The 57671-nt window shown below is 54.8% G+C and carries 40 protein-coding genes; 30 read left to right on the top strand and 10 right to left on the bottom strand.

Translation table 11 applies throughout. The features are described 5' to 3' along the window. The first annotated feature begins 67 nt into the window (after positions 1-67). The 13 genes from BUE18_RS17990 (at position 68) to BUE18_RS17930 (ending at position 20409) form a co-directional block, all read left to right on the top strand. Positions 68-961 (top strand): ABC transporter substrate-binding protein, encoded by an 894-nt coding sequence (locus BUE18_RS17990; RefSeq protein WP_073477574.1) that lies wholly within the window; start codon positions 68-70, stop codon positions 959-961. A gap of 5 nt (positions 962-966) precedes the next feature. After that, positions 967-1779 (top strand): ABC transporter ATP-binding protein, encoded by an 813-nt coding sequence (locus tag BUE18_RS17985; RefSeq protein WP_073477573.1) that lies wholly within the window; start codon positions 967-969, stop codon positions 1777-1779. Continuing rightward, on the top strand, positions 1776-2786 hold the full coding sequence (locus tag BUE18_RS17980; protein WP_073477572.1) for a FecCD family ABC transporter permease: 1011 nt from the start codon (positions 1776-1778) through the stop codon (positions 2784-2786). The genes BUE18_RS17985 and BUE18_RS17980 overlap by 4 nt, the downstream gene beginning before the upstream one ends. 97 nt (positions 2787-2883) lie before the next feature. Further along, complete coding sequence (locus BUE18_RS17975) at positions 2884-5286, top strand: choice-of-anchor U domain-containing protein (RefSeq protein WP_073477571.1); 2403 nt, start codon at positions 2884-2886, stop codon at positions 5284-5286. Positions 5287-5536: 250 nt separating this feature from the next. Beyond that, the gene (gene bioB, locus BUE18_RS17970; protein WP_073477570.1) at positions 5537-6529 is read left to right on the top strand and encodes a biotin synthase BioB; all 993 of its coding nucleotides are present in this window, start codon (positions 5537-5539) and stop codon (positions 6527-6529) included. Positions 6530-6731: 202 nt separating this feature from the next. After that, complete coding sequence (locus BUE18_RS17965) at positions 6732-9173, top strand: choice-of-anchor U domain-containing protein (protein WP_139264792.1); 2442 nt, start codon at positions 6732-6734, stop codon at positions 9171-9173. Between the two features lie 196 nt (positions 9174-9369). Next, the gene (locus BUE18_RS17960) at positions 9370-10125 is read left to right on the top strand and encodes a DUF2760 domain-containing protein (protein WP_073477568.1); all 756 of its coding nucleotides are present in this window, start codon (positions 9370-9372) and stop codon (positions 10123-10125) included. A 125-nt stretch (positions 10126-10250) separates the two neighbouring features. Continuing rightward, positions 10251-12050 (top strand): Hsp70 family protein, encoded by a 1800-nt coding sequence (locus BUE18_RS17955; RefSeq protein WP_073477567.1) that lies wholly within the window; start codon positions 10251-10253, stop codon positions 12048-12050. A gap of 36 nt (positions 12051-12086) precedes the next feature. Then, positions 12087-14858 (top strand): Hsp70 family protein, encoded by a 2772-nt coding sequence (locus tag BUE18_RS17950; RefSeq protein ID WP_073477566.1) that lies wholly within the window; start codon positions 12087-12089, stop codon positions 14856-14858. Positions 14859-14885: 27 nt separating this feature from the next. Further along, the gene (gene ispF, locus BUE18_RS17945) at positions 14886-15353 is read left to right on the top strand and encodes a 2-C-methyl-D-erythritol 2,4-cyclodiphosphate synthase (RefSeq protein ID WP_073477565.1); all 468 of its coding nucleotides are present in this window, start codon (positions 14886-14888) and stop codon (positions 15351-15353) included. A 24-nt stretch (positions 15354-15377) separates the two neighbouring features. Further along, positions 15378-16802: a cysteine--tRNA ligase gene (gene cysS / locus BUE18_RS17940; protein ID WP_073477564.1), complete on the top strand. Its 1425-nt coding sequence runs from the start codon at positions 15378-15380 to the stop codon at positions 16800-16802. A 460-nt stretch (positions 16803-17262) separates the two neighbouring features. Further along, positions 17263-19302, top strand: a complete 2040-nt coding sequence (gene uvrB / locus BUE18_RS17935; RefSeq protein WP_073477563.1) for an excinuclease ABC subunit UvrB — start codon at positions 17263-17265, stop codon at positions 19300-19302. A 324-nt stretch (positions 19303-19626) separates the two neighbouring features. Beyond that, positions 19627-20409: an enoyl-CoA hydratase/isomerase family protein gene (locus tag BUE18_RS17930; protein ID WP_073477562.1), complete on the top strand. Its 783-nt coding sequence runs from the start codon at positions 19627-19629 to the stop codon at positions 20407-20409. Between the two features lie 23 nt (positions 20410-20432). Here the strand turns inward: BUE18_RS17930 and BUE18_RS17925 are convergent, their stop codons facing one another. Together BUE18_RS17925 and BUE18_RS17920 are read right to left on the bottom strand one after the other, a co-directional pair. Further along, on the bottom strand, positions 20433-24104 hold the full coding sequence (locus BUE18_RS17925) for an AAA family ATPase (RefSeq protein ID WP_073477561.1): 3672 nt from the start codon (positions 24102-24104) through the stop codon (positions 20433-20435). 9 nt (positions 24105-24113) lie between these two features. Next, positions 24114-25343 (bottom strand): exonuclease SbcCD subunit D C-terminal domain-containing protein, encoded by a 1230-nt coding sequence (locus BUE18_RS17920; protein WP_073477560.1) that lies wholly within the window; start codon positions 25341-25343, stop codon positions 24114-24116. 224 nt (positions 25344-25567) lie between these two features. Between BUE18_RS17920 and uvrC the strand changes: the two genes are divergently transcribed. Beyond that, complete coding sequence (gene uvrC / locus BUE18_RS17915) at positions 25568-27379, top strand: excinuclease ABC subunit UvrC (RefSeq protein WP_073477559.1); 1812 nt, start codon at positions 25568-25570, stop codon at positions 27377-27379. A 311-nt stretch (positions 27380-27690) separates the two neighbouring features. Beyond that, positions 27691-28509, top strand: a complete 819-nt coding sequence (gene thiD / locus BUE18_RS17910; RefSeq protein ID WP_083611122.1) for a bifunctional hydroxymethylpyrimidine kinase/phosphomethylpyrimidine kinase — start codon at positions 27691-27693, stop codon at positions 28507-28509. A gap of 7 nt (positions 28510-28516) precedes the next feature. Here the strand turns inward: thiD and BUE18_RS17905 are convergent, their stop codons facing one another. Continuing rightward, the gene (locus BUE18_RS17905; RefSeq protein ID WP_073477558.1) at positions 28517-30142 is read right to left on the bottom strand and encodes a diguanylate cyclase domain-containing protein; all 1626 of its coding nucleotides are present in this window, start codon (positions 30140-30142) and stop codon (positions 28517-28519) included. Positions 30143-30493: 351 nt separating this feature from the next. Between BUE18_RS17905 and BUE18_RS17900 the strand changes: the two genes are divergently transcribed. From BUE18_RS17900 to BUE18_RS17875, 6 genes are all read left to right on the top strand, one after another. After that, entirely contained in the window at positions 30494-31465 is a 972-nt protein-coding gene (locus BUE18_RS17900) for an NAD(P)H-dependent flavin oxidoreductase (protein WP_073477557.1), read from the top strand. Positions 31466-31508: 43 nt separating this feature from the next. Next, complete coding sequence (locus BUE18_RS17895; RefSeq protein ID WP_028314210.1) at positions 31509-32315, top strand: crotonase/enoyl-CoA hydratase family protein; 807 nt, start codon at positions 31509-31511, stop codon at positions 32313-32315. A 330-nt stretch (positions 32316-32645) separates the two neighbouring features. Continuing rightward, a complete protein-coding gene (locus BUE18_RS17890) occupies positions 32646-33428 on the top strand; it encodes a substrate-binding periplasmic protein (protein ID WP_073477556.1) in 783 nt (260 codons plus the stop codon). Between the two features lie 91 nt (positions 33429-33519). Then, positions 33520-35712, top strand: a complete 2193-nt coding sequence (locus BUE18_RS28005) for a methyl-accepting chemotaxis protein (protein ID WP_073477555.1) — start codon at positions 33520-33522, stop codon at positions 35710-35712. Positions 35713-36067: 355 nt separating this feature from the next. Further along, positions 36068-36463: a hypothetical protein gene (locus BUE18_RS17880; protein WP_073477554.1), complete on the top strand. Its 396-nt coding sequence runs from the start codon at positions 36068-36070 to the stop codon at positions 36461-36463. 86 nt (positions 36464-36549) lie between these two features. Continuing rightward, positions 36550-36798, top strand: a complete 249-nt coding sequence (locus tag BUE18_RS17875) for a hypothetical protein (protein ID WP_012609925.1) — start codon at positions 36550-36552, stop codon at positions 36796-36798. Between the two features lie 10 nt (positions 36799-36808). On the opposite strand, the gene BUE18_RS17870 is transcribed toward BUE18_RS17875, so the two are convergent. The 4 genes from BUE18_RS17870 to smc form a co-directional block, all read right to left on the bottom strand. Next, the gene (locus BUE18_RS17870; RefSeq protein WP_083611121.1) at positions 36809-37675 is read right to left on the bottom strand and encodes an ABC transporter permease; all 867 of its coding nucleotides are present in this window, start codon (positions 37673-37675) and stop codon (positions 36809-36811) included. Positions 37676-37843: 168 nt separating this feature from the next. Then, positions 37844-38116: an HU family DNA-binding protein gene (locus BUE18_RS17865; RefSeq protein WP_073477553.1), complete on the bottom strand. Its 273-nt coding sequence runs from the start codon at positions 38114-38116 to the stop codon at positions 37844-37846. A gap of 170 nt (positions 38117-38286) precedes the next feature. After that, a complete protein-coding gene (ftsY, locus tag BUE18_RS17860; RefSeq protein WP_073477552.1) occupies positions 38287-39363 on the bottom strand; it encodes a signal recognition particle-docking protein FtsY in 1077 nt (358 codons plus the stop codon). Further along, positions 39360-42935, bottom strand: a complete 3576-nt coding sequence (gene smc, locus BUE18_RS17855) for a chromosome segregation protein SMC (protein ID WP_073477551.1) — start codon at positions 42933-42935, stop codon at positions 39360-39362. The genes ftsY and smc overlap by 4 nt, the downstream gene beginning before the upstream one ends. 551 nt (positions 42936-43486) lie before the next feature. On the opposite strand from smc, the gene BUE18_RS17850 reads away from it, so the two are divergent. The 8 genes from BUE18_RS17850 (at position 43487) to BUE18_RS17815 (ending at position 52173) form a co-directional block, all read left to right on the top strand. Continuing rightward, the gene (locus tag BUE18_RS17850) at positions 43487-45028 is read left to right on the top strand and encodes a hypothetical protein (RefSeq protein ID WP_073477550.1); all 1542 of its coding nucleotides are present in this window, start codon (positions 43487-43489) and stop codon (positions 45026-45028) included. 252 nt (positions 45029-45280) lie between these two features. After that, positions 45281-45847, top strand: a complete 567-nt coding sequence (locus tag BUE18_RS17845; protein WP_073477549.1) for a hypothetical protein — start codon at positions 45281-45283, stop codon at positions 45845-45847. A gap of 50 nt (positions 45848-45897) precedes the next feature. After that, positions 45898-46524: a DUF4178 domain-containing protein gene (locus tag BUE18_RS17840; RefSeq protein WP_073477548.1), complete on the top strand. Its 627-nt coding sequence runs from the start codon at positions 45898-45900 to the stop codon at positions 46522-46524. Beyond that, entirely contained in the window at positions 46524-47114 is a 591-nt protein-coding gene (locus BUE18_RS17835; protein ID WP_073477547.1) for a DUF2617 family protein, read from the top strand. Before BUE18_RS17840 ends, BUE18_RS17835 begins: the two co-directional genes overlap by 1 nt. Then, positions 47111-48682, top strand: coding sequence for a coiled-coil domain-containing protein (locus BUE18_RS17830; protein ID WP_073477546.1), 1572 nt, complete (start codon positions 47111-47113; stop codon positions 48680-48682). The genes BUE18_RS17835 and BUE18_RS17830 overlap by 4 nt, the downstream gene beginning before the upstream one ends. Positions 48683-48737: 55 nt before the next feature. Continuing rightward, positions 48738-49580, top strand: coding sequence for a DUF350 domain-containing protein (locus tag BUE18_RS17825; RefSeq protein WP_073477545.1), 843 nt, complete (start codon positions 48738-48740; stop codon positions 49578-49580). A 7-nt stretch (positions 49581-49587) separates the two neighbouring features. After that, positions 49588-51297 carry a polyamine aminopropyltransferase gene (locus BUE18_RS17820; protein ID WP_073477544.1) on the top strand — a complete coding sequence of 570 codons (1710 nt, stop codon included), beginning with the start codon at positions 49588-49590 and terminating at the stop codon, positions 51295-51297. Positions 51298-51306: 9 nt separating this feature from the next. Next, entirely contained in the window at positions 51307-52173 is an 867-nt protein-coding gene (locus tag BUE18_RS17815) for a hypothetical protein (protein ID WP_073477543.1), read from the top strand. A 49-nt stretch (positions 52174-52222) separates the two neighbouring features. Here BUE18_RS17815 and BUE18_RS17810 read toward each other — a convergent pair whose 3' ends face one another. The 3 genes from BUE18_RS17810 to BUE18_RS17800 all read right to left on the bottom strand — a co-directional run bounded on the left by BUE18_RS17810 (position 52223) and on the right by BUE18_RS17800 (position 56145). Continuing rightward, on the bottom strand, positions 52223-53770 hold the full coding sequence (locus BUE18_RS17810) for an HAD family hydrolase (RefSeq protein WP_073477542.1): 1548 nt from the start codon (positions 53768-53770) through the stop codon (positions 52223-52225). 280 nt (positions 53771-54050) lie between these two features. After that, a complete protein-coding gene (locus BUE18_RS17805; protein ID WP_073477541.1) occupies positions 54051-55100 on the bottom strand; it encodes a TRAP transporter substrate-binding protein in 1050 nt (349 codons plus the stop codon). Positions 55101-55185: 85 nt separating this feature from the next. Then, positions 55186-56145: a diacylglycerol/lipid kinase family protein gene (locus BUE18_RS17800; RefSeq protein WP_073477540.1), complete on the bottom strand. Its 960-nt coding sequence runs from the start codon at positions 56143-56145 to the stop codon at positions 55186-55188. Between the two features lie 197 nt (positions 56146-56342). On the opposite strand from BUE18_RS17800, the gene BUE18_RS17795 reads away from it, so the two are divergent. Next, positions 56343-57341 carry a methyltransferase gene (locus BUE18_RS17795; protein ID WP_073477539.1) on the top strand — a complete coding sequence of 333 codons (999 nt, stop codon included), beginning with the start codon at positions 56343-56345 and terminating at the stop codon, positions 57339-57341. Positions 57342-57671: the final 330 nt, after the last annotated feature.

Here is a 57671-nt window from a genome sequence, read left to right as displayed (position 1 = left end):
AGAAGCTGGGTGCAATCCTTAAGCCTTATTGTTTTAGGCTTAAGGATTTTTTTATTGGAGCGTTTGCGTGATTTTTTCTAAAAAACGGCTTATTCCGGCATGCCTGTTCTTTCTGCTCCCCCTGTTTTTCTCCGCCCATGCAGAGCAGTCCGGCGCGGGCGGGTATTCCCGCATCATATCCTTGGGCCCAAGCGTTACCGAAAGCCTATACGCCCTTGATTGCGGAGACCTTATTGTTGGGGTGTCCGACTATTGCATTTACCCCCCGGAAGCCGTGGAAAAGCCCAGGGTGGGAGGAATACTGAACCCCAATTTGGAGCGTTACGCCGCCCTGCGGCCGGACTTGGTCATCTTTCGCGGCAAGTTGGACAAGGTAAAGGATTACTGCCTTTCCCGGAATATCGACGTCATGGAAACGGAAATGGACTCCATTGCAGGCATTTCCGACACCATAAACATTTTGGGTGAGAAGTTAGGTAAGGAGGAAAAGGCCGGGGAAGTCATCGCGAACATCCACAAGGAACTGGATGAAGTCAAGCGGGAGGTCGAAGGATTGTCCAAACCCAAGGTTTTTTTGTGCGTGGGAAGAACGCCGGGTGGCCTGTCCAGCATTTACACCTGCTCCAAAACCAGTTTTGTCAGCCAGGTGCTGAAGATCGCCGGAGGCGAAAATGTTTTTTCCGACATTCCAACAGCCTACCCGGAAGTCTCCAAGGAAAGCCTGATTCGACAGGCGCCGGACATTATCCTGGAAATGCGCCCCTCCGAGACCTTCACGAAAGAGCAAATGGATCGCATGAAAGAAGAATGGGCTGTTTTAAGAACCCTGCCCGCCGTCAGGAACGGACGCATTCATATCATGACCCAGGATTATCTTTTGGTTCCCGGACCCAGGGTGGGGCGGGCGGCCCGCGCCATTGCAGACGTCATTCATTCCAATCCGGCGGGCGGAGAAAAATAACGGCCATGACCCAGGAACTTCTGACCTTGGATAACGCAACTTACCAGTATCCGGACAACCCGTGGCGTCTGGAACCCTGCTCCCTTGCGTTTAAATCCGGGGAAGTCAAAGCCGTGATAGGCCCTAATGGATCGGGAAAAAGCACGCTCTTGAAGCTGGCCGCCCATGTCATCAAGCCGGGCTCCGGCAAGGTCGTCCTGGACGGCCGGGAGATGAAAAGCATATCCAACCGGGAGCGCGCCAAGGTGCTTGGCTACTTGCCTCAGCACGTCCAGACCCATCTGGATTACACGGTGGGCGAAGTGGTTTCCATGGGACGATTCGCCAGGCTTCGCGGCGCCGGTTTTCTGGATTCCAACGACCTGGCTATTGTGGAAAATTGCCTGGAGCAAACCCGCACCACCCACCTGAAGGATCGTTCCTTCACCAACCTTTCCGGCGGAGAGCGCCAAAGGGTCGTCCTTGCCTCCGTGTTGGCCCAGGAGCCCCGGGTGCTTCTTTTGGACGAGCCCACCAGCGCCATGGACATGCACCACGAAGTCAGTTTTTTTCAACTTTTGGATCAACTGGTCAAAGGCGGCATGGCCGTGGGCGTCGTCACCCATGACCTGAATATCGCCTCGGTCTTCGCCCATACTCTCACGCTCATGCGCGACGGGGCGATTGTGCAGGAGGGAAGCCCCCGGCAAATCATCACCCCCGAGGTTCTGGGCGAGGCCTACGGCCCGGGCATTGAAGTCATGCAGCATCCGACGCTGGACGTCCCGGTGGTTTTTCCCGCGCCCGGACTTGCCGGCGGGAAAGGGGAGGGCGCATGACCAGGATTCTTACCTCCCGGCAGTTTTACGGCATTATCGCAATCTACGCCATTGGGGCGGGAGCCGTCTTTTTTGTCTCGCCCTTTTTGGGCGGCGAAACCCTGAACATGACCCAGGTCATGAACGGCCTTTTTCACAACTCCCCCAATGTGGACGCAGACATTTTTCTCTATCATCGCCTGCCCAGGGTGCTCTTGGCCTTTATCGTGGGAGGAGCTCTGGGCGTTGTGGGCGCCGCACTCCAGGTGGTGCTGAAAAACGTGCTGGCCGAGCCGTACATCCTGGGAATCGCGGGAGGAGGCGCCGTGGGCGCCGTGGCCGCCATATCCATCCCGGGCATGTTTTTTCAATTCGGGCCGTTCACATCCACCCAGTTTTTAAGCCTGGCGGGATGCATGTTCTGCATCGCCGGGTTGTACTGGCTGGCCCAAAGGCCCACGGGAATTTCCATGAACACCATCCTGTTAGCGGGAGTAACCTTTAATATTCTTTGCGGTGCAGCCATTTTGTTGATACGCTACCTGGTGAATCCTCACCAATTGGTGGCTATGGACCGGTGGATGATGGGAGGATTGGACGTGGTGGGCTACCAGGATCTGGTTTCTCTCACGCCTTTTCTCATTCCCGGCCTGCTCATGGTTTTTATGCAGGCCAATGCGTTAAATCAGCTTGCTTTTGGCGAGGATATGGCCCATGGAAGAGGCGTTGATGTACAACGCGTCCAAAGAATGGTTTTCCTGGGCGCAGGCCTGGCGACGGCCGCAGCCGTGTCCCTGGCCGGCCCCATTGGATTTGTGGGCCTGGTGATCCCCCATGCTGTCCGCCGCCTTTCCGGCTATGATCACAGGGTGGTGCTGCCCGCGTCGTTTTTATTGGGAGGCGGCGTGTTGACCTTGTGCGATCTGGTGGCCAGGACTGCGGTGCATCCCACGGAAATGCCCGTGGGGATTATAACCGCCATTATCGGCGGACCGGTTTTTTTGAGAATATTATTGGTGAAAAAATAAAAACGTACTGGAGCGGCATTTTTAACCAAGCAGCGGGAGGAATATTGCTGCGCTTTACTTTTCGAGTGTTTGTGCACACTGAGGAGGAGATGAAAACATGAAGAGGCTCTTGATTGTAACTGTACTGCTTGCCTTCGTCGGGGCGGGGAACGCCCTGGCCGCCTGGAATTACGAAGATCTTCCGGCGTTCGACCCGGCGCCGGACGCCTGGAACCCGTCCATGGTTTTTGTGCAGAACGACGTGCTCACAAACACCCTGCTGCTGTACTCCTCAGGCGGCGACGTGTATGGCTGGGACCCGGAAACCGGGGAGACTCAAGTGGTCGTGGAACCTGTTCTATTGTCAACCTACGCCTCAGGCCCGGCGGGAATGGTTCTTACTTACGACGGCGCCACCTTGTATTTTCACGACAACGGCGCCCCCTCAAGGTATATATATCAGTATAGTTTTGGCGCCTCCAGCAACACTGGCTCCCGATTCAACACGGGCTGCGAAGGCTCCATCTACGAATTAGCCATCAATCCCTGGACCGACAGGCTGTGGTTCGTCACCGGGGATTACGACACCCAGAAAATGTACCTGTACGAATATACCGGTACAGGCTCCAAAAGGGCGGTCGAGCTTAAAATGGAACTGGACAACGTCCAGGACTACGGCGGGGTCGGCCCCATCGTCTTTAAAGGCCCGAACACAGTCCTGGTGGGCGAGTCCGCCTATGCGACCGAGGGCTCCTTTCAGTGGGTGTACCCTGAAGGCGATCTGGTTATTGACGATCAATACGCAACCTTTCCCGGAGGCCTTTCCGACGCCGTCCTGGGATACAGCAACAGACCCTTCGTGGCTACGAGCACCGGCCAAACCGTCAGCTATTTGGACAACGGCATGGTTGAGCAGGTCTTGACCCATACCGAAACCGTCGGCGGCCTGGCCTTTGACGGCAGCCAGTTCTATATTGGAACCACTCACGTGACTTCCGGTACAGTTAGCATTGGCGTCCTGAGCGACACGGAAAACGTGAACCTGGTCTCCCCCGCCGAAGGTTACCGCTACGCCCCCATGGATCTTCCAGCCGTAGGACTCCAGGCATGGAATAATACCCTGGCCTATTACGGCGATACGATTCTGTACGCCGGCGACAACGGCGGGAATGTCGATATTTACGCGTATGACCCCATCTCCGGAACCAGTGCAATGTGGGCCGATGTGGATTTTTCCGAAGGCAGCGATTGGGCTTACGGCCCGGCCGGCCTGACCTCTGGCGGCGACGGATACCTTTATTATCATGACAACGGCAATCCCACCCAGTTCCTGTATCGGAACAAACTTTCCGATCCCTCCATCAGCGAGACCTTATCCCTGTCCGGAACCATTGAAGGCTCCATTTGGGATATGACCTGGAACCCCTGGAGCGAGTCCCTGTGGATCTCCACCGCCGACCTGGATGCTGATGTCTTCTATCTGTATGAAATAAGCCAGGATTTCTCCGGCATTGAAGGAAACGGCATCTCCTTCGCCATTCCTCACGCAGCGGACGGCGGCGCCAGCGGCCCCATTATTTTCGGCAGTGAAAGATACTGCTATTACGGCGAGTCCGTTTGGGGCGTGAATGGATATATCCATAAAATCAACGTGGACACCGGAAGGGTGTACAAAGACATCTTCACCCTGGCCGGAGGATTGAACTCCGCCATATACGGGCCTGGCCAGGGCGTTTACGTCAGCACCAGCGAAGGTAAATCCATCTACAAAATCAACACGTTGGACGACTCCAGCGAGTTAATTGCCGAAACCGCCGGCTCCATAGGCGATCTGGCCAATGACGGAACGTCCCTCATTGTCGCTGCAACCGATCCTGCCACCTATGCAACCGGCCTGCAAACAATCTGGAAACCCTGGACCACCGGCATCCCGGACGACCAGGCGCCTACCAACGACCTGGATCAAACCGATTTCACCGTACAGACCGGCACTGACTCGACAGACAGAGTGGGCATCCAGGGCGGAACCGGAACCACCATCGAATATTTTAAGTTCCTGGATCCCACGGACATGGATCTCCCCGCCGGCGGCCCTTATAACCTGCGGTACGGCCTCTTGGATTTCCGCGCCAAGGTGGATGAAGTGGGCGGAACCGCAATCATCTGGATTCGTTTCGGCGAAAACTTGGAGGCGAATCGTCAATGGTGGAAGCTGGACGCGTTGAGAGGATGGTATCAGCCTGAAAACGCCGAATTTATGCAAGCCGGCGATGCCGTCAAGCTCACCATTGTGGACGGAGGCGAAGGCGACGCCGACGGCGTGGCCAACGGCTACGTGGTCGATCCCGCAGGACCCGGCTACCCCAGCCCGGACACGGACAACGATACTGTCATTGACGATACCAGCGACTGCTTTGTGCAAACCGCATCCCAGGCCCATACCGGCGCCATGGGGCTGGTTCTCCTGCTGGGCGCAGGCATGGCGGCTTTGCTGAAGAAACGCTTTGCAGCCCGTTCCTAAACTAAACACGCTCCGGCCAGGCCCTTAACCCGGCCTGGCCGGCCGCTTAAAAGCAAGCCAAACTCCGGGGGAGGAATATAAAGAGATTCCTCCCCCGGCTGCTTTTCCGCCCTTGAAAAATCAACCAACAGCCTTGACGCTTTTTTGTAAAATCGTTAACTATACAACCAGTAATGGTTAACGTTAGCCCCGAGGCGGTGTTATACAACTACATTAAAGCCCCCCTTGGTTTGAAAGAAAGACCGTCTATATGGATTTAAAAAAGCGCCTTGAAATGGCCGAAGCGGCGAAAGCCGGCCAGTTGCCCGAAATATCCGACCTGGAGGAGTTGGCCTGTCTGTCCGAGCAGCAGGTTTTGGACTTGCTGCCCGCGGCAAATGCGGTCAGGAGGCGTTTTTTCGGGGATCAGGTTCATTTATGCTGCATCGTGAACGGCAAATCCGGCAAGTGCAGCGAAGACTGCGCTTTTTGCGCCCAGTCCGCCCATGCCAAAACCAGCGCGCCTGTTTATCCGCTTATTGATTCCGGCAAAATTTTTCAGGGCGCCTCTTACGCCCGGGAGAACGGCGTGCACAGATACTCCGTGGCGGCCAGCGGAGGGCGGCTTCCCAAAGCCGAAGTGCGGATGGTCGCCGAGGCTTTTTCGCGCATGGGCGGCGAAGGGGTGCATTATTGCGCTTCCCTGGGAATCCTGGACGCCGAGGATTTCGCGTTGTTAAGGGACGCGGGCGTGGACCGGTATCATCACAACCTGGAAACGGCGGAAAGCCATTTTAAGGAAATATGCACGACCCATTCTTATGGAGACAGAGTTCAAACCATCCGGGAAGCCAAAAAGGCGGGCATGAGCGTTTGCGCCGGCGGCTTGTTTGGAATAGGGGAGACCGACTTGCAGGTCCTGGAGCTTGGGCTGGCCCTCAGGGACTTGGATGTGGACTCCGTCCCTGTTAACTTCCTCCTCCCTATTAAAGGAACCCGGTTGGAAAAAAGCTCTGCTTTGTCGCCTTTGCGCTGCCTTAAGATTATTTCCCTGCTGCGTTTCGCTTTGGGAGGCAAGGAAATAGTCATTTGCGGAGGCAGGGAAACCAACCTGGAGGAGCTGCATCCGCTGGTCTTTTACGCCGGGGCGTCCGGAATTATGACGGGAGACTATCTCACGGCGCCGGGACGCAATCCGCAAAAGGACCATGCCATGATCCGCCGCCTGGGCCTTACCGCTTTATGGGAAGGCAAAGCCGAATAGAAGGCTGTTATTCTCACTAAAATGCACCGTGTTTTTTTCCGGTCTAAATTCTATCATTTGCCCCTGAAAAGATTGTGTGTTAAGGAATTATTTCCAGAGGGCGGGGCGCCGCAATCCAATGCGGCGCAAAAACATTCAATCGCAATTCAAAATAAAATCGACAATCCTAAGACAAGCTCCAACAAGCATAAAAGGAGGGGGAATGGGTATGCGCAAGAGGAATATTCGCATGATGGGGATCGGCCTTGCTTTGGTCTTGCTCCTGTTCGGCGCCACGCCGGCGTTTTCGGCCCTCACGCCCGCTTATGACCAGTATACCGCCTACAACGGCATTCCGTCGCTTGATCCGGCGCCCAAACAAGACGAGGGCTCTTTCGCCGTTTATCAGGATTATTTGATTTATCTGGCCTATGACAACGACATCTATGGATACAACCTGGAAAACGGCAACGTTCTCAAGGTCTGCAGTTCCGCCATCGTGGCGGACGAAACCCATGCCGTAGGCGGGCTGTTTGTCTCCAAGGAAGGCTTCTTGTTCTTCCATGACAGCCAAAAGACCATTTACTACGCCAACCTGGCCGGTGAGTGGCCTGCCATAAAAAGGCAATATGGCACGAGCAGCACCGGCCAGCTATATGGCTTCGCTCAAAATCCCTGGACGGGTGCGGTATGGTACATTTCCACCACTATAGTTCACACGTATTTTTACGAGCTGTATTCGGATAAGTCTTCCGCTAAAAAGCATATGGTTTATGATTTGCCTAATGACGGTGACCAGGGGCCTATAGCCTGGCAGGGTCCGCGTTCTTTGCTTTCCGGCGAGCAGGTTGGCGATACGGGGTATTTTCATTTATTGGACCCGGCCTATCCCGGAACCAAGGAAAACGAAAGAGAGATTGAAGCGAATTTTCTGGAATTTCCCGGAGGCCTCTCCGGGGCGGCCCGGGCTTGGTACAATTTTGTATACGCCGCATCAGGCGACGGCCAAACCGTGTATTTAATCAAAATGCCATTCAATGGAGACGACCAATCTAACTATGACGAGATTGCAAGCTCCGACCGCCCGTTGGGCGGGCTGTTTTTTTACGGCGACGAACTTTTTGCAAGCCAGTTTGAGGCGGAATCCAGCAGAAAAGTCGCCGGAGACCTCTGCTACAGTTCTCTGGTGGACGATTACGTTTCCGAAGGGCTGGAATTGCAGGGATATTACGAAACATACTACATGGGCTGCCCGAAAAACAATCCCAGTTTTAATCAATTCACGGTGCTGGGCCGAAAGATGTATTATCCCAGTTCCCATAAAGTCTATGAATTTGATCTGGATAACTCCGACGAGACGGCGCTGACCATAAAGGACTCGGAAAAGCAGGATCTGGACGGCGTGTTCCCTTACCAACTGCTGGCTACTCAAAATGACAAGCTATACTTTCTGGATTATAACGAAGCTCCCAGGTCTTCCATTTATGAGTACGCGTTTGAGGACAACGAAGACAACATTTCTACCGTGATTACCGGCTGCACCGGCATTCCCGCCGTATTGGTCGAACATCCGGAAACCGGAGACCTGTACGTCGCTTCTTATGAGGACGGCGGTGACGGCATGTACTTAAACCATATCGAACTCGACGGCAGCGTCATAACAAGAACCGTCGTTGCTGATTTTGACAGGTTCCACGGCGGAAATAACGGCCCTGCGATTTTTTCCGGAAGCCAGACCGTTCTTTATGTTGAGAACACGGGAGAAAAAGCCTATTTCCATGAAATCGATACGGAAAAGGGAACCGTGGACCAGGACGTCATGGTTTGGGATTATCCGGTCCGTTCCATGTCTTACGGTCCCTATAATTCCATCTTCATGACAGATGGAGACAACGGCGGGCTTTATGAAATCAAGGCCAGCCAGGCGATTTCCGTGGCGACGGCATTGAACGGCTCGGCTTCAGGTCTCTGTTATGACGGCTATTCTTTGATCATGATGAAAGGCGGCTTTGGCAAGGATTACGATGGGCTCGGCTTGTATAGGGTTTGGGAGCAGCCCCAATTCGGCGTCCTGGCTGATGAGGAATGCCTGAATGAAACCACTTCCTCCAAGGCCGATTTTACCGTGCTGACTGATGACGGCGAAGCCAGTATAGGCATAAGAGGCGGCACCGACGTTACTGTGCAGTATTTAAAGGCCCTGGATGACGATTATCTGGACAGCCTGCCGTCCAGGCCCAACCTGCCTCTGGGCGCCGTGGATTTCCGTCTGGCCTATGACGACGACATCATCACCGGAACGGTGACCGTCTATTTTTCCAAGGAAATGCCGGGGAGCACGTTCTGGTGGAAGTACGACGAGGCCAAAGGGTGGTATAAATACGATAATTGCACCATGGCCGACGACGGCATGAGCATGGAAATTGTGCTTATCGACGGAGGGGAAGGGGACGCCGACGGAATCCGAAATGGATACGTTGTGGACCCGGGAGGCCCGGGCATCCCGGCTAGTGACAGCGCTAATAAGACCTGGGGCGACTTCACCGACGATTGCTTTATTAAAGGCGCCCATTCCCGGATAAACCCCGCACCCCTCGCCGTTTTGGCCTTTTGGGCGGCGGCGTTTTTGGGCGCCCGCGCCATCCGCAGAAAAATTTCCGCATAAAAGTCAGGCAGCCCCCTTTGCAGGAGCTTTATGCGTCCGGCAAAGGGGGCTTTTTCCGCTATTATCCCCATAAAGAAGCAATTAGGACCAGCCCTGCTATTGACACCCTGCCTTGTTGGATTTACATATATCCTTTTGCCACAAGGGCTCTGTGCAAAGCCCTGAACTAACGGTTATAATCAAGGAGTCAGAAAAAATGGATTGGATAAAGCGGTTTTCTCGCCGTTCCTTTTTGTGGATCTTGTTTTGGAACACCCTCTTGTGCGCCGCCGTGGCCGTCCCCGCATGGTTCGGCCTGGATGTGCTTTTGAGCTTGGGCAAAGAGGCCGCAGCCCTGCAGCCCGAAGCCAACGTCTCCGTCCGAATCACTGAACTCATGGGGTTTCTGGGAGGCTTCCGGCTTTACGCCGTGGGCGTTATCTACGCTGTTTTCTTTCTTTTTTCCCTGATTCTGTGGCTTTGCGTCAGGGGCAGCGCCAAAAAAGCCGCCGCTCTCGCCGCTCCTCCCGAAAAAGAAGAAAAACCCAAACCCCAAGTGGACGAAAAAAGCGCCCGCCAAAAGCAAATGGACGATCAGCGCAGGGCCTTACTTCTTTTTTCCATGCTGCAGCGAGAAGGCCGGCTTATGGACTTTTTTGCGGAAGATCTTAGCTTGTACGAAGACGATCAGATCGGCGCCGCAGCCAGGGGCGTGCAGGAAAGCTGCAAAAAGCTCATTGAAAAGCATTTCAACCCCCAGCCGGTTCTGGATCACGAAGAGGGCGAAGCCATCACCATTGAGGAGGACTTCGACCCGGCGGCTATCAAGCTCATCGGCGCAGTCTCCGGCAAACCGCCTTTTAGGGGGGTTTTAAGGCACCGGGGATGGCGGGCGGGCCGCTTTGAAATGCCCACGCTTATCGCCCAGGGCGACCCCCGTTTGATCGCCCCGGCCGAAGTGGAACTGGAGTAGGGCCGCCGCTTGCCGCGCCCGGTTTCATTGTATGGGCGGGGTCTCCTTGCCCAAATGAGCACAATAACCGGCTCAACGCTAAACAATTTGAATTGATGAATTAAACAGAGGGGAAAAAGCCGAAAGTGCCAGACCCGACATATATTATCGGAATCGACCTGGGAACCACCAACAGCGTGGTATCCTACGTCCCTGTCAATACGGAAGAGGGAAAGCATCCGGACATCCGCTTGTTCAAGGTTCCCCAATTGACGGCGCCAGGCGCCATGGAGGAGAGGGAAACCCTGCCGTCATTCGTTCTTTTACCGGGAGCCCATGACGTGCCAGCGGACGGCCTCAAACTGCCGTGGAACGAAAACTCCAATCGCGCTGTGGGCGCCTTCGCCCGGGATAGGGGCGCTGAAATTCCCCATCGTCTCATATCCTCGTCCAAAAGCTGGTTGTGTCAGACCGGGGTGGGGCGGAACAATCCCATCCTGCCCTGGGGATCCAAGGATCAGGACTTGGAAAAGATGTCTCCGGTGCAGGCCAGCGCGGCCATCCTATCTCATATTCGGGACGCCTGGAACCATGTGATGGCCAAGGACGATTATTCCCTGAAGCTGGAGAATCAGGAGATATTCCTTACCGTGCCTGCGTCCTTTGACGCCGTGGCTCGGGAGTTGACGGTCCAGGCTGCCAAAATCGCCGGCCTGGAAGCCACCTTGCTGGAAGAGCCCCAGGCCGCGTTTTATTCCTGGATTTGGGCGAGCTCCGGCAAATGGCGCGATCAGGTGAACGTGGGCGACTTGGTGCTGGTTTGCGACCTTGGCGGCGGCACCACGGACTTCAGCCTTATTCATGTCAAAGAGGAAGAGGGCGATCTCGTCCTGGAGCGGGTTGCCGTGGGGGACCATCTTCTGGTGGGCGGCGATAACATGGACCTCACCCTGGCCCACGTGGTGGCCGGCAAAGTCGGCAAGTCCGGTAAAAAGCTGGACGCCTGGCAAATGCGCGGTTTGTGGCAGACCTGCCGCAGCGCCAAGGAAGGCCTGCTTTCCGGCCAGGGGCCGGAATCCGTTCCCATCAGCATCCTAGGGCGGGGCAGCGGCCTCATCGCCGGGACCATCCGGTCCGAGTTGATCAACCAGGAAGTCCGGGAAATTTTGACCAACGGCTTTTTTCCCGTGGTTCCCAAGGACGCCGTGCCTGCAACCCAGGGCAGGGCGGGCATGCGGGAAGGCGGCTTGGTTTACGCTTCAGACCCGGCTATCAGCAAGCATCTGGCCGGCTTTCTTTCCCGCTCCGGCGAAAAAATGCCCACCGCCGTGTTGTTCAACGGCGGGGTCATGAAATCCACCCATTTCCGCTCCCGCGTTCTGGATCTGTTGAACTCCTGGTCCGGCGGCGAGGGAAGCGGCGTGCGCGAGTTGGCAGGCGCCAACTTCGACCTGGCCGTGGCCAGAGGCGCCGCTTATTACGGCTTGGCGCGCAAAGGCGGCGCCGTACGCATCCGGGGCGGCTTGGGAAAATCCTATTACATCGGCGTAGAAGCGGCCATGCCCGCCGTGCCCGGTATGCCCATCCCCATGAAAGCCCTGTGCGTGGCGCCTTTCGGCATGGAAGAAGGAACCGAGGCCGATTTAACCGAAGAGGAATTCGGTTTGATCGTGGGCGAATCCGTCCGGTTTGAGTTCCTGGGCTCCTCCGTGCGCCATAACGACAATGTGGGGACCGTAGTGGACGACTGGGAGCAGGATATCGAGCCCATCACCCTGGTGGAAACCGTCCTGGAAGACGACGACAAAGGCGCGGTCCTGCCCGTTCGCATTCATGTGAACGTCACGGAAGTCGGGACCCTCGAACTTTGGTGCGTTTCCACATTGGACGACCGCCGGTGGAAGCTGGAATTCGACGTACGCGAAAAGGAAGACTTTGAGGCTTAAAGCCTGTAACGGGTTTGGCCGGGGAGACGAATAGCTTTGGATATAAACGAAGACCAGATCATAGTAGGCATTGACCTGGGAACCACTAACTCCGCTTTGTCCTATGTGGATTTAAGCGGGAAGAACACGGCCTCCAAAATCAAGATGTTCCACACGCCCCAGGTGTTTGCGCCCGGGGAGTTGGCGCGCCTGCCCGTGCTGCCTTCCTTTTTGTATCTGCCCGGCCAGTATGACGTGGACCGGGAAAACTTGAAGCTGCCCTGGAAGGACGAGGAAATCGGCATTGTGGGAACCTTCGCCCGTGAGCAGGGCTCCAAAGTGCCGGGCCGGCTGGTATCCTCCGCCAAGAGCTGGCTGTGTCACTCCAAGGTGGATCGCACCGCCCCCATTCTCCCCTGGAACGCAGATAAGGAAGTGCAGAAGGTCTCTCCGGTTTTCGCCAGCGGGTCCTATCTCAAGCATTTACGCATCGCCTGGAATCATCAGGCCAAGGGCGTGGACGAAAAATTCCTGGAAAACCAGTTCGTCATCATTACCGTCCCTGCGTCATTCGACGAAGTGGCCAGGGATTTCACTATGGAGGCGGCCCGCACCGCAGGCATCGGCGAAGTCACCTTGCTGGAAGAGCCCCTGGCGGCCTTTTACTCCTGGCTCGTGTTTCACGAAAACGATTGGGAAAACTACGTCAAACCCGGAGAGCTGATTCTGGCGGTTGACGTGGGCGGCGGCACCACGGACTTCACGCTCATCACCTTGCGCGAGGTGGACGGCAGCCCTCGGTTTGAGCGCATCGCCGTAGGCGACCATCTTATTCTGGGCGGCGATAACATGGACCTGGCCCTGGCCCGCAAGACCGAAGCCGGTTTTAAGAAAGCCCCCTCCCAGTCTTTGAACGCCAACCGCTGGCAGGCCTTGTGCCACCAGTGCAGGCAGGCCAAGGAAGCCATCCTGGGCGGCGAGGTGGACAAAAAGACCGTCACTCTCATGGGCGAAGGCCGCGGCCTCATCGCCAACACCCTGTCCGCCACGCTCACCCGCGATCAGGTGGAGGAAACCATCCTGGACGGGTTTTTCCCCGTTGTGGATTCCGATTCTCAGGCGCCCGCGGCCCGCAAAGGCGGCATTACCGAGTTCGGCCTGCCCTATGAGCAGGATCCGGCGGTCACCCGTCATATGTGCAAATTTCTGGAGCGCCACGCCCAAAGCGTCAAGGACATGCTGGGCAAGGAAGTTCCGTTCCCCGACCTTTTGCTCTTTAACGGCGGCAGCTTGAAACCCGAAGTAATTCAGACGCGTATCCGTGAAGGCATAAAGCATTGGTTTAAGTCCGACCGCCTGCCCGGAGTCCTGGAAAACCCCGACCTGGACCTGGCCGTGGCCCGGGGCGCCGCTTATTACGGCCTCGTAAAATCCGGCATGGGCGTCAAGGTCGGCAGCGGCAGCGCCAGGGGCTATTATTTGCAGGTTTCCGGCGTCGAAGGACAAAACGGCAAGGGCAAGGCCTTATGCCTCTTGGAGCGCGGCGTGGAAGAAGGCACGCGCATCAACCTGTCCCAACGTCAGTTCCAGGTGTTGGCCAACCAACCCGTCAGCTTTCAGGTGTACAGCTCCAGCTATCGCAGCGGAGACAAAGCCGGGGACATCATAGATATCGACGACACCCTGACCCTTTTGCCGCCCATCAACACAGTCATTCAGTTCGGCAAAAAAGGCGTGCAAACTCAGATTCCCGTTGAAATTGAAGCCCATTACACGGAAGTGGGAACCCTGAGTCTGTGGTGCAAGTCCGTGAACACGGACCATAAATGGCGGCTGCAGTTCCAGATTCGCAAGCAGGAAGCCGCTCCCCAGGTGGAGGACGGCCAGGTCTTTGAAGAATCGATAGTCAACGAGGTTTTTGCCCGGATAGATGAGGTTTTCGGCGGGAAAAAAGGGGAATTGCCGCCCGAACGCTTGCCCAACGTAATCGCTGAAATCGTGGAACTCCCCCGGGAAAAATGGCCTTTGTCCCTGGTGCGGCGCATTGCTGACGATCTTTTGAAGAAGCAGCAGACCGGCCGGGCTCACGGCGCGGATTACGAAGCCCGCTGGCTGAATCTCATGGGGTTTTGCCTGCGACCCGGCTTTGGCGACGCCCTGGATGAGCACCGTATGCGCACCTTGTGGAGTTTTTACAAAAAAGGCCCGGTGCATCCCAAGAATCCCCAGGTTATGCTGGAATGGTGGGTCTTGTGGCGCAGGGCGGCCGGCGGTCTTACAGCCGGACAGCAACGCCAGGTGTTCCAGGATCTCATGCCCCAGATGAAAAACGCCAAGGCCGGAAAACTAAAAATTCCGCCCCAGCAGAAATTGGAAATGTGGATGCTCCTGGCCAACCTGGAACGCCTGCACATCAAGGATAAGCTGGAATGCGCCAAGCTGCTCATGGAGGAATTGCATCCCAAAAAGGCCAAGCCTCAGCAATGGTGGGCCCTTTCCAGGCTCGGCTCGCGGGAATTGCTGTACGGCCCCCTGGATCGCGTAGTATACTCCAAGGACGCAGCCGCCTGGATCAACACAATCCTGGAAACCGAGTGGAAAAATCCCAAGCCGGTGTGTCAGGCTTTGGCCCATCTTGCCAGGATGACAGGCGATATCAAGAGGGATATTGAGGAGGCGGATCGGGCCAAGGTCCTGGAATGGATGAAGAACAAGGGCGCCGCCAAATCCCTGACCAAAATGGTCGCCCAGGTGGTGGCCATGGATCGTCAGGAGGAGGATTCCATGTTCGGCGAGGCTCTGCCCGCTGGAATCGTTCTGCGGGATTGATGATTTAATCCGAAACCGGAGAAAACCATGCGCGTGGGATACGGATACGATGTGCACCGTCTGGTGGATGGCAGGCCCCTGGTTCTGGGAGGGGTGACCATCCCCTTTGATAAAGGCCTCAAGGGGCATTCCGACGCCGACGTATTGCTCCACGCCGTGTGCGACGCCCTGTTGGGCGCCGCCGGCCTAGGGGACATCGGCATGCATTTTCCGGATAAGGACCCAAAGTATAAAAACATTGCAAGCACGCGCCTGTTGGAGGAGACGGGCCGAAAAATTGCGCACGATGGATATAAGATCGTTAATATAGACGCCACGCTGGTGGCGGAGGCGCCGAAAATCGGCCCTTATAGACAGGAAATGGTTTCCGTGATAGCCAAATGCCTTGGCCTGGAAAACCGGCAGGTTAACGTCAAGGCCACCACCACCGAAGGCCTGGGAATAACAGGCAGAGGGGAGGGCATGGCGGCAACTTGCGTCGCCTGCCTGGAATAGCGGATCCAAAGGAGAAAAAACATAATGGCACTCACCCTGTACAACACCCTGACCCGGCAAAAAGAAACCTTTAAACCCCTTAAACCCGGGCATGTCAGCATGTACGTCTGCGGCCCCACGGTTTACGACTCCAGCCATATCGGACACGCCAGGTCAGCCGTGGTTTTCGATATTGTTTTCAGGTATCTGCAGGAAGCCGGATACAAGGTGACCTATGTCAGGAACTTTACGGACGTGGACGATAAGATCATCAACCGGGCCAATGAAAGGGACATGGACTGCCAGGCCCTTTCCGAAATCTACATCGACGAGTTCCATCGCGACATGGATGCTCTGGCTGTGCTCAGGCCCACCCTGGAGCCCCGGGCCACGGAATTCATAAAGGAAATCATCGAGGTGACCGCCAAACTTGTGGAAAAAGGCCACGCCTATGTGGTGGACGGCGATGTGTATTTTGACGTCCGCTCCTTTGCATCCTACGGCAAGCTCTCCGGCCGCAAGCTGGAAGACATGGAAGCCGGCGCCCGGGTTAAAGTGGACAGCCGCAAGAAAGATCCCTTTGACTTTGCTCTGTGGAAAGCCAAAAAGCCCGGCGAGCCCGCCTGGGAAAGCCCTTGGGGAGAAGGCCGGCCCGGCTGGCATATCGAATGTTCGGCCATGAGCTGGTCCCGTTTGGGAGAGACCTTTGACATCCACGGCGGCGGCCAGGATCTCATCTTTCCCCATCACGAAAACGAAGTGGCGCAGTCCGAAGCGGCCTTCGGCCAGCAATTCGTAAGATATTGGATGCACAACGGATTTGTGAACATTGACTCGGAAAAAATGTCCAAGTCCCTGAACAACTTTCTCACGGTCAAGGAAATCCTGGACCAGTTCCATCCAGAAGCCGTGCGCCTGTTCCTCCTGTCCAAACATTACCGCAGTCCCGTGGATTTTACCGAGCAGGCCATGAAAGAAGCGGCTTCCGGCCTGGATCGCGTCTACTCCTGCCTGCAACGAATCCTGGAAACCGTAGGCGGTCTGGACGACGACTTCCAGATCAGCGGCCACTGGTCCCGTTTTTGCGCCTGCATGGATGACGATTTTAACACCGCCGGCGCCCTGGGCATCCTGTTCGAGGCCGTGCGCGACGTGAACCGGCTGCTGGACGGAGATCTCACGGGCGACGATCAGGTCCGGGCCACGGAAGCGGGCGCAGCCATCGTAAAGATGGGCGGCGTCTTGGGCATGTTCCAGGAAGATCCCGATGCCTATTTTGAAGGCAAAAAGGAACAGGCGGCCCAGGACGGCGGGTTTGATCCGGCCATGGTGGACGATCTGGTCGCCAAACGCTCCCAGGCCCGTAAGGACAAGGATTGGGGGACGGCTGACGCCATCCGCGATCAGTTGACCGAAATGGGCGTGGCCATCGAGGACACTCCCGACGGGACTATCTGGAAAATGGCTTAACCGCTTGTATATATTAACGAATGCAAACAACTTCCGTATGCATTCCCACGCGAAGCATGGGAACGAGGCAGATGGCGCTGCTTGCCGCGCCCGGTTTCATCGTAGGGGCTGGGTCGCCCAGCCCAAGTTTTTAGTAGGGGCAGGATTTCCCCGCCCGAGTGCTGTCGGAGGGTTTTTTCCTGTTTAATAGGCTGAATTTGTTGAGTTTCGTAAACTCAACCCAACCTACGTCGCTCCAAGCAAAGCCGTAGATCGGGTTACGAAGTCCGGCTTTGCGCTTTTCATAGGCGTAAACGCTGGCGGACTTCAAACCCGACAAAAAATTTTCTGTCATTCCTGCAAAAGCAGGAATCCAGGGGCTTTTAGCGTTTTCCCCGGGCTGAAATTTTCAGCCCGTATTGCTTTTGCTGTTTTAATTGGGATTTTAGAATCAATCCCGAAAGTCGAGTTTGTTCCAAATATGTCCGGCAAAAAGGAGGCGGCGTCCGCCCCGTCCAATCTGGAGGATTTTACTGAATTTCAGGTGGTCTCTCCTTTCGAACCCAAAGGGGATCAGCCCGCAGCCATAGAATATCTGGCCAAAGGGGTTAACGAAGGCAAAAAGCACCAGGTGCTTTTGGGCGTCACCGGTTCAGGCAAGACTTTCACCATGGCCCACGTGGCCGCCAGGTGCGGCAAGCCCGTCCTGGTTTTGGCGCCCAACAAAACCCTCGCAGCTCAGTTATATAATGAATTCAAGCAGTTATTTCCAAAAAACGCGGTGGAGTATTTCGTCTCGTATTACGACTATTACCAGCCTGAAGCCTATCTGCCCAACAGCGACACCTATATAGAAAAAGACTCCAAGATCAACGAAATGATTGATAAGCTACGCCACGCCGCCACCGTGGCCGTGCTCACCCGGCGGGACGTGATCATCGTGGCCAGCGTGTCGTGCATCTACGGTTTGGGCGCGCCCGAAGATTACATCGCCATGCGCCTGGAGCTCACCGTGGGCATGGAGCTTTCCCGGGAAAAGCTGCTCAAGGATCTGGTGGCCATGCTCTATGAACGCAACGACATGGATTTCCACCGGGGCGTTTTCAGGGTGCGCGGGGATCGGGTGGAAATCTACCCGGCATACTGGGACGATCAAGCCATCCGCATCGAGTTTTTCGGGGACGAGATAGATTCCATATCGGAGATCGACCCGCTTCGGGGCGTTGTGATGAAAAAGTTGCAGCGCACTATGGTCTACCCGGCCAGCCATTACGTTACGTCCAAGGAAACCTTAAAGCGCGCCATGGGCGCCATCACGGAAGAGTTGAAAGAGCGCGTGGCCCATTTTCGGGACACAAACCAGTTGATCGAAGCCCAACGCATCCAGGAGCGCACAGACTACGACCTGGAGATGATGCACGAGTTGGGTTATTGCACGGGCATTGAAAATTACGCCCGTCATTTGACCGGCCGCAATGAAGGCGAGCCGCCGCCCACGCTCATCGACTTTTTTCCCGAAGACTTTCTTATGTTCATTGACGAAAGCCACATGGCCGTGCCCCAGGTGCGCGGCATGTTCCGGGGGGACAGGTCACGTAAGGAAACCCTGGTGCAGTTCGGGTTCCGGCTGCCTTCCGCCTTGGATAACCGCCCGCTCATGTTCGAGGAGTTCTCCGAAAAGGTGAATCAGGTGGTCTACGTCTCCGCCACTCCGGCCGACTATGAACTGGAGGTCGCCGACGGCGCCATCGCCGAGCAGATCGTACGGCCCACGGGCCTCATGGATCCGGAAATAATTGTCCGGCCCGCAACCAATCAGGTGGACGACCTTTTGGAGGAAATCCGCGTCCGAGTGGAAAACAACGAAAGGGTGCTGATAACCACCCTCACCAAACGCATGGCCGAAGACCTGTGCGACTACTACGAAGGCCTGGGCGTGGCCGTGCGGTATCTTCATTCCGACATTAAAACCATGGAGCGCATGGAAATCATCCGGGATCTTCGCCTGGGCGAGTTTGACGTACTGGTGGGCATCAACCTTTTGCGCGAGGGCCTGGACATCCCCGAGGTCTCTCTGGTGGCCATTCTGGACGCAGACAAGGAGGGCTTTCTCCGGTCCGAACGCTCCCTCATCCAGACGGTAGGCCGCGCCGCCCGTAACGTAAACGGCAAGGTCATCCTGTACGCCGACGCTATCACCCGATCTATGAAATTGGCCATGGACGAAAGCAAGCGCCGGCGGGATCTCCAGGCCGCCTATAATGAGGCCAACGGCATCACGCCCGAGAGCATAAAAAAGGAGATCGGGTCCATTTTTGACTCCGTGTACGAGGCCGATTACGTCACCGTGGAAGCGGATAAAAAGGAAGCCCAGGAAGCCATCGAAAGCAAGGATCTGGACCGGCTCATCGCCATGCTGGAAAAGGAAATGCAACAGGCCGCCAAGGAACTCGCCTTTGAGCGCGCCGCCGAACTCCGCGACCAGATCAAGGATCTCAAACGCCAGGATCTGGGGATTTAGGCGTTCGGATTCCGTGCAATAAGCATCATGTTTCGTATACCGGTAAGACGACGATTCACCGTCCAGCCTCGGCATGCAATGCCGAGGGGGCGATAGCACACAAGGTGCGACCCGAAAAGATTACAGGAATTGGTAACGGTCGGCGGGCCTACAAACTTAGTTAAAAACCTGCCTTTTATTGCGTGAAACCTGGATAGAGTGACGCCATTATCCTCTCAATCAAATCCCAATTCAATTCCTGCTTCCAAACTTAATCTCTTCTTTGTATAATCCCATGAAAATTTTTTAAAATCTCCATCAAATAATTACCATGAAGGAGGGAGTATGAGCACGTATATCAAGACGGAACAAAACGGAAGTTTCGCAGAAGTCGTCCTGAACCGGCCCAAGGCTTTCAATTCCTTTCATCTGGAGATGATCACGGAACTGACCCGGGAGCTTACCCGGCTGGCCGTGGACGATTCGGTCCGGGGCGTTTTGATAACCGGCGAAGGCAAGGCTTTTTGCGCTGGAGGCGACCTCAAATGGGTCACGGAATTCGCCGCAAAGCCCGGGGCCTCTTTTCACACCCTGGCCGCCCAGTTTCATAACGGCATTGTGGAAATCAGACGCATGGAAAAGCCCGTGGTCGCGGCCGTCAACGGAGTTGCAGCCGGCGGCGGATTCTCCCTCGCCTTGGCCTGCGACTTCCGCGTTATGGGAAAATCCGCCGTGCTAAAGCAGGCGTACACCTCCAACGGGTTGTGCATAGACGGAGGCGGAACATACACCTTGCCCCGGTTGGTGGGCATGGCTCGGGCATTGGAAATCGCGGTTTTTGACGAGGCCATTACTGCCGAAAAAGCCCTGGAATGGGGCTTGGCCACAAAAGTTGTGGAGGATGAATCCGTGCTGCAGGAGGCGCGCGCCATGCTGGAGGTTTTGTCCAAAAAATCCATGCATTCCATTGGCTGGTCCAAAAGGCTGTTGATGGATTCCTTTAACAACACCCTGGAATACCAGTTGGAACTGGAGCGCCAGGGCCTTGGCGCCTGCGGCGACCATCCCGACGGCAGGGAAGGCCTGTCCGCCTTTGTGGAAAAGCGCAAGCCAAAGTTTGGCAAATAGGTCTGATTGGGAAATACAAAATGTTATAAACGCCGACAGCCCGGGCCTGACAGGACGCTTCGGCCTGAATTGTCAGGCTCCACCTGGATTTGGCAGGGGATGCAGTCTTTCAAGGCCTGAACGTGGGATATGACGCCGATGAGTTTGCCGTCCTGTTTTAAATTGCTCAGGGCGGATAGGGCGGTATCCAGGGTTTCGTCGTCCAGGGTTCCAAAGCCTTCGTCCAGAAATAAAGAATCCACCCGGATGTTTTGGCTGGCCATGCCGGACAGGCCCAAGGCCAAAGCCAGGCTGACGATAAAGCTCTCGCCGCCGGACAGGTTTTGCGTGGACCGCACCTCCCCCGCCTGATAATTATCGATGACGTTCAAATCCAGGGGCTCGTTGGGATCCCGGATCAACAAATAGCGATCGCTCATGGTTTGCAAATGCCTGTTGGCGTGGGAGACCATGATTTCAAAGGTCAGGCCCTGGGCGAAATTACGGAATTTTTTTCCATCGCTGGAGCCGATAAGATCGTGGAGCCTGCCCCATTTGTCGCATTCCCTTTTCTGCGCTTCAATCTCTTTAAGAAGGTCCTTTTGCTTCTCCGCCAGTTTGTCGTGGGCGGAGAGTTCCTGGGTAATGGCGCCGATTTTCTCCTGGGCGGCCTTGGCCTTGTCGGACAATTCCGCATTTTCACCTTTAAGGCTTTCCATGTCCCGATTCGTTTTATTCAGGCTTTTTTCTTCCTGCAGGGCTTTTGTTTGCTGCTCCACGAGGGTCGCCAGGCGGATTTTCTCTTGGTTCAGGCCTTTCTTCAAATCCTCCAGGCTTTTGAACTCCTCTTTTGATAAAAGGGCGGCTGTATAGGCCTTTTCGTCGTCAAATCCCGACGCCGCCAATTTACCTTGGAATGCGGCCCCATCCTTTTCCAGCTTTACAGCGCCGTCTTCCAGGCTTTTGGCAAGCTCCTTCAGACGGTCCTGCAGGGATTGTTTTTCGGATTCCAACTCAGCGCATTTTTTTTGGGCGGCTTCCAGCTTCCAGGCTGCTTCCTTGACGGCTTGCGCCAGAGCCTTTTCCTCCTGATCCGGGTCTTTGTCTCCGAACAGGGACCGGCGTTCCTTGCTGAGCGCCTCAAATCCGGCTTTCCGCTCCGTTTTTTCTTTCAAGGCGGCTTCCATCTCCTTTTGACCGGCTTCCAGCATTTGGACGGAGGTTTTTAGATCGGCCTCCAGGCCGCTTAATTCCTTGGAAAGCTCATCTTTCTCCTTCAGGCGCTTGTCATATTCCTTTAACCGGCTTTTCAGACTATCCAGGACGGTTTTTACGGATTTTGCGGAAATCTCGAACGATCCGTAGGGCGCTATAGCCTGTTGCAGTTCGGCTTGGGATTTATCCAGACGAAGTTCAAGTCGGGCCAAGTCCTCTTCCGAACGCTTTTGGTTTTCCAAAGCGCTTTCCAATGCGTGCAGGGCGGATTCGGCTTTTTGGCGGAAGTCCGGGAGCTTTTTTTCCGCCTGATGGAATTGATTATCCAGCTCCTCCACGGCGTCTTTTTTGTGCCTGGCCTGCTTTAAGACGCTGATGCAATTTTCGTTGTTACGGCTGCAGTCTTCCTGTTCCTCCTTGACGTTTTTAGCGGCGTCGTCAATTTCCTGTGGCAATTGCAATTTTTGCAGGCCTTCCAGGACGCCGTTCTTTTCCTTTTCCAGTTCCTGCTTGTTTTCTTTGAGGGTGGATTGCAGTTGTTTGATCTCGGATTCCAGGACGGTATGCTCCTTGTTGCGGGCAGCCCATTCCTTTTCGATTTCCTTGAGCTTCTTTTTGCCTTCTTTCAAGTCACGGCCGGTTTGGGTGGATTGGGGGATGTTTCCCTTTGCGTAGGGATGCTCCAACGCGCCGCAAAGAGGGCAGGGGGCGCCGTCGGACAGATTCTTTCGTTCCTTTTCCAGGCTTTGCACCCGGCAAGCCAGGGCGTGTTTTTCATCCAGATGACTTACCAGGAGTTCCTGTTGGGCCTTTTCCTTCTCCAGAGCTTCCAGAGCCTGTTCCAGTTCCGGGAGTTTGTTGTGACATTCCTGCAGGGATTGTTCGCCGGAGCGAATTTTTTCTTCAATCCCTCCGGCCCGGTTGCAGGCGTCGGCAAGCACGGCCAGTTTTCCAAGGCGGATGTCCAGGCGGGTTTTTTCTTCGTTCCAGGCTTCCCAGGATTTACCCTGAAGGATTTTTTCCAACTCCTCTTTGCGGGCTTTCAGGCTGTTTTTCGCCTTTTCCAAACGCTGCTTTTCGGATTCGTATTGCTTTTGCAGTTTTTCGTGTTTGGTTTTGGCCTTGGAGGCCGCCGCCTTGGCTTGCGTCAGGCTTTTCTTTTTGTCGGCGTGGTCGTTGCCCGCCTCTTGAAATCGCCCGACCAGCTGTTCAACGCCGGTCAGGTTTTTCCCCAGGGCCTCGCAGTCCTTGTTTTCTTGGATATAGGCTTCCTTTTTGCTGATTTGTTCTTTAGCCGCCTGGAGTTTTTCACGAGTCGCCGCAATTTCCTTTTCCTGCCTGCGAACAGAGTCTTGGCGCGCCTTTACCTTTTTTTCCGCTTGCTCCAGGTCTTTTCCGGCGCTTTCTAGGCGGGAGTCCAGAATCCGAACATGCTTGATAATCCCGGATTTCTTTTCCTGGTTTTCTTGCGCTGATTTAAGGGCCTCTGCAGCCGCGTTCTTGGCGGCGTTTCCATCCTTCAAGGCATGGCGGTTATGTTCGAGTTTTTCTTCAAGCGCTGCTTTGGCTTCGCTCCCTTCCTTTTGGCGCTTTCTCAAATCCTGGAGCTTGTCATATTCAGGCTCCAGATCCCGGGCCCGCCGGCCGGTGTCCAGCCTATCCAGATCCGGCCTGGCCTGGGCTTGCTTCTCATCAAAGGCCGCTTGATTTTGTTTCAGATCGTCCAATCCCTTGGATAGTTTGTCCAGGCTTTCCAACCAGGAGATTTTCTCCTGCACTTCCTTGGCTTGGGCTGAAACGGCTTCCGCTTCCTTTTTAAAGATGAGGCGGCTATTTTTTAGCTCCTGAATTTCCTCCGGGGAAAGCAGGCGGATTTCCCCCAGCCGTTCTTCCAGCCGGTCTTTGGTTTCGTTCTCCGCCTTTTTCCGTTCATGCACCGCAATGGATATATTGGTGTAAATATCCGTGCCGGTAATCTGTTCCAGCAGCCCGGACCGTTCGTCTGATTTTTCCTTTAGAAATGCGGCGAAATTGCCCTGGGCCAGCAGCACGGACCGGGTGAAGCGCTTAAAGTCCATGCCGGCGGCTTCTTCCACGCAGGAGGCGGTCTTGCTGGGTTTGGATTCGATGATCTCGCCCGAGTCTGCATTCGCCAGTTCGTGTTTGTAGCCTTGCAGATTGCCGTCAGGTTTATTCCGGGCCCGGCGCTGGCTCCAATGGCAGATGTAACGGCCTGAATTGGTTGTGAACTCCACTTCGGAAAAGCATTCCCCGGTATGGCGGGTCATGATTTCGTTGGAAGAACCTGTGATGGAAGGCAGCCGGGGCGTCTGGCCGTACAGGGCCAGGCAGATAGCATCCAGGACGGTGGTTTTTCCCGAACCTGTCGGGCCGGAGATGGTGAAGATGCCTGATGACGTGTAATCAACGGAATTGAAGTCTATTTCCCACTCACCCGGAAGGGAGTTTAAATTTTTAAAACGCAACCGTAAAATCCGCATCCCACTCTCCTATTCAGCCCGTGCGTCCCGTTCATGAAGGTCAGCAAGAATTTCCTTAAAGGCGTCCATCAGTTCTTTACGTTGTGAGTCCGGAACGTCCCCGGCTTCCAGGCGCCGGGTAAAAACCTCTTCCTCGGAAAGTTCGTTCAGGGTTTCCAGGGGCGTTTCCCGGTTTAAAATCCTCAAAGCCGTCGTCAGATCATTCGTGCGAACAACTTCCATGCCTGTTCCCTCGATGAGGGATTTGACTTTGTCCAGCAGAATTCCGGCGCCGGTTTCGCCGGTGTATTCCAGTTCCAGCCAGGCTTGGCTGCCTTGATCCTTGAGGTTCGTGACAGCCTGCACCAACTCATCATGCCCCCCGCGGATTCGCCTCAACTCCCTAAAGCAGGGCGTCCTCAGTTCCCGGACTTGGGGTTGGGTTCCCGCAAACTCCACCTCCAGGACCATTTTATTCTGTTCGGACTCCTTAAAGCTCATGGGCAGGGGCGAGCCTGGATACCGGAAATGATCCCGGCCCCTGACTTTTTGGGGAATGTGCAAGTGGCCCAGGGCCAGATAATCGATTTCCTCCGGAAAAATCTCCGGGCGGACCTGGCCCAGGCCGCCCACGTACAGTTCCCTGACACCGTCCTCCTTATCCGTGCGGCCTCCCGCCGTGAATAGATGCCCCATGGCGACAATGGGGACGGGTTGGTCCAGTCCGTCCCGGACCGCTTTGGCCGCGCCGCACACCCGTTTGTAGTGCTCCTCGATTCCGGCAAGCATTTTTTGGGCTTTGTCGTCCATGGATTCTCCGGCTTCCGCCAAACGGACGTCCCGATCCCTAAGGTAGGGGACGGCGCAGACGATCAATTCAGGCCGGCCTTTATCATCTTTCAGGACCAGCGCCTCGTTTGAGGGATCTTCATCGATTCTCCCCACAACATAGACGTTTTGATAGCGGAGCATGGTTTTAGGGGCGTCCAGAAAAGTCGGGGAGTCGTGGTTGCCTGCGGTTATGACCACGTGGCGGCAGCCCGTACGGGACGCCTGTCCCAGGAACCGGTAATATAACTCCTGGGCCCGGTTGCTGGGCGTTCCCGTGTCGAAAACGTCCCCGGAAACCAGCAAGGCTTGGGCCTGGCTTTCGCGGATGACTTCCAGAAGCCAGTCCAGAAATTGTTCGAATTCGTCGAACCGCTTTCTTCCGTAAAGAGAGCGGCCCAGGTGCCAGTCGGAGGTGTGGATTAGTTTCATTACCGCCTAAACCTTGCTGAGCAACAAAGTCCTTTACGCACTTTGATTGCCGGTTGGGGTTATAAACAGGGGATCTGCGTATATTGATGCGGATTTTTATATACCAAAGGAAGCGGATTGAAAAGCGTCAAATCTTGCGGGAAAGGCCGGCGCGTGTTAGTATTTGAGCATGGATGCGCGAGCGGAATTGCGTCTGATTTCCCCATGATGGAGGCGGCGGACTTTTGTCTGAAATAGAAAAAAAACTGGCCACATTATCCAACGGACCCGGGGTGTACCTGATGAAGGACGAGTCCGGGGAGATCATCTATGTGGGCAAGGCCAGAAGCCTGAAAAAACGGGTGTCTTCCTATTTTCTGGAGAAGGCCAACCGGGACTTGAAAACCGGCATCCTGGTCAAGAAGATCGCCTCCTTTGACGCTATCCTGGTAACCACGGAAAAGGAAGCCCTGATCCTGGAAGCCAACCTCATCCGCAAGCACAAGCCCCGCTACAATATCCTGTTAAAAGACGGAAAACGCTTTCCCTCCCTGCGGATCGACGTGCGAACGTCCTATCCGCGCCTGGAAGTGGTTAGAAAGGTCAAGAAGGACGGCGCTATTTATTTCGGGCCGTTTTCGTCGGCGGGCAAACTCCGCAGCACATTGAAAATCATCAACAAGACCTTTCAACTCCGCAAATGCAAGCAAAAGGAGCCGCCCAAACGCAACCGGCCGTGCCTGAACTATCAGATGGGTCAATGCCTGGGTCCTTGCTGCCTTCCTGTGGACCGGGACGAGTATCTGGACATGGTGAACGAGGTGATCCTGTTTTTAAAAGGCCGCACAAATGATTTGGTCCAAAAAATCCGGGAGCAGATGGCCGCCGCTTCTGAAAAGCAGGAGTACGAACTGGCCGCCCGCCTGCGGGACCGCATGTTCGCCATTCAGGCCACGGTGGAAAAACAAGCGGCCGTGACCACGGATTTTGTGGACCGGGACGTGATCGGCATCGATAGGGAGCCGGAGGGCTCGGCCATCTCCGTGCTTTATGTCCGGGGGGGCTTTTTGCTGGGATCCCGGAACTACAACTTTGACGAAGTCCTGGGCACGGACTCGGAAAGCATTCAGGCTTTTTTACGACAATATTATGATAAGGACCGGTTCATCCCAGACGAGGTGTTCGTTCCCTGCCAATTGGAAAACATGGAGTTGATGGAGCAGTGGCTTACGGAAACCGCGGAAAAGCGGGTGGTTCTTCATTGGCCGCAACGGGGCGAAAAAACCCGCCTGATTGAAATGGCCAACGAAAACGCCCACGAAGCCCTTAAGGACCGCATTTCGTCGGAAAACGTTTTTAAAAGCCTGCTGGAAAGGCTGCAAAAACGCCTGCGTATGGACCGGCCGCCCCGGCGCATCGAGTGCTTTGACATTTCCCACACCGGCGGCAACCAGACCGTCGCTTCCATGATCGTCTTTGAGGACGGCAAGGAAGCCAAGTCTGAATATCGCACCTTCAATATCGACAGCCTGGACCACCCGGACGATTATGCGGCCATGCACGAAGTCATGGCCCGGCGGTTTGCGCCGGACAAGGATTGGTCCGCGCCCGACGTCCTGTTGATCGACGGAGGCAAAGGCCAGCTTTCCATTACAGCCTCCGTTTTGGACGGCTTGGGGGTTATGGGCGCCTTTGAGGTGATCAGCATCGCTAAAAAGGACGAAGCCAAAAAGGAAACCATGGACAAAATCTACCGCCCTGGGCAGGCCAACCCCGTGGTTTTCGGCCGGGACGGAGACGTGCTTTTGTTCCTCCAACGGGTTCGGGACGAAGCCCATCGCTTCGCCATTACAACGCACCGAAAAAGGCGGGCAAAGACCATTCGGAAATCCGCCCTGGACAGCGTGCCCGGAATAGGGGAGAAGCGGAAAAAAGCCCTTTTGCGGCATTTCGGCAGCATCAAGCGCCTGAAAGAGGCGAGCCCCGAGGACATCGCCCAGGTTCCGGGCATCAGCGTAAAACGCGCCCAGGAGATTCTGGAGGCCCTGGACGCCTAAAGCGATTGAATCTATATTGGAGTAAGCGTTTTTTATCAACAGTTTGATTTCGTTGGGTTTCGCAAGCCCTACCTAATCTGCGTCATTCCATGGTAAGCTGTAGGTTGGGGGGGGGTCTGCTGTAATAATGGCATTTGAAATCAGTGGGTTGCGAATTGATTGTGAACCTGTGAATTCCAGAAGCGTTTTGCAGATTCACCCAACACAATTAAACCTGAGCGTAATTGTTTTCGGTATGCAATCCCACGCGCAGCATGGGTGCGAGACAAAATGACATAGGGACGCCGCTTGCATCGCGAAAGGCCATAAACATGTCAGATTCAACCATTCCTGTCGTTCTGAGCATTGCCGGATCCGACTCCGGAGCGGGAGCCGGAATTCAGGCGGACCTGAAAACCTTTGCAGCGCTCGGAGTATATGGAACGACCGCCATTACGGCCATTACGGCCCAAAACACCCTTGGGGTGCAAGACTGGCAAGAGGTTTCGCCTGATTTGATCGCCGCCCAAATTCGCGCCGTGGCTTCGGACATGCATCCGAAAGCCGTAAAAACCGGCATGCTGGGCGGGCCTGAAACGGTTCGGACAGTGGCTCGGGAAATTCGGGATCTGGGACTTGAGAATCTGGTGGTGGATCCGGTGATGAAAGCTAAAGGCGGCAAAGATCTTTTGCTGCAGGAAGCCTATGAGGTTATGGTGAAGGAGTTGTTCCCCCTGGCTCGGGTTGTGACGCCCAATCTGGACGAAGCGTCAGAACTGGCGGGGTATGACGTCAAAGATTTGTCACAGATCAAAGAGGCGGCCAAAGCCATTCAGGCCATGGGCCCCGCTGCGGTGGTGATCAAGGGCGGGCACAGCCAAGGCCAGCCCAACGACTTGTTGTATAACGGAAGCGAATTTTTCGAGTATCCGGGCAAGCGAATCGACACGCCCCATTCCCACGGCACGGGCTGCACATTCGCCTCGGCCGTCGCCGTCGGGTTGGCTAAAGGCATGAAAGTGCGGGAAGCGGTTTTTCGCGCCAAGGAGTTTACGGCAAGGGCCGTTAAACACGGCCTGCCTTTAGGCGGAGGACACGGTCCGGTCAATCATTTTCCCGATTTGCTGAAACTAAAGATGTCCGAGGAATAAAGGGCTGTTATTCCAGCGCAAAAATGGTTCCCGGCCCTTGCTCCCTGGCTTGAACAAGGGCTTGCTCAGCGTTATCCATCCATCGTTCCATGGTTTCAGGCTGCCCTCCTGCATGCTCTACGATTCCTGCCGTAATGCCGATTTCCATGATTTTTCCAAACCAGTCAAAGGGCGTCTGTTCGATGGCCTTCACGAGGCATTGACACCATTCCCGGGCTTCTTTTTTGTCCCTGCCCGGCAGGAGAACGAGAAATCGGTCGCCGAACAGCCTGGACGGCAGGTCCTCTCTGTGGGAGTTTCTCCGCAAATGCTTGCCAATGAATAAGACGGCCTGATTCAAGCCTTTTGGGCCGATTTTTTCCTGAATGTTTTCCAGGTCTTCTATGTGAATGGCCAGCAGCGAAGAAGTCCGGTTCATGGTCTCCGACCTGGAGATTTCCTTGCTCACGGCTCTTTTCATGATGGCGTCCGTTACAAGGCCGGTCAGGTCGTCCTTAAGGGCTGTATTGCGCAGCCTCAGCCGGGCGTTGTTTGCTTTTTTATTAAAATAGCCGACTTCGCAGACCTGGGTCAAAATTCGTAAGCATTCGGATTCGGGCGCCCAGGCGGCCAGAACACCGTCCGCCTCGCCCCCGTCAATCATTGAACAGGCTCCGGGCATATCCCTGCATTCCGCTGTCAAGACAATGCTTTTATCCGCCTCTTTGGCCGCCTGGATCCATGATTGCCAATCATGCCTGGCGGAGTATTCCGCAACCACAACGTCCGTCTCCACGGGAATTCGACCGTCAACAGCCCTGGTGCAATGAATTGCGGGATACCCCTCCATGACTGTGGAGATATGCTCGAATATGTCGCCATTGGCGCCTGCGAATAAGATATAGAGGCTCCGTCCGTCCCCTTCAAAAGCCCCGTCATTCGCCCAGTGTTCATGCCGCAAGTCCTGAATCTGCTTTACGATGTGCGCGATTTTTTCGCCCGACTCATCCACCCGGCCCAGGTATTTCAACACCTTTTCCGCGTCGTCCTTGTTCATGCTCATCAGTTCCAGGTGGCCCAAAAGGCTGGTAAGGGGCTGGTTAACCTCGTGGGCCGCCACCCCGATCATGCTGATGATATTTCCCAGGCGTTCGGCCGTCTCCCGATTTTCCCGCAGGTAGTTCATGCGGGAACAGGCCTTATTCAGATCCTGGATCAAAGCATGGGTTTCCAGGCCATGGTTCAGGACCATCTCCAGGGACGCTGCGTCGGCGGCGTCTTTTTGCAACCGGCCGCAAACGGAAGGGATCGGCTCATTTTGGGTTTCCTCGTCGTCCAGTAGCATCAATGGCAGGCCCAGGGACTGGGCCAGGATTTTTTCCTGAGGGGTAGGGGAGTGATCCAGCAAAACCGCATGAACGCCGTCCTGGGCGGCAAGCGATTGCAACTCGTCCGTATTACGAACTATTCCGGAACATTGGATGGCTTCCGCCCCTTCCAGAATGCGCTCCATGGATTCGCCTGTTTCGGGATTTTTGGCGAGAATGCTGACTTTAAGCAATTGACTTGGCGTATCAGAAGCCGTTTTAAAAGCGCCGGCCATGTACACAACCTCCGTAAGAGAATCAGTTTGGGAATACTGCGGATACAGCATGCAAAAAACATCCCAAAACTGTTGGGCGAGAGCTTCCGCATTAGGATCCGGCGGAAAAAACTAAAGGAAACGCATAGAAACGGATATAAAATACCAAAAAGCCCAAAGATCGCCAAGGGATTTCGCGTTTGCAGCATGCTTAGACTTGACAGCGGCCGTCAAAAAGGCGATTTTATACGATAGCGAACAATCACGAAGGCTATACAGGCCTTGAAACCCTTTGAGGCAATCCTTCCTGCGCAAATCTCTCGGGCCTTGTTGCGTAAAGCGTTGCCAGCCAATTAAAATTTATCCGATCGATAAATTTTGCCGGATTATTGTTAACCCGTTACATCACTAAGGGAGGAAGTAATGATCGAAACCAAACTCACCAAGCTGCTGGGCATCAAATACCCCCTCGTGGGCGGAACCATGATGTGGATCACAACGGCCGACTTTGTGGCCGCCATTTCCAACGCAGGAGGTCTGGGCGTTTTGGCTTCCGCGGTTTACCAATCCAAGGAAGAGTTTGAAGTGGCCGTAGACGCTATTCAGAAGAAAACGGACAAACCCTTTGCCGTGAACATCAACTTGTTTCCGGCCATGCGCGCCATTGACAATAACGAGTACGTGGACGTCATGATCGACAAGGGCGTCAAAATTGTGGAAACCTCCGGCCACTCGGCTCCCGAAGAACTTTGCAAACGCTTCAAGGACGCCGGCATGACCTGGATTCATAAATGCGTGGGCGTCAAGTACGCTCTAAAGGTGCAGGGCATGGGCGCGGACGTGGTCACGGTGGTGGGTTACGAAAACGGCGGCGCCACGGGCAGGCTGGATATCGGCACCATGGTTCTGGTTCCCACGGTTGTGGACGCCGTAAACCTGCCTGTGATCGGCGGCGGCGGCATTTCCGACGGCCGGGGCGTTGCAGCCATCCTTTCCCTGGGCGCCGAAGGCGTGATCATGGGCACCCGCATCATGGCCACCAAAGAATGCCCCATCCACGACAATCTCAAGCAAGCCTTTGTCGGCGCCTCCGAGTTGGACACCATGCTGGTCATGCGGAGCATCAACGCCACGCACCGCGTCTGGATTAATGACGCAGCCAAAAAATGCCATGAACTGGAAGAAAATCAAGCCTCCTTCGAAGAGTTGTACGAAGTCATCAAGGGCGATAACGCCAAAAAGATGTATGATGAAGGCGAATTGGGCGCAGGAATCGTCTCCTTGGGCCAGGGCGTGGGCATGACCCACGACGTTCCCACGGTGGCCGAACTGTTCGAGCGGATCATGAAGGAAGCCGAAGAAAGGCTCGTAAAGTTAAACGGCCAGATTAAGTAATCGGCTCAACCGCCTGCTATGCCGGCGAAAACAGGAGAAATGCATGAGCGACGATATATTAAAGGTTGAAAAAGAGGGGCATATCGCCTGGCTGGTGCTCAATAACCCACAAAAGCGCAACACCATGACCCATGCCTTTTTTTACGGCCTGATCGACATATTCAAGGAACTGGACGCAGACCCGGACGTCCGCGTGGTCGTCATTCGGGCCGAAGGCAAATCCTTTACCGCGGGCCTGGATCTTGTGGAAGCGGGCCAGTCCCTGCTGGGAGGATCCGGGGCCGACGACCGGGAGAATCTCCGCGCCCATGTGCTGGAGTTGCAGGAAAGCATGAACGTTATAGAAAAATGCCGCAAGCCGGTCATTGCAGCCGCTCACAGCCACTGCATAGGCGGCGGAATCGATATGCTCAGCGCTTGCGACATACGCATCTGCACCAAGGACGTGACCTTCAGCATCCGGGAAACCCGGATCGCCATTATCGCCGACCTGGGCACGCTCCAGCGCATGCCCACCTTGATCGGCCACGGAAGATTCCGTGAACTGGCGCTTACCGGCCGGGATTTCGGCGCTCAGGAAGCCCTGGACATGGGATTCGTCACCCATGTTTGCGAGGATCAGGACGCTTTGATCGCCAAAGCCAGGGAGCTTGCCGAAGACATCGCAGGTCTGGCGCCGCTGACTGTGCAAGGGGTCAAGGACGTCATTTTACATGGCCGGGACAACGGCGTATATCAAGGCCTGACCTATGTGGCCCAGAAAAACGCGGCCCAGCTTCCCTCTGAGGACGTACTGGAAGCAGTCGCCGCTTTTATGGAAAAGCGCAAGCCCGACTTCAAGGGCAAATAGTACCGCCGCCAATTGGAAGCCATGACAAACAGGCGCAGGGATTTGACTCCCGCGCCTGTTTTTTTGTTTGATTTTTATTAGTATTTTTCCAGCCAAAGTCTTTTTGCTTTTTCAGTCCGCCTCTCCCTCTACCATTCAGACCAGGCGCCTACCAGCCCAATAAATGTTTCTTTTTTTTCCAAAGCCGGAATCCTGTTTTGTCCAAGCGTTGTTTCTCTGTGCGTTTTTCTTCGAAAACCGGTCGCGCATCCCTTGCCCAGACTGTTCAAATAGGCACAAGGTTTGCAAATGATTGCTTCGTCCGTTTGCACAACCTAAAGGAGGCGAAACATGAACGGAAATATGATTAAACGATTGCTATTGGCTGTTGTAATTCTTTTAACCCTCATGGGCATTGGATTGGCCGGGGATCTCAAAACGCGGCTGACCACCCTGGAATGGCCGCCCTACATAAGTCAAAACATTGACGGGCAGGGATATGTTGCGGAAGTGGTGAAAGGGGCTTTCAAAGAGGCGGGATACAGCGACGCCTCCTTTGTATTTTTAGAGTGGACTGAAACGGTTCGTTTGGCTCAGGTTGGTAAAGCGGACGGATACTTTCCCGAGTATTATTCCGCTACCCTGGAAAAGGATTTTGAATTCAGCGACGCCATGCCGGGAGGCGCCCTGGTCCTCGCCAAACTGAAAGAAGTCTCCCTTGCATATACAGGCAAGGTGGAGGAATTGAAGCCCTTCAAACTGGGCGTGGTGGCCGGTTACATCAATACGGAAGAAATTGATTCCGCAGATTACCTTACCAAGGTGGAAGCGGAAAGCGACTCGGTAAACCTGAAAAACCTTTTTTCAAAAAAGGTTGATGTGATTGTCATAGACCAGCTTGTGGCCGACATGCTGCTTAGCGAGGGATTGTTTTCCAAGTTTGCGGGTAAGGTGGAAATCCTCGCCCCGGTTTTGGAAGTCAAACCCTTGTATGTGGCGTTTTCCAAAAGCAGCCCGAATATGCCCGGCGTCAAAGATGATTTCAACAAGGGACTCGCTTCTCTGGCGGCGAGCGGAAAAATGGACGCCATTCTTAAGAAGCACGGTCTGGAAGGCAAGGTTGGCGTTGAATGATTTGTGTGTTTTTCCATAAAGCACGGTTTCTGATAATTCGTAAGTCGTATTCCGGCTGTGTGGAATCGCAGCTTAATCGTGAGGAGAGAGGATGAAAATCAAAAGCATCCAACTGAAAATCGCGTTGTCAAGCGGCCTGTGCATCCTGTTTCTTGTAGGGATTATTGTGGGCTACTTCAGTTACAACATGCAAGTAAACGCCGTCAAGGACCGTGAGGCAGCCGTTCAACGGGGCGCTAAGGATGTTGGGATCACAGGGGATAAGTTCGCTGACACGGTAGAGGGGCAGTTGAGTCAATCTCTTGCCCTGGCCCGTTCATTGGCGCAAATCCTTTCCGGCGTCAAAGACCCTGAAACGCCGTTAAAAATCTATAGGGATGAAATCAACAATATTATCAAAACAACCTTGGTCAACAATTCCCAGCTGCTAGGGGTATACACGGCCTGGGAGCCGGACGCCATGGACGGCCTGGATGATCTGTACGCCGGCACGGAAGGACATGACTCCACGGGAAGATTCATTCCCTACTGGCACAGGACGGAGTCTGGAGACATCGCCTTGGAGCCCTTGGTGGATTATGACAAGGAAGGAGTTGGGGATTATTACCAGTTGCCCAAGAAACTCGGCAGGGAATGCATTTTGGAGCCTTATCTGTACGAAATCGGCGGCAAGCCGGTTCTCCTCACTTCCATGGTCGTGCCAATCATCGTCAATGATGTGTTTTACGGCATCGCAGGCGTGGATATGAAGCTGGATGCATTTCAGGCAATTGTTGATGATGTGGAGCAGCTATACAATGGCGCCGGATGGGTGGCCTTAATCAGCAACCAAGGAACCCTTGCCGGAGTGACTGCCAAGCCGAATCTGCTTGGCAAGCAGATTGCCGCTATCCATGAAGATTGGGAACAGGAGATCAAATACGTCAAAGACGGAATCCGCAATATCGAGATAGATGAAGGAAACATAGCCGGTTTTATTCCCATTCAAATCGGGCGCACGGAAACTCCTTGGTGCGTGAACGTCAATGTGCCCGAAAACGTTGTGACCGCCCAGGCGGACGCAAAGATGGTTATGGACAAGCACACCATCTATAAAGCAGCAGGAATTAGCCTGGGATTGGCGCTTGCGGCCCTGGCCGTCATGTGGTGGGTGTCAGGCCGCATTGCAGGCCCCATCAAGAAGGCGTCTGCTTTGATTGATCGGATATCAGTGGGCGATCTCAGTTCCAAATCTGACATTCAGGGGCATGATGAAGTGGCGGCCATGGGAAACGCAGTAAACCGATTTGTGGACGGTATGCGCGCCTTCCTGGGACTATTGGAGGAAGTGGCCAACGGCGATTTGACGGTTTCCTTCCCGAAACGGGATGAACACGACGACATCAGCCCTGTGGCTCAGAAAATGGTGGATTCGTTACATTCCCTGGCCAGCGAAGTGAATAATGCGTCCGGGCAGGTGCATGCGGGCGCCGGGCAGATTTCTTCGGCCAGTCAATCCCTGTCTCAAGGGGCGACGGAGCAGGCGGCTTCTCTGCAGGAAATTACGGCTTCCATGTCGGAAATCGCCAAGCAGGCCAAAGAAAATGCGGAAAACGCCCGGGAAGCTAACAACATCGCGCATTCCGTGGGTGAATCCGGGGATAAAGGCGCCTCCCAAATGGAGGAAATGGTTGCTTCCATGGCCGGAATTGAACAGGCAAGCAACGAAATTTCAAAAATCATCAAGGTCATTGACGACATCGCCTTTCAGACAAACCTGCTCGCCCTGAACGCCGCCGTGGAAGCCGCCAGGGCGGGAAAGCACGGCAAGGGATTCGCCGTAGTGGCCCAGGAAGTGCGTAACTTGGCTTCCCGCAGCGCCAAAGCTGCGGCCGAGACTTCCGAACTGATTGAAGACTCCATCAGGCGGGTGACTGACGGCTCCCGGGTGGCCTCCGAGACGGAGCAAATCCTGAAAGTCGTGTTGGCCGAAATACAAAAGGTGACCAGCCTGGCGGGGGAAATCGCCGAGGCCTCCAATGATCAGGCTCAGGGCGCGGCCCAGATCAATCAGGCTCTGGGGCAGATTGATTCGGTAACCCAGCTCAACACTGCAAATGCCGAGGAAACCGCATCTTCCGCCCAGGAACTGTCGGCCCAGGCCTCCACCTTAAAATCCCTGATCGGGCGTTTTAAAACAAATTCGCAACGCCGTTCGGGCGATAGAGCGCGCATTTCCGCAGACGATAGCCGCAGCATGCCGGAAGTTCCCATGCTGGACGCGCCTGACGACGCCTGGGGATAAAGGTGTTCGCATGCCCCGGCTTGGCGCTGCAAGTTGCCGCGCCTATCCGGCCTTATTTCATATCCCGCAGCCTCCCTGTACGGGTATGACGGAGAGCGATGATGGCAGGACGGCTCAGGCATGTTTTTTTGCCTGGGCCGCCCCGGGTTGCCGGCTGCGGCTTTGATCGTCTCTGCGGGATATAGCTTCTTTTGAAGCCTTCTTTTTGACGCGATTACTTATGTGTAAGCAACTTAGCGGACAAATTAAAGACCTACTTAAAACAAATAAGGAAAGAATAAGGAAAGAATTGCCAAATCCTTTATCATGTCCTATTTTTATGAAATACAAAAACCTGTAGCCAAGAGGTGAGGACATGACCCAGGAAAACAACAAGGTGAGCAACCTAAGCAAAGTGACCTTATTGCTTGAGGCGGGAACCAGCGAGGAAAATATGGATCTCACCCCGGGCAAGTGCCATTTTGAGTTTATATTCGGCGTGGCTGCGGAGGGCATGACTCCGTTCGAATACCAATTGCTGGACAAGGAAGTTGGCGCTTCCGTTGTTTTACCCTTGCGTCAATCCGAATTGGAAGATACTTTCGGGCACATTGACGTTCCGTTGTTTCGTCAGATCGATGAGGGCGAGTTTTTCCTCAAATCCACCGTGGACAAAGTGGAGAAAGCGCAAGACCGCGAAATCGTCAAAGCCATAGCCATGGCGGGCGGACACGGAGAAGCCTGCGGCTGCGGGTGCGGCTGCGGTGGATAATCGGCCCAAGGCGCACAGCACGCTAAGATTAAACCGGCGGGGCGAACGTCCCGCCTTTTTTGTATCCAAATGAAGAGGGGTGAACCATGAGCGATGACATCAGAATGTCTGTGGAAATGAGAACCGATTACGACTGTGAAGCTACCGGCTTTCCCGCTGAAAGATGGGGCGAAGCGGTGTTTACCATCGCCGAAGAGGAGATCGCCATTGAGGTGAGCGTGGAGGAAAAAATCACCGTGGCCATTATGGCGGGCGAAACGGGCAAGGAAGCCGTCTGGAAAGGCACCTTGGAGGGCTTGAAAAAGCTCCTGACCGGAGAAATCGCCGGGCGATAAGAGCCGTTTATTAAACCAGGTCCGGAAAGTCTTTTTTCCGGGCCGTAAAAAATGCGTAGCCTGCCTGGCAGACAACCATGGCCCCTATCCACGCCAGGAACAGGGCCCCAATACCGGGCGGGCGGCCCCATACCGCGGCGTTGCGAAAAGATTCCGTAATGAAGCACCATGGATTCAGCCAGGCTATAAAACGGTATGGTTCCGGAACGGCCGTGACCGGGTAGAAAATCGGAGTCAGAAAAAAGAGCATCAAAAGCCCGATGTTCACTATGTGGGCGGTGTCCCGCAAATAGACTCCCAGAGCGGCGATGAACCACGCCAGGCCGGTGCACATGAGGATAATCGGCGGATAAATAAGAGCTAACAACAGGACGGTCCCTGGAATGCTTCCTCGTATCAGCCAGGTTCCTGCAAGCAGGATGCAGAGGCTGCAAAGAGACTGGACCAGTACCGCGCCTAAATTGGCCAATGGCAGGATTTCCAGGGGAAAAGCCGTCTTCCGGATGTAGGTGCGGTAGGAAAAGACGGCGTTTGGCGCAGCTTGAAGGGTTTCGGATAAAAAGTTAAACGGAATGAGACCCGCGAAAAGGGCCAGGGCGAACTCGCTGTGGGAGCCTTGGCCTTGGGGCCAGCGCGTTTGCAGGATTACGGAAAACACAAAGGTGTAAATGCCAAGCAAGGCCAGAGGATTTAAAAGGGTCCACAAAAATCCCAGGTGTGAACCTTTGTAGCGGGCCGCCATTTGACGTTTGACCAGGGGCGTCAGCAGCCAGCGGGAGTTCCAAAGGCTTTTCGCCGTCGCCGCGGGATTTAGGCGGGAGGCCGGGCCGCGACTTTCGGCCGTAACAACCGTAATTTTTTCCGCTTGATTCTCCACCCCGTCCCCCTGGTTCCATCTTTCTGATTTCAAAGCCTTTTTATTATATAGACCCAAATGCAGACAGGTGAAAAGCGTCTATGCGCATTTCACCTGTCTTGATTATACCGATACTGCCGTTTTTGCAAACATCTCTGGGTTGGCAATGCCTAAATTGCGGAATCCTGTTTAGATGGATTCTTTCAAGGCCTTGCCGGGTTTGAATTTAACTGCGTTGGAAGCTTTGATTTTGATGGGTTCGCCGGTTTGAGGGTTACGACCCTTGCGAGCTTTTCTGCGCACTTTGGAAAATGTGCCAAAGCCAACCAGAGTCAGTTTGCCGTCCTTTTTCTTAAGAGCCATTTTGACTCCTTCGGTAAAGGACTTGAGGGCCAGGGCCGCCTGGGCTTTCGTGATTTTGGCGTCTTTGGCCATCTTTTCGATCAGTTCGGGCTTCGTCATGTTTCTTCCCCCCTTTCGTAGTAAGAAAACGTGAAGTGGAACTAATGAAATACTGTACCTCTTGTGGAAATTTAGCAAATTTTAAACGCATTCAAAACTAATGTCAATCCCAAAATGCCGAAAAAGCCCGAAATTCGGGCTTTTTTGAATTTTGAACCCTATTAAAAGCCTTAAAACAGGGCTTTGATGAACTCCCTGGCTTCAAATTCCCTTAAATCCTCGGCTTTTTCACCCAATCCGATATACCGAATGGGAACGTCCATGTCGTGGCATATGGAAACCACGATGCCGCCTTTGGCCGTACCGTCCACTTTGGTCAGGACCATGCCCGTCACGCCGATTGCTTCGTGGAACAACTTGGCCTGGCTTACGGCGTTCTGCCCGGTGTTGGCGTCAATGACCAGCCAGGTCTCATGAGGCGATCCCGGCAGGCTTTTGTGGCAGCTCCGGCGGATTTTCTTCAACTCTTCCATTAAGTTGACTTGGGTGTGGAGCCTGCCCGCCGTGTCGATAATCACCACGTCCATGCCCCGGGCTTCGGCGGCTGCCACGCCGTCATAAGCCACCGCCGCTGGATCGGAATTATCCCTGTGACGCACTATCTGTACGCCTGTGCGCTGGGCCCAGATTTCCAACTGCTCCACGGCCGCGGCCCTGAAAGTATCTCCCGCCACCAGCATGACCTTTTTGCCCTGCTTTTTGAAATTGGCGGCCAGCTTGCCGATGGTGGTTGTTTTGCCCACGCCGTTTACGCCCACCACCATGATGACCAGGGGCTTTTTATTGGGAAGCTCCTTGTTTTCATGGACGGGCTTGATCAGGTCCAGCATGGCGTCCGTGAGGGCGGCCCGCAACTCCTTGGAGTTGGTGATCTGTTTTTTGTTCACCTTTTCGGTGATGGGCTCCATCAGATCCATGACCGTATTCACGCCCATGTCTGCGGTGATCAGGGTTTCTTCCAACTCCTCCAGGGAGTCTTCGGTCAACTCGGTTTTTGTAATGAAAAAATCTTCGATGGGAGTGTTGAGGACGTCCCGGGTCTTGGCCAGCTTGTCCTTTAACTTAGCCCCAAAGCCAGCCTCCTGCCTGGAAGAAGCGGGGGGCGCATCCTCCTCGGCCGGAGCGGCCTCTTCAGGCTGGGCTGCGGGCTCCTCCGCTTTGACTTCGGGGGCTTCTTGTTCCGGATTTTTATCTTCGTTCGCCTTTTGGGCTTTTTCCGCCTTATCTTTTTTTTTAAACCAACTCATGCCGCTTCCTGAGCTTTTTCCAGGTTGACCGACACCACTTTGGAGACGCCTTTGTTCTCCATGGTGATTCCGTATAGGATGTCGGCGAATTCCATGGATTTCTTATTATGGGTTACCATTACGATCTGGGATTTTTCCCCGATCAGCTTCAACAGTTCATTAAAACGCGAAACGTTGGCATCGTCAAGAGGCGCGTCAATCTCGTCCATAAGGCAGAAGGAGGCGGGCTTGATCAAAAAGATGGCGAATACAAAGGCAATGGCCGAAAGGGCCTTTTCACCGCCCGAAAGCAGGCTCATGCGGGTGATCTTTTTGCCCTGGGGCCGAATTTCGAATTCCACGCCGGTTTCCAGGGGTTTGTCCGGCTCGGACAGCTTGATTTCCGCAGAGCCTCCATGGAACAAACGCGGAAAAACCAGGGCCAGCTTCTCATTGACCTTCTGGAAGGTCTCCATGAATTTTTTCTGGGTGAAGCGGTTGATTTTGCGGATGACCTTTTCCAGCGACTCGATGGCGTGCATGAGGTCGTCCCGCTGCTGAGTCAGGAATTCGTAACGCTCCTGCAGGGCCTCGTACTCATTGATGGCGCCCAGATGCACGTCTCCCATGCGGCCGATCTTCTGGCGCAGGTCGTCCATTTCCATGGCCGCTTCGTCCGCCAGTTTGGGATCGCTTACGTCGGGCAGGCCCTCGTCGTTCCTGGCCTGAGTCAGAGGACGGCCCAACTTCTCCAGAATGCGGGAGGCCACGGCTTCCTGACGCACCTTGCGCTGGGACTGGGAAAGCTCCAGGTCCCGAACCTTTTCGCGATGGCTTTCCCGTTCGTTCTTGATCCTGGCCTGCATGGCGTCGCTTTCCTTCAGCGAATTCTCGATCTGCTGACGGGAAATTTCCACCTTTTCCAAGGCTTCCTTGGCCTGGGTCAATTCCGTATAAGCGTCCGTAAGCCGGGATTCCAGCTCTTCGATTTTATCCGAAGACTGGCCCGAGGAGGAACGCCGTCTGGCCGCTTCGCGCTCCGTATATTCCAGGCGTTTTTGGTTTTCCTCTTCAAACTCGGCCAACCGGACGTAAGTTTCCTTTTGGTTGTCCAGCCGGGCGGACAGGGCGCTTATTTCCACCCGAAGATCCGTGGTTTTTTCCGAAAAACCGTCCAATTCGGCCTCGGCCTGCTCCACCTGGACGGCCGCCTGCTTGACTGCTTCTTCAGCCTGCTGGACCTCGTTTACAGCCTCGTCCACCAACTCTTTATATTTGGACAACTCTTCTTCCGCGTCGTCTTCTTCGCCCATGAGCTGGTCCTGCTCCGAAATGACGATTTGATGATGCCTGGCGGCCAGCTTGGAGTCTTCTTTAAGGCGCGAGACTTCCTTTTGGGCCTCCATTTCCTCCCGGCCCAGATCCCGCAGGCCTTCCACCATCCTCTGGAGATCCGTTTCCAGCCCTCTGGTTTCCTTCTCCAGGGCTTCCTGGCTCTCCTTGGCCGTCTCCAGTTCCTCCTCCAAAGAAGCGATGGTCTCTTCCAACTGGGTCAACTGCTGCCGTTGGGCCAGGATGCCGGGCCCGGAGTTCTCCTGGCCGCCCCCGACGATTCCCCGGGGAGAAACCAGCACCACGCCGTCCTTGGTGACCACGGTCAGATCATTGTACCCGTTTTTCAATTCCACGGCGGCCTTGGCGTCCTCGGCCACCAGCACGTCGGATAAGAGCGATTTGATCAGATGACCGCATCCGTCGGCGGCCTCCACATGCTGAAGCAGGGAAGAGGCATGATTCAAGGAGCCGGGGGTGAAGCCCGAATCCACCCACGAGACGGGCATAAAGCCGGCCCGGCCTTTTTTGACCTCGGCCAGATGCTCCATGGCGTCCAGGGCGGTTTGCTTGTCCTTGACAATGACGAATTGCAGAGCCTCGCCCAAAGCCGCTTCCACGGCCTCTTCGTAGCCGGGCTCCGGCTTGACCACGTCGGCCAGCACTCCCAGAATCCGGGAGTCATCTTTATTCTTTTCCTGATCCCAGGCGACGACCTCGCGCACGCCTTTCTGGAACCACTCCATGTTGCCTTCCATCCTTTTGAGGGCGCTCAACTGGGACTTGGACCTGCTGCGCTCCATGTCCAGGGTCTGGACTTTTCTCAACTGGTCTCCCAGTTCCGCGCGCTTTTCCTCCAGGGCCTGTTCAATATAAACCAGTTCGCCCTTGACGGATTCGGCTTCCTCCAGGATGCCTTCCAGGTTTTCTTCTGCGTCGGCCAAAGCCCGTTTGGTTTCCTGCTCACGCTGGCCGGCCCGGACCACTTCCTCAGAAAGCTGGCGGAGCCTGCGGGCGATATCCTGCTTGGTGTTGGCCGCGTTCTGGTAGATGTTGCTGTACTTGGCCTCGTTCCCCAGAAGCTGGGTCAGACGGGATTTTTCCTCTTCCAAAGCCGCCTTGTACCGGGCCAGATTCTGCCTGACGCTCGTGACAGCCTGTTCATCGTCCGTCAAAAGGGCCTTTGTCTGCTCCAGGTCCCTGGCCGCTTTTTCCATGTCTTCGCGGCATTGGTTCCTGTCCTGGACGATGCGCTCCTGCTTTTCGCGAAGCCCGGCCAGTTGGGATTCCAGTTCTCCGGCCTCCTGGGCCAAACGGGAGGACTCGGTCTTGGCGTATTGGAGATCCTTCTCCATCCGGTCCACCTGGCGCTGGAGCTCAAAGCACCGGATTTCCTTCTTATTCACATCCTCCGCCATGGAGGCGCGTTCCTGGCGGATTTCCTCCATGGCTGCGTCCAGCTTGCTCAACTGGGTGACGTGGGATATTTCCTGGTCCTTCAACTCCTGGAGCAGCCGGTGGGTTTCGGAAATGCGTTGAGTGTACCGGTCGAATTCCAACGCCGCCAGGGCGATGTCTATTTTTTCAATGCGCTTTTTGTATTCCTTGTACCGTTCCGCCTTTTTGGCCTGACGGCTCAGGGAGGCCATGTTGCGCTCCACTTCCGTGATGATGTCCATGACGCGCAACAGGTTGGTGCGGGTGCTCTTGATTTTGGACTGGGCTTCCTTTTTTCGGGCCTTATACCGGGTGATGCCCGCGGCTTCTTCAATGAAAATCCGCCGTTCGTCCGGTCCGGCTTCGGTGATGGCGCCCAGGTTGCCCTGCTGGATCACCGCATAGGTGCCTGCGCCGATCCCGCTGCCCATGAGCAGGTTCTGAATGTCCTTAAGGCGGCAGGGCTGCTTGTTGATGAAATACCCGCGCTCGCCAGACCTGTACAAGCGGCGGGTCACCATGATTTCGGAAAAGTCGCGATACTCCTCCGGGCAACTGCCGTTATCGTTGGCGAAGGTTATGGAAACCTCGGCCATGTTGACCGGCGGGCGGCTTTTGGAACCCGAAAAAATGACATCCTCCATGGATTTCCCGCGAAGCTGCCTGGCCCGCTGCTCCCCGGTGACCCACTGGATGGCGTCCACGATATTACTCTTGCCGCAGCCGTTGGGCCCCACAACCGCCGACACTCCCCCAGGAAAGGGAATGGTCGTCTTGTCAGGAAAGGACTTGAAACCGCAAAGTTCAAGCTGCTTGAGTTTCATGGAATTTCCACGCTCCTTGAATGGAAACTTGCCGAAATTTCTTCGATGTATTGCAACCGCGGCCGCCTTGCCCCTTTATTTGGGCTCGGCCCCGCAGTTTTTTAGGATGACGCACGGATTTTAAGGACGCTCCCGGCTGACGTTCCCGAGCCCCCTTTGTTTTTGGGACGTTATGGCGCATTTACTATGCAAATGATGTCCTATTTATCAGAGCTTTGCCCCCTTGTAAAGGAAAAAACACAACAGAGGGTATTTTGAAAATATTAACTCTACTATATGTGGTGTTTTGATAAGCCTTAGCAATTGGGCCTGGAATTCCAGTCAAGACAATGGGTTGGACGTGTTATCCATCAAAAAAGGGCGGGCTATGGGGAAAAAATCCGGCAGCCCAAACTTTTCACCAGCTCTATTGACTGTAAGTATAGTGGACGGCTTGCCGTTTCTTGATACTCCGTGCTATATGTTAAAAAAATGTTAAAGTTAGACCATAGGAAGAGAGTTCGAACTGCTGGTTCCCGCTGTTAATGCATAGCAAGGAGAAGGTTCCGCACATGGAGCAAGACCGCTATACTCTGTTGTTCTCCGGCCAGGTCGCCGCTGGCCGTGCGCCCCAGGAAGTTAAAGCCAATCTCGCCAAAATGTTCAAGGCAACCCCGGATCGCATAGAAAAAATGTTTACAGGCAAGCCGGTGATCATAAAGAAAGGCCTGACTTCGGAGCAGGCCATGAAATATCAATTGGCCTTTGAAAAAGCCGGCGCCATTTGCCGTCTTGCCGCAGAGGCCGGGCAGGCCTCCAAACCGCAGGCGCCGGTTAAAGCGGCGCCGCAGCCCTCCGAACCGGCGGCAAGTTCTTCGGCGCCCGCGGTTGGGAAAACGGAGGAGGTGCAGGAAAGCGAGGATGGAGAAGAGGACAGCTCCCCGGAGAAAGAGGAAATTCTCGCCAAGGCCAAAAAGTTGTACATCCTGTTTGACGAAGCCTATGACCGGGCCTTGAAAAAGGACAATGCGGAAAGAAGCGCGAACATCAATGTGGGCATAGGCATTGTGTTTCTGGGGCTTGTGGTCGCGGTCTGGTATTTCACTTCCTTGAAATGGTATTGGGCGCTCCTGATGGTTTTGGCTGTTTTAGCCGTCATGGGGCTTGCCATCGATTCCGCCGGCGCCAAATTCGTCCGCGGCATTCTGGAGCCTGTCATGAAGCAATGGGACGACAAGGCTCTGGTTCTGGCCGCGTTTGAAAGGTGGAAGGAGTACGTGGGCGACTCGCCCATAAAGGACCAGTTCGGCCTGGCGGCCCAGGCCCTGGAAAAGGAAAATCCCCGTTTTAGAAGCAGGCTGGAGGAATACAGAAAGATTCTGGCGCCGAAAAAGAAAAAAAAGCCGGCTCAGGAACAGGCTCTGACCCTGGCGGCGGCCGCACCCGCCGCACCCGCCGCACCCGCCGCTTCCGAAGTTCCAGCCGCCGCCCAGCCTGTCAAATCAGGCGGGAAAGGCTCCTCGCAAGGGCATGAATCTTACAAGTCTTCCCAATCCAAGCCTCGGGAGACGCAAAAAGTCCGGACGCCCCCGGCGCCCCGGCCTCCTCAGGAAGATCCTTTATACAATGAGATACGTCTGCACCTGTCCCAGCTATTGGGCGGGAAAGCGTCCGCGCTTACCATGGATGCGCCGTTGCCCTTGCATGCCAACCCCATGATTGCAAAAACCCAGCTGGAAAGCGTCCTGGAAGGCCTGGAATCCATATATTCCATTGTCCTGCCCTATAACGCCCAAGAGGGAATGTCCACGGTCGGCGACGTGGTCCGGGCCGTTCATGACGAAATGGAAGTGGAAGGAAAGTTGGAGTCCCATGATTCGCCGGTCACCGTGAACAAGCGCGGAGAGCCCGAATACATAAAACCCGAAAAGCCCGGCTGCAGGCATATTATGGGCGGCGTCATCGGCTTTCTGGCGGCGGGAGGCATCGTTGTGCCCCTGGTCCAGGCGGGCGCCAAGGCTATGGGCCTGACCGGAGACTGGCCCTGGATCGTCGCCATGATCGCGGGCGTCACAGCCTGGGGCGCCATCGCCGCCATGATCCGCGGAGAATAGAGACCTGCCGGTTTTTTCAAAGGGGGATTCACTCCTAATCAAGCGTATTACATATTCCCGGAAAAGGGTTGCGCGCCAATGGCCGCCCATGTAATATGGGGGCGACTTATGGTTAATAGGGCAGGATTATGTGGTTTTATGGATGGGCGCCGTGTGATCGGCCATGGCCGGGGAAGGCCGGGGCCTTTGGGGCCGTCTCCTTTCCTGCATGATCTTCAAACAAGCAACCGCTTAATAAATGATGGATAGCGCATGAAACCCTGGTTGATAGTAGGAGGCCTGTTCGCCGCCGGCTTGGTCCTGGCTTATGTTTTGGGAAAAACCATCGTCATCGCCCTTGTAGGAGGCGCTGCGGGCGGCTTGGCCGGCGCTGTGGTCGCATGGTTTTTGCGGGACAAGGATGCTCCCCAGCCCGCTCCGGAGCCCCAGGCGCCGGTTGACCCCACCGTCCCCCTGATGCATGGGCTGGTGGTTTTAAACGTCAATATCCGGGAGCAGGCGATTCCCTCCCAGGCTCTGGAAGCCGTGGAGCGAATCATCGACAAGCTCCGGGACCTCCTGCCTCAAATGAACTCGGAATACAAAGGCAACGACCTGACCTGGGAGGTCAACCGCTCCGCCGAGGACTACCTGTTCCGCATCGTCAAACCTTACATGGCCCTGAATCCTGCAGACCGCCGGGACAAGCTGGACGAGTTTCTCCAAGGCCTGGGCGCCATGGAAACCGCCTTGGATGAAGTCCTGGACGTGGTTCGGAACCACAAGCAGGGCGAGTTCTCGGTCAAGGCCAAGTTTCTGAACGCCCGTTTTGCAAGATAACAGGGAAAATCAGTTTTTTACAGCGACAGTTTTTAACAAGAGGTTGAACCATGGACAACGCCGTCAGAAGAAGGCTGGACTCCCAATTTGCCGCAGCCCGGTCTCTTAATCCCGAAAAGGTCGTCCCCGTTAACGAACGGTACAAATACACCATCGAAGACGTAGGCCTGGGGGACTTCATCCGCCTGAACTCCAAAACCTATGTGGTCAAGGAGATCGGCGTATACAAGGAGACCGGCGAGGATTTTAAAAAGAAAACCGGCGACCTGTGGACCGAACTCAAACTCTTTTGCATTGAGGACGGAGAGTCCATCCATATTGAGTGGGAAAAGGACGACGAGGTGGAAGCCTTTGTCACGGAAAAGACTTTGGACTTCACCCAGATCAAGGACGACCGGGGCGACGATTTGGACGAAGACGACCTGGATGACTTGGCCGAAGAGGAAGATACAATTTTCTACGGGAAGACCCCCTTTGAGTACGACGACGATTACGCCGCTTTGTATGAACGGGAAGGCAAATCCCCGGAAAAAGTATATTTTTACGACTTTGTCTCCCGGGATAAGAAAATGATCACCATCGAGGAATGGGGATCGGGCGGCGGCCGGGAGGAGTACCAGCTGTTCCTCAGCCGTGAGATCAACCCCGATTCCATAGAGCTTGTGGCTAAATCCTGATGCAAACGGACCAATCCCCATACGTCGATATGTCCGCCTCGGACCTGCGGCTGACCTTGCTGGCCGATCCCGTGGACCCCGCCTGCTTCCACGTGCTGGAGGCCGAAAGGCTTGAAGCCAACGGCCTGGAGCTGGAGGCCCGAATCATCGGCGCCAGCCACTGGATTACTTTTCGTACGCCCCAAAATTGCGTGCACGAGTTGTTTTCGTGCCATGATGCCGCAAACGGAAAGGTTTTAGGCCAGTACGGCCCATTAAAAGCGCCGTTCGGCCCCGTGGAATCGCTTGTGATGGATGAAATGGAGTACTCCTTTCAATACAGGATCGCAAGCCTTAAGGCTTTGGACCCGGATGCCCGGGAAATCCGGGAATCCGCGCTTCAGGCTGCGGACAGGGACCGGCAAACGGGCCTGATCCATGATTTTCCGGCGCAAGACGGACTTCCCGCCCCCCAGACCATTGTCTGGGCCTGCCTGGACAAAGGATTGCTGAAACTGGCCACCATCCATTCCTATCCCAACGAAGACGCCCTGGTTATTACGCGCACCAGGATCATTACCAAGTTAGACGGGAGGGCGCCCCAATCATGAAATTGAAGGCCTTATTTATAATACTTTTGGCGCTATCTTTGTCCATGGCCGGTTGCGGCCTGCCCAAGGACTTGAAACAAGAGGCGGGGGCCCAGGATCAACGGATCAACGATCTGGCCATGAAGATCACGGAAAAAAGGAACAGTCTGGAGCGGTTTGCCAAATCCGATGAATACGAAAAATTCGCCAAGTATGCGGAGCGGGAGAATTGGGAAGGCATGTTGGACGAAGCTCAGCACATGCTGAACAAGGGCAGGACCGACTATGACCAGAAGGTAACGCCTTTGTTGGAGGCGAATAAAAAGGATCAGGCGCCGGATTTGATACGGGCTTTGGGGAACGTTCGCGGCCAGCTTCGCAAAACCGACCAGGCAAGCGAAAGAGTGGAGAAACGCATCGCCTTTTTAAGGGACGTCATGTCCGAGCCTGAGCCCATGGTGGAAAAGGCGGAGCAGGATTTTAGCGCCTTGACCAAGCAAACGGAGGCTACATCCCAGGTTCTGGAAAAGGCCAAGGCCGATTATCCTGATAAAATCCAGGACATAGACGCCAAGTTCGCCCCGGTTCTTGACCTTAAGCAGGAAAGCGCCCAGGCTTTGGACAAAGCCCACGCCCAATTGGAGATGCACAAATCTTCGGAAAATGCTGACTATGCCGTTCTGGGGGATTCGTGCACCCTGATTGAAAAGGATAACGAAACCGTTAAGGCTGACTGCGCGGCCCTGAAAAAACGCAGCGCCGAGCTTTATAAAAGCTACTCCAAAGTGTTGGAGGACATGCGGGTGGATTATTTTGTCGCCATAGGCCGCACATCCTGGGACAACAACGCGGAGTACGACCGGGACAATGATTATACCTATCCTTCCAAGCAAGTGGACGCGGAATCTTATGAAATTTTGGCGAGTCTGCCGGAAAACACGGTCCTGGCCAGGTATCGGGGGAATTTCTATTCCTCCGTGGATAACCGGGTTTGGAAATCCCTGAATTTTAATCCCACTCAGGACATGTCCGCCTGGGACGATGAAGCCGAGTTCTGGATTAGCGACATGGACGCCAAATTCTATCATAAGTATCTGATCATAGAAGGCGCCAATCAAAGAAAGACCGACTGGATTGAGGTGGACGAAGACGTCTTTGACAAGTACGAGGACGCCCTGGGCATGACCATCATGTCCAAGCCCTACGGCATGTACGAGGACGAAGCCCTGACCGAACCCATGCCGCCCGGCATGGAGTACGTGGGCAATTCCAAATACGGTGAATGGCGGCAGGACTCCGGCGGCCGGTCCTTTTGGCATTGGTACGGCCAGTACGCCTTTTTCAGGATGCTCATGGGGAACAGGTATTATTATCGCGGAGACTATGACCACTGGTACAGGGATTACCGCGGCAGAAGGCCCTATTACGGCAGGGGAGCCGACACCTGGGGAACATACTCCAGCCACGGGCGCACAACATACTCCAATTCCCATTACGGACGCAGCGGCGGTTTTTCCAGGTCCACCCCCACGGTCAGGGGAAGCGGACCGGCCTCACGGGGCGGCGGCCCCGGAACCAGGGGAAAATAAAGACAGTTCACGGGCGTTGTTTTAAACGCAACGTTTTATCAGGAGGCATAACGGCATGATGCAGGAACTTATATTGACAGGGCATGGATTTGTTTACGCCGTAATTGTTATGGTCTACGTAGTGATCGCCAAAAAAATCATGGATTGGCGCACCAAAGACATGGACGACGACTATGAAATCGAAGAAAAAAGCAACCCGGCCGTGGGCTTGCAGCGGGCCGGGCTGTATCTGGGCATCGCCCTGGGCATGAGCGGCGCTTTGACGGGCGGCTCCATGGGGTTCGTCAAGGACGTGATAACCCTGGCCTGGGAAGGCGCCCTGATTGTGGTCCTGCTTTTCATAGCCCGCGAGGTTTGCGACCGGGTCATTTTAAGCGGCATAGACAACGACGCCGAAGCGGCCAACGGAAACGCGGCCGTGGGATTTGCCGAACTGGGCGTGTACGTCGCTTCCGGGCTGGTTCTCGCCGGCGCCTTTGCAGGGGAGGGCGGGGGGGTATTAAGCGCTTTGGTTTTTTTCGCCCTGGGGCAGTTGGTGCTTTTTATCCTGTATTTCGTCTATGAAAAAGCCACGCCCTTCAACATTCGGGAAGAAATAAAAAACGGCAACGCCGCCGCCGGGCTCAACGCCGCCGGCATGATGGTCGCCCTGGGAGTCATACTCCGTTCCAGCATAGCAGGCCCGGCCATGGGGTGGAGCCGGGATCTTTCCGCCTTTGGAGTCAGCGCCGGAGCAGGGCTTGTTATGCTCTTTATCTTCCGGTGGGTGATTGACTGGCTGCTGCTGCCCAACACGGACTACGAAACGGAAATCAAACGGGATCAAAACATGGCGGCCATCGCCCTTACGGAAGGGGTGCTGCTTTCCGTGGCCATCATCATCGCCGCCGTGCTTTAAAATCATCATGAGCCTATCAAATACAAAAGGGGGCGATTCCGCGGGCAAAAAACATCCCCGGTTCGCCTCCTTTTTGCTTGGATTCAGTATGTTCGCCACCGGGGCGTGCGGGCTCGTTTTCGAGTACATCCTCAGCACGGTTTCCACATACATCCTGGGCAACTCCATAGAGCAGTTCAGCATCACCATCGCCCTCATGCTCCTGATGATGGGCGTGGCCGGTTACGTCCAGAAATTCATGTCCGACCGCTATCTGATCGAAAAATTCATATTCCTGGAGACCTTCCTGGCTTTATTGGGCGGTTACGCGCCCATCGCCATATACGCCTCGTTCGGATTCGTCCCGGATCACTTCATGGTTATCAATTATTTTTTCGTCATGGCCATCGGGTTTCTCATTGGCTTTGAAATCCCCCTGGTCCTGCGGATAAACGAAAAATACTCCGAAACGCTGGGGACCAATATCGCCGGGGTGGTGGGGCCGGATTACATAGGCTCTTTTGCGGGCGCCATAGTCTGGACCTTTTTCCTGCTAAAAACCTTTCCTTTGACGGAAATCAGCTTTCTGGTGGGCGGAACCAACTTTTTTATCGCGGCGATCACCTTCATGTATTTTATGAAGTTTGGATTGGTAAAGTACCGGGTTGTTTGCGTAATTTTGATTGTGGTCTCCGCCGCGCTTCTGGCTTTCGGATACAATAATAACCGGGATTGGAATCTGAACCTGGAGCAAAAGCTCTACGACAGCAAAATCGTTTTTTCCAAAACCACCAAGTACCAAAGACTGGTGTTGACCTACGACGCCCCCTTGAACGACTACCGGTTTTTCATCAACGGCAACCTCCAGTTTTCCAGCGTGGATGAAGCCATTTACCACGAGCACCTGGTGCATCCGGCCTTCGCCCTGGTTCAAAACCCGGAGCGGGTGCTTATCCTGGGAGGAGGGGACGGCCTGGCTTTGCGGGAAGTCCTAAAACACCCCCAAGTGCAAAATGTTCTGCTGGTGGACCTGGACCCGGACATGGTGAAGGTGTGCTCCACCAATCCCATCCTGACCCGGCTGAACAACCATGCCTTTGAGGGCGCCAAGGTTATCGCCAAGGCGTCGGATGCGGTTTCCGGAGTCGGCTGGACCCGCGTCTTTCAGGATACGGGCAAGGTGCGTCCCAGCGGAGAGCCGGAGACTCAAAGGATCGCCTCGGTGGAAATCATGAACGTGGACGCGGACCGGTTTCTGGATCAGGCGCCCGGCCAATGGGACATTGTGATCATTGACTTTCCCGATCCGTCTTCCGTGGAGTTGGCCAAACTTTATTCCCGGGAGTTTTACCGAAAATTGGCCAGTGCCGCAGCGCCGGGCGCCATGGTGGTGGTCCAGGCGACGTCCCCGTATCACGCCAGGGAATCCTATTTATGCATTCGCCGCACTTTGGAATCCGCCGGCTGGAGAACCCTTCCGTATCATGACAATGTGCCGTCCTTTGGAGATTGGGGATGGATCATGGCGTGGAAAAACAGGGACGAGGGCGAAATCCGAAAGAGAATCGCCGCCACTGAAACCTTTGGGGTGGATACGGCTTATCTGACCCCGGACGCGTTCCGTGCGGCCCTTTCATTTGGCAAAGGCTCGCTTGCAACCAGCGAAACCAGAATTAACACCCTTATGGAGCCCGCGCTGCTAACCTATTACCTGGACGAAAGCTGGAAGGCGGAATAGGAGGTTCACATGGACGTGACTATGTTCTTTATGCTTCTGGGGATGGTTGTTGCGCTTGGCGCCCTCATTTGGTTCCTTGTCAGCGTGTTCATGGCCGATTCCATGCACGGGCTGCTGACCGTGCTTTTTCCCATCTTCGTCATTTATGTCTTGATGGAGCATTGGGATAAGGTGAAGCGACCCTTCTTTTTTATGGCCATGGTTTTTACGCTCATAATTTGCATTGCTTCCGTCGCTTGGTATCAAGACGCAGACAATTGCCGGGCCGATCCTTCCGAGGTTTCCGTAGCCCGGCTTACCCAGGGTGATCTTCCTTTAAACCGAAACATATTAATTTCGGATCATTACCGGTTTTATTCGGAATGCTATTATGATTATTATGAAGATCTGGAAACCGGGGAAATTGAAGTAGACTGCATCTACTACCAAGTGCTGGCGCTGGATGAGGCCACGGGGGAGCCGCTGCCGCCAAAAATCGGCGCCCGTCTTATCTTTGGCAAAACCGATATCTATACGAGCCTGGAGGATTTACCCGACGACGGCGTTTACGACAGCCTGCAGGGGATTTTTTCGTTTTCGGACCCGGATACCAGGGAGCTTGTGCTTGAGGACTTTGACAGCATCCACCCAAGTGCGGTTTTGATCATCGATCAGGGGGCCTGGCCTCTCCCCAGGACGCGTTTCATCTATTCATCCCTTATTGCTGGATGCTTGTCCCTGCTTTTTCTGGGGCTGTTTGGCCATTCGGTTTACGCCTACTTTAAATTGAAAAAACGGAAAAAAGCGTATTATGAGAGTATGGCGCCGCCGCCTTTGCCCCCTGCTTCTCCGCCGCTTTCTTCCGGACCGCCGCCCCCTCCGCCCAACATGGAATAACGGAGGAGAATGAGATGCCAGGCCGGGACATGGCGGCGGCCTCTTGTCATCAGCCTCCGGGCAGAGTTTTTTCCGAAAAGATAAGCTGGTCCTCCAGGTAGGGCGGAGGCGGCTGATCTTCCAGGGAGCGCCCGGCTTTCTTGTGAATTTTGCTTCGGGCGGATTCCATGATTTTTTCGATCTCGGACCACCGTTTGGACACGGGATTCATGCGGGAGTTCAATTGCCGGTTAAGCCGGTAGGTCTGCTTGAGGGCTTCCTGCACCCTTTCGAAATACAGATCCCGATCTGCGCCGAGGCTGGCGTTATAGCCGATAATCACGTTTTCCAAAGCCTGGTTTATTGCAAAGGACTCTCCGGCCATGGCGCCCAGGTCTTCCACCACGCGTGGAACGGCGTCATAGCACTTGATGGCCAAGGCTTCGGCCTTGGCCAGTTCGTTGATCAGGATATCCTCCAGGTCCTGCTTGGAAAATTCAAAATTCTCCGAAGAGGGCGTGGGGGAGGGCATGTCCCAAGGCTGGGCGTTTTCCTCCGACTCGGCCTCTTCCTTGTCCCGGCGGGTTTTAATCTTGGCCGAGTGGATTTCCTTGAGCGGCGAGGCCGTGGACACCAAAGGCGAGAACGGGTCCGGGCTGTTTATATCAGCCACGCATTTAAAATACTCTGACCAGGGATAGTCTTCCCCATGCTTGGTGTCCGTGATTCCCACGGTATGGACGCCTGAGTCCATAAAGTCCGGATATTTCAATGATAAATACTTGATCTTGTTGTAATAAGCGTTCTGGCGCAGGGAAGCAGGCGGGGCGATCCGTTTAGGCTGGCCGCTTCCGAACACCGGATGCATCCAGTGGGGCGAACTGGTTTTGCCGTTGATGGTTTCCACTTCCGTGGCGAAGATGTCGTGCACGGGAAACTGCTCCTGCACCACCTGAAGCAAGGCACGAGGGGACGCGCTGCTTACGATGATTTTTAAGTTTGGAAACGAATCCCTCAGCCATTGGATGTCTTCCGGCTCTATGACCTGACGGTCCGCATGCCGCTTCCACAGGCTTCTGACCAGCTTGTGCACGTCCTCCGCCGGAACGCCCGCCATTTGATGCATAAGGCTCAGGCGCATGAGGGCCAGCATCCGATCCATGGCGTGGGGCCCCAGAGTCTGGCGGATGGTCTTCCTCACCGGCGAGGCTTTCCATCCCACCCGGGCCAGGGAATAATACAAAACTCCGGGCAACAGCCATCTTTTGGCCCCTTTTTTGGCGTACCGGCTTTGGGCGGCCTGATCCTTCCAATTCAAGACGATGGAGCCAAGACGGTTTTTATCGTCCATGGATTCCATATAATCCAGGCCGTAAGCCTGATAGGCGCATAACTCAAATCCCAGCATGACGCCGGGGTTGAGCCCTTTGTGGAAGGTGCCGTCCAGGTCCAAAACAAGATATTTTGTCTCGGGCCTGACCAAACGGCCGCACAATTCCCTGAAATCCAAAGGAGCGCCGTAGATCTTGTATTTATCCACGGTTTTAACGTGCCGTCCCTGGTTGTCCCGGTGCATGCCGGGAAAGCGCCCTTCAAGATGTTTTATTTCAGATAGCATGGCCTTGTCCGCGTCTTTTGGTTGGGTGCGAAAGTCCGATCCGTTTGAGAACACTATAAGCAAAAACCTTGCCGAAATTATACTTTACCAAACAAGATCTTTCCTGAAAAGCCCCAGGCCCATCCTGACAAATGTTTTACACTTCAGCTTTTACTTTATTTTTAAGATTAAAGGCCTGCCTTGGGCGTATTCACCCAAAGCAGGCCTATACATCACGATCAATCGTACGACCTCAATCTTTCAACAAAGGCGGTATGTCATTGGACTTACCCCGCGTTCATCATCCCCCTTTTTGCATGTTGCGGAATTCCTGCAAATGGGCCAGCAGTTCGTCCAGAATCTCCTGGGAATACAATTCGCCTGCAAGCTCGTCCCACAGGGGGACGGTTTTTTCCTTTAGGAGTTCCATTTCTTCCTTGCAGGGCTGGGCGTTCTTAATGCCCCGGCTCATGATGGCTTTCAGGTATCGTTCCGATTCCTTCCGGGAGTGCTCGCAAAAGGTTTGGGAGAGTGGAACCCGCATTTCCGCCACCTTTTTTACGTGCTCTTGAGGAACCTGTTCCCAGGCGTCCTCGGTCACCACCACAAAGGCCGGAGTGTAACGGATTTTTGCGGAGTTGACGTATTCGAACGAGTTGTACAACTGGGTGGCGGCAACCCAAATGGAAGGAGCAATGAGCGCTTCTCCCGCCCCGGACCGGACCGTGGAGGGTATTTCCGCCACGTCAATGGGGATGGGGCTGGCGCCCAGTTTTTCCAGGACCTTGCCTTCCAGGTTGCCATACCAGGTGATGAACCGGACCTTGCTGAAGTTCTCACAAAGATCCATGGGATATTTGCTGGAATAAATCTGGTCGAAGTCCTGATCCAGCCATTGGAGCACTTTAAATCCGGACTCTTCCCGCACGACAGCATCAAAGGTATCGATCATCTTCGTTTTAACGTAATCGATTTCCTCGTAGTTGTTGAACATGAAGGGCAGGCCCAGAACAGCGATTTCGTCGGAAAGTTCAAAGGTGCCCTGGCCTGAAAGCCCTGCGCCCTGCAACTGATTGATGCGCATTTTTTTCAGGATCTGCTTATCGTCTCCCATGACCCCGCCCCAGTAGATCTTCAGGTACAGGTCGCCTTTGGTCTGGGCTTCGATTTCAGGCAGCAGAATTTCTTCGAACAGTTGGGAATATCCGATTCCCTTGGGCGCCATGGTGGCGGTTTTCCAGATGACTTTTGCGGAGTCCTTGTCGCCGTAATCCTTGGCAAGGCCCGCAACGGGTGCAAGCAAGATTAGACAAAGAAAAGCAATACAGATGCGCTTCCACATTTTAAACATAATTCCCCCCCTTGGTTTTGCGTCTATTGTGGTTGGCGATATTTTTTGCGGCTTGATTTTAAGTGCTGGTTGAACTTCTCCTTTCCTAAGGCCTAAACATTTCCATTTGATGCGAAACCTTGACTTCCAGGCTTTTTGCTTTGGTTATTTCAGGCCCGGGCTCTTCCCCGTCGATCTGGAAGAAGGTTTCTCCGTTCAGGCTGATTTTCAGCCAGTCGGTGGATATTTGGTACACCATGGGCGATAGTTCGTCCAGAGGCATTTTAAAAAACCGCGTTAAATGCATAGCCCACCAATGGCGAATGTCCTTGATGACAGTCACCTCGAACTTTCCGTCCGAGAGATCCGCCCTGGAGGACACCTTGGCGCCGCCGGCGTAAATGGCGGAATTGGTCACCAGAATCCCGTGCAGGCCCACGGGAGCGTTCACGCAGGTCTCCCTGCCGCTGGAGTTTCTGTATCTGATTTCAAAGGCGAACGGGATTGTGTACGCCAGGTTGCGCAGGCTGAACCCCGTATACAAAAGCTTGTTGATGCCGATGCGCAGCCCGGCTACCGACCTGGGAGTCCTGGGGCGGAAGTGATTGAAGGTGTTGGATATTTTCGCATCGTTGCCGATTCCCAAATAGCTGGAAAACAAGTGCTCGCCGTTCACATGGAGCACGTCCACCATCTTGGTGTTTCCGGCCAAAAACATGTTGATCATGCCGGGAACGCCCCAGTGCTTAAGCACTTCCAGCACCCCCAGGGACCTGGCGAAATCATTCCCCACCCCAAAAGGGATGACGCCTATCTTCGGCGGATTGGGCGTTTGCGCCGCAGCCTGAACCAGGGCGCCGAAGGTGCCGTCGCCGCCGGCGCCGATCACGGCCTCGTAATGGGGCGCCAAAGCCTTTGCCTGGCCTGCTATGTCTTTTTCCGTAAAAACAATATCGTACTGGGAATAGGGGACGCGGCCCTTTAAAGCATGGGCGATCCGGGAGGCCACAATGGTCCCCGGGCTGCTGCCTGATATCGGATTGACTAAAAACAGAAACTTTTTCATTTACCGATGAACCGGGTAGAAAGCCGATAGAAATATCGCAGTCTGTTAAGAATGAATTCAAATAGTTGATTACTAATTCCTAACAGAATTGTCAGCGGTTTGCAAGCGTTCAAAACATGCGTAATAATTTTTTGCTCCCCCATTGCGGGAAACGCTATGTTAGGTTATTCTACAAAGAAAAAAAGGAGGCGCAAAGCATGGAATCGACCCAATGGAATCCCGGCAGTCTGCTTCAACTATCCGGCTATTATTGGAAAACCTGCACCTTGCACGCCGGCGTTAAGCTGGGGGTGTTTTCCTTTTTAGGAGATAAATTCCTGTCCGCGCCCGAGCTTGCTTCCATAATGGACGCGGACCCCAGAGCCCTTGAAGTGCTTTTGAACGCCCTGGCGGGCCTTAACCTGCTTACAAAGACCGGGGCGGACTTCGCCAATACGGACGCGGCGAAAAAATTCCTGTGCAAGGACTCCCCTCAATATGTCGGCTTTATGATCATGCACCATCAGCAATTGGTGGACTCCTTCAACAAGATTCCCGAGGCCGTCAAATCCGGCAAGCCCGTCCGCGGCCGGGCCTCATTACAGGACGAGGAAACCCGCAAAAACTTCCTCATGGGCATGTTCAACAACGCCATGGCCATCGCCCCCAATGTCGCAAAAATTCTGGATCTTAAGGGGAGAAAGCTCCTCCTGGACCTGGGCGGAGGCCCGGGAACCTATGCCATTCATTTTTGCAAGGAAAATCCCGAGCTCAAAGGCATTGTCTTCGACCTGCCCGCCACGGAGCCCTTTTTGCGTCAGACCGTGGAGCGATTCGGCCTAACCGGCAGGATCGGCTTCGCTCCCGGCAGCTACCTGGAAAACGACATCCCCCAGGGGTTCGATGCGGCATGGCTTTCCCATATCCTTCACGGAGAAGGACCGGAGGCCTGCCAGGATATCGTGACGAAAACCGCCCAAGCCGCAAATTCGGGCGCCGTGGTGTGGATTCACGAATTCATCCTGGACGATACGATGGACGGGCCCCTGTTCCCCACCTTGTTCTCCATCAACATGCTTTTAGGCACGGAAGAGGGCAGGGCGTACTCCCAGGGGCAGCTCATGGATATGATGCGAAACGCGGGAATGAAAGACATTAAAAGGCTGGATTTCAAGGGGCCCACCGATTCCGGGATTATCCAGGGTGTGGTTCCCTGACCGGCGTCAAAGAAAAATGGGGTCACCCATTAGAGGCGGAGGTCAAGAAAAAACACTCTACCTGTGGCAACGAAACTCTGTTTTCTTGCCCTCCGGAGTTGCATAACCGCCCGGACTCTTGATTCGCCTGGGATGTATCCGTTCTTATGTGTCAGCGGTTTTGCTGCTGCACCAGTCACCCATCGGGTTCTGGACGGAAAAAACCCGGCCCTTGATCCAAAAACCGATAGAGCTCCTCGGGCCGCCGACCCGGCGGCGCGGCGAGAATGGGGCTTGCCCTTCCTGCGTCGGAGCCGCGCCTGCCGGGGCAGGCGGCCGGGCGCTCGGTTT

Source organism: Desulfatibacillum alkenivorans DSM 16219, from assembly GCF_900142135.1.
Taxonomy (GTDB): domain Bacteria; phylum Desulfobacterota; class Desulfobacteria; order Desulfobacterales; family Desulfatibacillaceae; genus Desulfatibacillum; species Desulfatibacillum alkenivorans.
The sequence above is the reverse complement of the archived record's forward strand: the minus strand, read 5'-3'. Positions and strand labels throughout refer to the sequence as shown.

What these genes read in the sequence shown, in the direction of transcription:
- BUE18_RS17985 (WP_073477573.1), top strand. Translation starts at nt 967, where the DNA reads ATGACCCAGGAACTTCTGACCTTGGATAACGCAACTTACCAGTATCCG.
- BUE18_RS17980 (WP_073477572.1), top strand. Translation starts at nt 1,776, where the DNA reads ATGACCAGGATTCTTACCTCCCGGCAGTTTTACGGCATTATCGCAATC.
- BUE18_RS17975 (WP_073477571.1), top strand. Translation starts at nt 2,884, where the DNA reads ATGAAGAGGCTCTTGATTGTAACTGTACTGCTTGCCTTCGTCGGGGCG.
- bioB (WP_073477570.1), top strand. Translation starts at nt 5,537, where the DNA reads ATGGATTTAAAAAAGCGCCTTGAAATGGCCGAAGCGGCGAAAGCCGGC.
- BUE18_RS17965 (WP_139264792.1), top strand. Translation starts at nt 6,732, where the DNA reads ATGGGTATGCGCAAGAGGAATATTCGCATGATGGGGATCGGCCTTGCT.
- BUE18_RS17960 (WP_073477568.1), top strand. Translation starts at nt 9,370, where the DNA reads ATGGATTGGATAAAGCGGTTTTCTCGCCGTTCCTTTTTGTGGATCTTG.
- ispF (WP_073477565.1), top strand. Translation starts at nt 14,886, where the DNA reads ATGCGCGTGGGATACGGATACGATGTGCACCGTCTGGTGGATGGCAGG.
- cysS (WP_073477564.1), top strand. Translation starts at nt 15,378, where the DNA reads ATGGCACTCACCCTGTACAACACCCTGACCCGGCAAAAAGAAACCTTT.
- uvrB (WP_073477563.1), top strand. Translation starts at nt 17,263, where the DNA reads ATGTCCGGCAAAAAGGAGGCGGCGTCCGCCCCGTCCAATCTGGAGGAT.
- BUE18_RS17930 (WP_073477562.1), top strand. Translation starts at nt 19,627, where the DNA reads ATGAGCACGTATATCAAGACGGAACAAAACGGAAGTTTCGCAGAAGTC.
- BUE18_RS17925 (WP_073477561.1), bottom strand. Translation starts at nt 24,104, where the DNA reads ATGCGGATTTTACGGTTGCGTTTTAAAAATTTAAACTCCCTTCCGGGT.
- BUE18_RS17920 (WP_073477560.1), bottom strand. Translation starts at nt 25,343, where the DNA reads ATGAAACTAATCCACACCTCCGACTGGCACCTGGGCCGCTCTCTTTAC.
- thiD (WP_083611122.1), top strand. Translation starts at nt 27,691, where the DNA reads ATGTCAGATTCAACCATTCCTGTCGTTCTGAGCATTGCCGGATCCGAC.
- BUE18_RS17905 (WP_073477558.1), bottom strand. Translation starts at nt 30,142, where the DNA reads ATGCTGTATCCGCAGTATTCCCAAACTGATTCTCTTACGGAGGTTGTG.
- BUE18_RS17900 (WP_073477557.1), top strand. Translation starts at nt 30,494, where the DNA reads ATGATCGAAACCAAACTCACCAAGCTGCTGGGCATCAAATACCCCCTC.
- BUE18_RS17895 (WP_028314210.1), top strand. Translation starts at nt 31,509, where the DNA reads ATGAGCGACGATATATTAAAGGTTGAAAAAGAGGGGCATATCGCCTGG.
- BUE18_RS17890 (WP_073477556.1), top strand. Translation starts at nt 32,646, where the DNA reads ATGAACGGAAATATGATTAAACGATTGCTATTGGCTGTTGTAATTCTT.
- BUE18_RS28005 (WP_073477555.1), top strand. Translation starts at nt 33,520, where the DNA reads ATGAAAATCAAAAGCATCCAACTGAAAATCGCGTTGTCAAGCGGCCTG.
- BUE18_RS17880 (WP_073477554.1), top strand. Translation starts at nt 36,068, where the DNA reads ATGACCCAGGAAAACAACAAGGTGAGCAACCTAAGCAAAGTGACCTTA.
- BUE18_RS17875 (WP_012609925.1), top strand. Translation starts at nt 36,550, where the DNA reads ATGAGCGATGACATCAGAATGTCTGTGGAAATGAGAACCGATTACGAC.
- BUE18_RS17865 (WP_073477553.1), bottom strand. Translation starts at nt 38,116, where the DNA reads ATGACGAAGCCCGAACTGATCGAAAAGATGGCCAAAGACGCCAAAATC.
- ftsY (WP_073477552.1), bottom strand. Translation starts at nt 39,363, where the DNA reads ATGAGTTGGTTTAAAAAAAAAGATAAGGCGGAAAAAGCCCAAAAGGCG.
- smc (WP_073477551.1), bottom strand. Translation starts at nt 42,935, where the DNA reads ATGAAACTCAAGCAGCTTGAACTTTGCGGTTTCAAGTCCTTTCCTGAC.
- BUE18_RS17850 (WP_073477550.1), top strand. Translation starts at nt 43,487, where the DNA reads ATGGAGCAAGACCGCTATACTCTGTTGTTCTCCGGCCAGGTCGCCGCT.
- BUE18_RS17845 (WP_073477549.1), top strand. Translation starts at nt 45,281, where the DNA reads ATGAAACCCTGGTTGATAGTAGGAGGCCTGTTCGCCGCCGGCTTGGTC.
- BUE18_RS17840 (WP_073477548.1), top strand. Translation starts at nt 45,898, where the DNA reads ATGGACAACGCCGTCAGAAGAAGGCTGGACTCCCAATTTGCCGCAGCC.
- BUE18_RS17835 (WP_073477547.1), top strand. Translation starts at nt 46,524, where the DNA reads ATGCAAACGGACCAATCCCCATACGTCGATATGTCCGCCTCGGACCTG.
- BUE18_RS17830 (WP_073477546.1), top strand. Translation starts at nt 47,111, where the DNA reads ATGAAATTGAAGGCCTTATTTATAATACTTTTGGCGCTATCTTTGTCC.
- BUE18_RS17825 (WP_073477545.1), top strand. Translation starts at nt 48,738, where the DNA reads ATGATGCAGGAACTTATATTGACAGGGCATGGATTTGTTTACGCCGTA.
- BUE18_RS17820 (WP_073477544.1), top strand. Translation starts at nt 49,588, where the DNA reads ATGAGCCTATCAAATACAAAAGGGGGCGATTCCGCGGGCAAAAAACAT.
- BUE18_RS17815 (WP_073477543.1), top strand. Translation starts at nt 51,307, where the DNA reads ATGGACGTGACTATGTTCTTTATGCTTCTGGGGATGGTTGTTGCGCTT.
- BUE18_RS17810 (WP_073477542.1), bottom strand. Translation starts at nt 53,770, where the DNA reads ATGCTATCTGAAATAAAACATCTTGAAGGGCGCTTTCCCGGCATGCAC.
- BUE18_RS17805 (WP_073477541.1), bottom strand. Translation starts at nt 55,100, where the DNA reads ATGTTTAAAATGTGGAAGCGCATCTGTATTGCTTTTCTTTGTCTAATC.
- BUE18_RS17800 (WP_073477540.1), bottom strand. Translation starts at nt 56,145, where the DNA reads ATGAAAAAGTTTCTGTTTTTAGTCAATCCGATATCAGGCAGCAGCCCG.
- BUE18_RS17795 (WP_073477539.1), top strand. Translation starts at nt 56,343, where the DNA reads ATGGAATCGACCCAATGGAATCCCGGCAGTCTGCTTCAACTATCCGGC.